Origin of the sequence: Streptomyces sp. NPDC004065, from assembly GCF_044903565.1 — a bacterium.
Taxonomy (GTDB): domain Bacteria; phylum Actinomycetota; class Actinomycetes; order Streptomycetales; family Streptomycetaceae; genus Streptomyces.
This window is the reverse complement of the sequence record NZ_JBJDQT010000026.1, coordinates 1-56688: the sequence shown is the minus strand read 5'-3', so window position 1 is coordinate 56688 and position 56688 is coordinate 1. Positions and strand designations below refer to the sequence as shown.

Sequence of the window (56688 nt, the reverse complement as noted above, 5' to 3'; positions counted from 1 at the left end):
CGCATCGGCGCCCGGCTGGCCGTCCGGCTGCCCGCGACCCTGCTGTTCGACCACCCCACCCCGGCCCGGCTGGCCGGGCACCTGCTGGCCACCGTACTGGCGACGCACGACCGGACGGCCCGGCCCGCCCCCGCCCCCCTCCCCGCCCCGGCCGCCGGAGGCACCGGGCCGCGTGCGGACGAGCCGGTCGCCGTCGTCGCCACGGCCTGCCGGCTGCCCGGCGGCGTGCACGGTCCCGAGGACCTGTGGCGGCTGGTCGCCGAGGGCCGGGACGCCATCGGCCCGTTCCCCGAGGGCCGCTGGGACGTGGCCGCGCTCTACGACCCCGACCCCGACGCGCCCGGCAAGTCCTACGCCCGGGAGGGCGGCTTCCTGGACGACATCGAGTCCTTCGACGCGGCGTTCTTCGGCATCACCCCGAAGGAGGCCGCGGCCATGGACCCCCAGCAGCGGCTCCTGCTGGAGACCACGTGGGAGGCCCTGGAGCGCGCCGGGATCGTGCCCGCCCGGCTGGCGGGCAGCACCACCGGCGTGTACGTCGGCATGTTCGGCAGCGAGTACCTGGCGGGCTCCCGGCTCGACCAGCTCGACGGATACGTCGGCACCGGCTCGGCGCTCAGCGTGGCCTCGGGCCGGCTCGCCTACGCGCTCGGCCTGCACGGACCCGCCCTCACCGTCGACACCGCCTGCTCGTCCTCGCTGGTCGCGGTGCACCTGGCGGCGCAGGCGCTGCGCTCGGGCGAGTGCGACCTCGCCCTGGCCGGGGGTGTCACACTGATGGTCACCCCGCAGACGTTCGTGGAGTTCAGCCGGCTGCGCGGACTGTCCGCGACCGGTCGCTGCCGCTCGTTCTCCGACGACGCCGACGGCGCCATCTGGGCCGAGGGCGCCGGCATGGTCGTACTGAAGCGGCTCGGCGACGCCCGGCGCGACGGCGACCGGGTGCTGGCGGTGCTGCGCGGCACGGCCGTCAACCAGGACGGCCGCAGCCAGGGCCTGTCCGCGCCCAACGGACCCGCCCAGGAGCAGGTGGTCCGGCGCGCGCTGGAGCTGTCCGGCCTCGAACCCGCGGACCTCGACTACGTGGAGGCGCACGGCACCGGCACCACGCTCGGCGACCCCATCGAGGCGAACGCCCTGTCCCAGGTGTTCGGCGCCTCGCGCCCCGCGGACCGGCCGCTGTACCTGGGCTCGCTCAAGTCCAACCTCGGCCACACGCAGGCGGCCTCGGGCGTGGCCGGGCTGATCAAGGTGGTGGAGTCGCTGCGGCACGGCAGGCTCCCCGCCACCCTGCACGCGGCCACCCCCAGCCGGCACGTCGACTGGGACGGCAGCGGGCTGCGGCTGCTGCACGATGCCGTGGACTGGCCGGCCGGCGAGCGGCCCCGGCGGGCCGGCGTCAGCGCGTTCGGCATCAGCGGCACCAACGCCCACGTGATCGTCGAGGAGGCCCCGCACGACCTCCGGGACGAACCCCGGGGCACGGACGACTCCGGCACCCCGCCCACGGCCGGGCCCGGACACGGCCCGGGCGAGCGGTTGTTCGTGCTCTCGGCCAGGAGCGAGGCGGCCCTGCGCGGACAGGCCGCCCGCCTCGCCCGCCACCTCACCGCGAACGAGGACACCGCCCTGCCCGACATCGCCCACACCCTGGCCCGGCACCGCGGCCACTTCGAGTGGCGGACCGCGTTCGTCGCGGGCGGCCGGGACGAACTCCGGGCCGCGCTGCGCGGCTTCGCCGACGGACGGACCACGCTTGCTCCGCCCCGGGAGGATCGCACCGGACGGGTGGCGTTCGTGTTCGCCGGGCACGGCGGCCAGTGGCCCGGCATGGGCGTGGAGCTCATGTCCGGCTCCGACGCCTTCCGCCGGGAGCTGACCCGCGTCGACGCCGAGATACGACGGCAGACCGGCTGGTCGGTGATTGACGTGCTGCGCGCGCCGGAGGAGTTCTCGCCACTGGAGCGGACCGAGTACCTCCAGCCGGTGCTGTTCGCGGTCAACACCGCGCTGGCCGCCGCCTGGCGGTCGCTCGGCGTCACCCCGGACGCCGTCGTCGGACACAGCCTGGGCGAGATCGCCGCCGCCCACAGCGCCGGCGCCCTCACCCTGGAGGAGGCCGTGACCGTCGTCACCGCCCGCGCCCGCGCCGTCGTCCCGCTGGTCGGCGAGGGCGGCATGGTCTCCGTCGAACTGCCGCGCACCGAGGTGGAGGAGCTGCTCGCGCCGCACACCGGCCGGCTGTTCGTCGCCGCCGTCAACAGCGCCGGCTCCACCGCCGTCTCCGGCGACGCCGAGGCGCTGGCCACGCTGCGCGCCCGCCTGGAGGAGCGCAACGTCACCGTACGCAGGCTGTCGACGCCGTTCGCCTCGCACACCCCCCTGATGGAACCGGTGCGCGCCCGGCTGCTGGAGGACCTCTCCGGCGTCCGCGGCACCCGCACGCCCACCCCGCTGTACTCGACCGTGCTGGCCGAACCCGTCACCGGGGACCGGCTGGACGCCGCCTACTGGTACGGCAACCTCAGCCGGCCCGTCCGCTTCGCGGACACCGTCCGGCGGATGCTCGACGACGGCTACCGCTACTTCGTCGAACTCAGCCCGCACCCGTCCCTGCTCTCCTCCGTCGAGGCGGTGGCCGCCGCGGCCGGCGTCGACGCGGTGGGCGTCGGCTCACTGCGCCGGCAGCAGGACGGCCCCGGCGTACTGCTGCGCGCACTGGGCGAGTTGTACGGCGCGGGGCACGACCCCGACTGGACGGCGCCGTTCCCGCGCGGCCGCCGCGTCGACCTGCCCACCTACGCCTTCGCCCGGGAACGCCACTGGCTCGCGCCCGCTCCCGCCGCCCCGGCGGGCACCTCGCCGCTGCTCGGCACGCACGTCGAGTCCAGCGACGAGCCCGGCGTGCACACCTTCCAGAGCGAGATCGACCTGCGGGACGGCCGCTTCGCCGAACTCGCCGACCACCGCGTGGCCGGCGAGGTCTGGCTGCCCGCCGCCGCCCTGCTCGACCTGGCCCTGGAGGGCGCCACGGCGGTCGGCGGCACCGGCGAAGTCCGCCTGGACGACGTACGGTTCGTCCAGCCGCTGCGCCTGGAGACGGAGCGGCCCGTGCGACTGCAACTGGTGCTGCGGCCCGCCGGCGACGGCGCCCTCGGCTTCACCGTCGCCTCCGCGCCCGCCCGCGAACGGGGCGCCCGCTGGGAGCGGCACGCCACCGGACGCGTCACGCCCGCCGGCGCCGCGGCGCAGGACGGCACACCCTCCGCCGACGAGGACGGCCTGACGCCCGCCGCACTGCGCGAGCGGTGCACCGAGGAGGCCGACCCGCCGGCCGTCTACACCGCGCTGGCCACCCTCGGCATCGAGTACGGCCCCGCCTTCCGCGGGCTGGTGGAGGGCCGCCGCACCCACGACGCCGCCCTCGGCAGGCTCGCCGCCCGGCCCGCCGCCGGACACCTGCTGCACCCCGCGGTCCTCGACGCCGCCTTCCACACGGCCGCCCTGCCCTCCGGCGCCCCGCAGGGCCGGGCCTTCGTGCCCGCGGGCGTCGGACGGCTGCGGTACACCGGGCTGCGGACCGCCCCGGCCTGGGTCACCTGCCGGCTGCGCTCCGCCGACGGCGACACCGCGACCCTGGACCTGCGGATCTGGGACGAGCACGACCGGCTCGTGCTCGAGGCGCACGAGTTCCGGCTCGCCGCGCTCTCACCGCTGGACGGCGCCCTGTTCGAGACCCGCTGGCAGCCGCGCCCCAGGGCGCAGGAGCCCCCCGGCCGGGGGAGCTGGCTCGTCCTCGCCGACGGCACCGGGGTGGCCGCCGGCCTCGCCGGGCGGCTGCGCGACGCCGCGGTGCCGCACGTCCTCGCCCGCCGGGGCGGCGACTTCGCCGCCGAGGGACCCGGCCGGTACGTCCTCGACACCGCCGACCCCGCTCAGCTCGCCCGGCTGCTGGCCGAGGCGTTCCCGGACGGCCCGCCCGAGCGGATCGTCCAGCTGTCCGCCCTGGACGCCCCACCACTGACCGGTCCCGCGGGCACCGACCGCGCCGAGGAGGCGGCACGGCTGTGCTGCCTGACCACCCTGCACCTGGTGCGCGCCCTCGCCGACGGGACGCGCGGCCGGGCGCCGCGCCTGTTCGTGGTGGCGCGCGGCAGCCAGGCAGCAGGTGAAAGCACCCGGGTCGCCCACCCCGAGCAGGCACTGGCCTGGGGCTTCGGGCTCGCGGTCGCCCAGGAGTACCCGGAACTGGCCACCACCCTGATCGACCTGCCGCCCGAGGGCGGCGCCGGGGAACTGTGGACCCAGCTGCGGCACGCGGACGACGAACGGCTCGTCGCCCTGCGCCCCGGGGGACGCCTGGTGCCCCGGCTGGCCCGCACCCGTCCCGACGACGGCGGCCACGGCACGGACAGCACGCAAGGCACGGACGGCGCGCCCGGCACGGACGGCGCGCCCGGCGCGGACGGCACGCAAGGCGGGGACGGCGCGCCCGGCCCGGACGGCGTGCACCTGATCACCGGCGGTCTGGGCGGCCTCGGACGGATCGTCGCCGAACGGCTGGTCCGCCGCGGCGCCCGCCGGCTGGCGCTGCTCGGCCGCGGCGCGCCGGACGCGGACGCCGCACGCTGGATCGCAGGCCTGGAGCAGCGCGGCGTGAGCGTGCACCTCGCCCGCGCGGACGTCTCCGACCGCGCCGCCCTCACGGCCGCCCTGGACGCCGTGCGCCGCGCGGCCGGGCCGATCACCACCGTCGTGCACACGGCCGGCGTCCTCGACGACGCCACGGTGGCCCGGCTGAGCGCCGACCGCGTCCTGCGCGTCCTCGCGCCCAAGGTGCTGGGCACCGCCCTGCTCACCGAACTGGTCCCGGAGGCCGGGACGTTGATCCTGTTCGCCTCCGCGGCCGGCCTGCTCGGCTCGGCCGGGCAGGCGCCCTACTGCGCGGCGAACGCCTTCCTGGACGCCTGGGCGCACCACCTGTCCCGCACGGACCGCCGCGCGCTCAGCCTGGACTGGGGCGCCTGGAGCGGCGTCGGCATGGTGGCCGGGTCCGGCGCCCGGGCCGCCGAGACCTCCCGGTCGGGCCTGGTCGCCTTCACCCCGCAGGAGGGCGGCGAGCTGTTCGAACGGGTGCTGGGCACCTCCCGCCGACAGCTCGCGCCCCTCGCCCTGGACCGGGAGGTGCTCGGCCTCGTGCCCGACGCGGTCCGCACCCGCCCGATCCTCGCCGGCCTGGTCACCGCCCCGGCCGGCACCGCCGTGACCGACGACCTCGTCAAGAAGGTCTTCGCAGCGGCGTCCGGGGAGGAGCGGACCGCCTGGCTCGAGGCGTACGTGCGGGCGCGGGTCGACGACGTCTCCGGCGGCACGGTGGACGCCTCGGCGACCACCGCCCTGAAGGAACTCGGCCTGGACTCCCTGATGCTGGTACGCCTGCGGAACGCCTTCGCCCGCGAACTGGGCGCCGAACTGCCCGCCGCCGACGTGTTCGCGGCCACCGACATCCGCGGCCTCGCCCGCGCCCTCGGCCAGGCCCTGCCCGAGCGGCCCGCCGCACCGGGGGAGGACCGGGCCGGGAACCGGGCCGCCACCGAGGTGCCCGCCGTCGAGACCCACCCGGCCACCCGGGACGTCGTACGGCTGCTGCGCAGCGCCGGACCGGACATGCCGGCCGCCGCCCACGCCATCGGCCTCGCGGTCCGCCTCACCACGCCGGTGACCCGCGAGCACCTCACGGCCGTCCTCGACCGCATGGTGGCCCGGCACGCCGCCCTGCGCACCGCCATCGTCCGCGGCGAGGAAGGCGGTCGGCGGCTGCGCGTGGTCCGGGAACTCGCCGCGCCGGTGCTGCGCTGGACACCGGCCCTGGCGGACGGCGACGTCCCGGACCCGGCCGGGGCGGACGGCGACGTCCTGGACCCGGCCGGGCGGCTGCGCGCCCTGCTGGAGCCGCCCTTCGAGCCGGCCGAGGCGCCGCTGTGGCGCTTCGAGCTGGTGGACGGCGGCGAACAGGGCCAGATCCTGGTGTTCGGCGCCCACCACGCGGTCGGCGACCTGCAGTCCCTGCTGCTGGTGGCGGCGGAGATCGACACCGAGCTGTCCGGCACCCCGCTCGACGCCACTGTGAGCAACCGCGACATCGCGCTGCTCGTCGAGGCCCAGCAGGGCGGCGAGGCACCGGACGCCGCATGGCGCGACGCCTTCGACGGCAGTGAGCGGCTCGACCTGGAACTCACCCGTCCGCGCCCCGCCGCCCGCTCCTACCGCGCGGGCAGCGTCACCCTGACGATCCCCGACGGGCTGACCGAGCGGGTGGCGCGGGCCGCCGGACGCCTGGCGATCACTCCCGCCGCGTTCTGCCTCGGCACGCTCACCGCGCTGCTGGCCGAGAAGCGGGGGCGGGAGCGGTTCGTGCTCGCGGTCCCCGTGGACACCCGTATCCACGCGGACGCCCACGACGCCGTGGGCTTCTTCGGGGTGCCGGTGCCGTTCCCGGCCGAGGCCCGGGCGGGCGAGCCGGCCGCCGAGGTGCTGCGGCGCACCGACGGCAGGCTGCGGCGGGTGCTCGCCAAGGGCGCCATGTTCTCCGACGTCCTGGCCACGCTGGCCCGGCAGGGGCTGCACCGGCGGGGCGCGCCGCTGGTCGAGGTGTACTTCAACTACGTGCGCTCCTCGCACCGCCTCACCCGGCTGGAGGTGCTGCCGGCCGGCACCGGCTACTCCGACCTCGACCTGATGGTCACCCTGACCCCGGACGCGGGGCGCGTCCGCCTCGACCACAACCTGGACATCCTGGACGCGGAGGCCGCCGCGGCGCTGGGCGAGGAGTTCCTGCGGCTGCTGGCCGAGACGGCCGAGGACCCGAGCGTGCCCGTACGGCACGCGTCGGGGGCCGGAGGGTCCGGATCGGCGTCCGGAGCCGGGCGGTCCGGACCCGTGTCCGGGTCCGGGGCCTTCGCGGCGGCCGTTCCGGAGGGGGCCGTGGCGGCCGTTCCCGAGGCGGCCGTGACGTCCGTGCCCGAGGGGTCCGCCGGGTCCGTGCCCGACGAGGCCCCGCCGCGGCGCTCGCTGGCCCTCGCCGCCACCTTCGCCCTCGGTCACCTGGCGCCGATGTGCGAGGCCGCCGTCGGCGAAGGCGCCGGGGAGGTCCGCTGGACGGTGGCCGAGGCGCCGTACCACCAGGTGCTCGCGAGCCTGAAGGACCCGGCCGGCGTCTTCGCCGACCCCGCGACGGCGGCCGGCGTGGTGCTCGTCAGGGCGGCCGACCTGGAACGGTTCGGGCCGGTGGACGACGCGCTGCTCGCCGAACTGCGCGCCGCCTACCCCGCCGCGGTCAAGGCCCTGGCCGAACGCTCCGGCACACCGCTGGTCGTCGGCTTCCCCCCGGCCGCGCGCACGGCCGCGCGGCTCGCCCGATGGGAGCGCGAGATCGCCGCGGAACTCGCGGACGTGCCCGGCGTGGCGGTCCTCGGGCCCGACGACTGGGACCGGCACCACGCCGGCGGCGAGCGCTTCGACGAACGGACCGAGCGGCTGGCCCACCTCCCCTTCACCCCGGCGTTCCAGGCCGCGATGGCCCTGCGCGTGGCCGAGGTCGTCCGGGCGGCGCTGCGCCCCGCGCCGAAGGCGATCGCCGTCGACGGCGACGAGACCCTGTGGGGCGGGGTGGCCGGCGAGAGCGGTCCCGGGGCGGTCGACCTGACCGGCCCGCGCGCCCTGCTCGCCCGCAGGCTGCTGCGGTGGCGGGCGGCGGGCGCCCTGCTGGTCCTGGTCAGCAACAACGACGAGGCGACCGTGCGGGCCGTCCTCGACCGCCCGGACAGCCTGCTCAAGCCCGAGCACTTCAGCGTGCTGTCGGCGGACTGGAACCCCAAGCCGGACCGGCTCGCCGAGGCGGCCCGCACCCTCAACCTCGGTCTGGACGGCTTCCTGTACCTGGACGACAACCCGGCCGAGATCGCGAGGATGCGCGCGGCGCTGCCGCGGGTGCTGTCGGTGACCTGCCCTCCGGCGGACCGAATGGAGGAGTTCCTCGGCCGGCTGTGGCCGCTGGTCCCCGCGGCGGCCACCGCGGAGGACGCGCTGCGCGCCCGCTTCTACGAGCAGGAGCGCGAGCGGGACGCGGTCCGGGAACGGGCCGGATTCGAGGAGTTCCTCGCCGGACTGGAGCTGGAGGTCGACATCCGTGCCCTGGACGGGGGCGACGTCCAGCGGGCCGAGCAACTGGTCCGCCGCACCAACCAGTTCACGCTGCGGGCCCGCTCGGCCGACGGCGGGGACGTCGCCCGGTGGCGGGAGCGGGGCGAGGTGTGGACGGCCGCGGCGCGCGACCGGTTCGGCGACTACGGCCAGATCGGCCTGCTCGCCCTGCGCGTGGACGGGGACCGGCTGGACGTACTGGCCTGGCTGCTGAGCTGCCGGGCGCTGGGCCGGGGCGTGGAGGAACGCCTGCTGGCCTGGCTCGCCGGCCGGGCCGAGGAACTGGGCTGCACCGAGGTGCGGCTGACGGCGGAGCGCACGGAGCGCAACGCGCCGGCGCGGCGGCTGCTGGCCGCGCTCGGCGGGGGCGACCCGGACGACGAGCGGCTGGAGGCCGTCACCACGCCGGACCGGTTGCGGGCGTTCCGCTCCTGGGAGCGGGAGCGGGAGCGGGAGCGGGAACGGCGGTGACGGGTGTGAGGGCCGTGACGGAGACGGAAAGGACGACGAGGCACATCGTGAAGGGCACTGATGCGTGACATGAACGAGGACACCGGGCAGCGGGCGGCCGCCGAGTCGATCGAGCGCGGCGGTGGCGGACTCACCGTCACCGACCTTCTGGCCAGGATCGCGGCAGCGGGTACCGGGCCGACCCCGACCGCCGCCGGTCCGGAGCGCGGGACGGCCCCCGGACCCGAACCCGCGGACGCGCCCGCACCGGAGGCCGGCGCCGCGCCCGCGACCCCGACCGGCGCCGGCTCCGACCCTGGGCCGGGGGCCGGCGCGGAGCCCGTGCCGGGAGGGCAGCGGGGCGCCGCAACGCCGCCCGACCGGGCGGCGGACGCGGAGGCGGCCCCCGACCCCGTACCGGCCGCCGGTCCTGCACCCGGGCTCATACCGGCGCCCGCATCCGCGCCTGCGCCCGGGTCCGGACCTGCGTCCGAGGCGGCTGCTGCCGTCGCGGCCGGGACCGGGCCGGGAGGGGAGTCGGGTGCCGGGACCGGGCCGGGAGGGGAGTCCGGGGGTGCCGGGAGCGGGCCGCCCGGCCCCGTAGCCGCGGCCGGGTCCGTGCCCGTACCGGAGCCCGCCGTCCTGGTCAGCCCGGTGGCGGAGCCCGCCGCCGCACTCGGCCCCGTACCGGAGCCCGCCGCCGGGCCCGGCTCCGCAACCGAGTCCGGTGTGGAACGCCTGGCCGCGGTGATCGCCGCCGCCGCGGGCCGTCATCTGCCCGCCGGGCGGCTGGCGGTCGACGCCGACTTCTTCGACGCCGGGGGCACCTCCGTGCACGCCGTGGAGCTCGTCGCGGAGCTCGAGGCCGAGCTGGGCGTCGAGTTCGACCTGGACGAGTTCTTCGCCGACGCGCGCCCCATCAGCCTCGCCCGACGCCATCCGGCCGCGACGCGAGGCCCGCAGGCCCCGGCGGCCCCCGCGGGCCCGGATGCGGCCGGCGCCTCCCAGGGCGCCGCGGCCGGACAGCCGCCCGCGCACCCGCAGGCCGCCCCGCCTTCCGCCGCGGTCGCCCGGCCAGTTACCGCGGTCGCCCAGCCAGTAACCGCGGTCGCCCCGCCGGTCGCCGCCGTCCTCCCGCCGCCCGCGCCCGCCGGCGACCCGTACGCGCGGGCCCGGCGTGAGGACCTGGAGCAGATCCTCGCCGACCTGGCCCTGGCCGACCGGCTGCCCTTCACCGACGTGCCCGAGCCGCTCCCGCCGCGCCGGGTGCTGCTCACCGGTGCCACCGGCTTCCTCGGCGGGCACATGCTGCTCGACCTGCTGCGGCACAGCGACGCCCATGTGTACTGCCTGGTGCGCGCGGCCGACGAGGAGGCGGCCGTCGCCCGGCTCGGCGCGGCGCTCAAGCGCTACCGGCTGCCGTGGTCCCCGGAGGTGCGCCGCCGGGTGACCGTGCTGCCCGGCGACCTCCGCGAACCGCGCCTCGGTCTGCCGGAGGACGTGTGGCGGAGCCTCGCCCACGAACTGGACAGCGTGGTCGGCGTGGCGGCCGCCGTGGACTTCCTGCGCGGCTACCGCTCGCTGCGGGCGAGCAACGTCCTCGGCGCCCTCACCCTCGCCGAACTCGCCGCCACCGGGCGGCCCAAGCCGCTGCACCACATCTCCTCGATCGCCGTCTTCAACGAGGTCGGCATCACCGCCATGGGCGAGGACGACCCGCTCGCCCACGCCGACCGGCTGATCTCCGGCTACGACCAGTCCAAGTGGGCCGCCGAGGTGGCGCTGCGCCGGGCCCGCGACCACGGCCTGGTGGTCACCGCGCTGCGCCCGGGCGGCATCGGCGGCCACACGAAGACCGGGTCCTACAACCCACAGGACCTCAGCAGCGGGCTGATGTCGGCCTTCGGCCGCTTCCGCACCGTGCCCGCCTTCCGGTACCTGAACGCGGCCCCCGTCGACTGGGTCAGCCGGGTCGCGGTCGCCGCCGTCTGCGAACCCGACGCCTGGGGCTACGACTACCACCTCACCGGTGTGCCCAGCACCCTCGACGACGTGGTCCGCGACATGGCGCTCGGCGGCATGCACGTCCGCGTCCAGGACTGGGACGAGTGGCGCGCCGACGCCCTGGCCCGCCTGGAGGCCGAACCCGTGCCCGAACTCGCCTTCCTCACCCGGGTGCTGAAGAGTCCCACCGCCCTCAAACTGTGCGAGGCGACCCTGCAGGGCCCTGCGGCGGAGGGCGCACGCACCGCCGCGCTGGTGGAGGCGCTCGGCCTGCCGCCCGCGGCCCGCTACGACGCGCGGGCCCAGCTCAGGACCTTGGAGCGGCTCGCCGAGGACGGCCTGGCCCGCCTGCCGCACCGGGACGACCAGCCCTATCTGTGGTTCACCGAGACCACCGAGGGCCACGTCGGCCCGGTGGGCGCCGCGGCCGACACCCCCTGCTCGATGGCGTTGACCCTCTCCATCGCGAGCATGTACCAGCTGGTCAGGGAGCGCAGGGTGGACGTCACCGGCGAGGTGACCTGCGCCGCGGTACACCCCCGGCCGCTGACCGTCGAGCACGGCGACATCTGGGTCCGCCCCGACGAGGGCATCCCGCAGCGGCACGGCATGACCCACCAACTCCTGCGCTACCGGCTGCGGTTGCGTGACGCCGACGGCGGGCTGTGGTGGCTGGAGGGCCGCAAGCACGCCCGTGCCCGCCGCGACGTGTGGCGGCAGACCCGCGCCCTGACGGTGGAGATCGGCCGGCAGGGCGAGGCGGCGAGCCTCCTGGGCGAGGTCGTCGTCCCCGCCGACTCCTACGTCCGCGACCAGATCGACGGCATCCGGGTGGACCCGCGGCTGACCGCCCGGGAGAAACGTGCCGCCAAACTCGCCTGGCTCGCCTGGTTCGGCCTGGAGATGGGCCGCGGTCTGCTCGGCCCGTTCGCCCGCGCCGCCGCCGACCTCCTCGACCTGCGCCGCACCCAGACCCCCACGGAGCAGCACCGATGACCTTCCGGACCATGAACTTCCTGAACTCCAGGACCGCCGGGACCGCCAGAACCGCCGCCGGGACCGTCAGGACCAACACGGCCGGCCGACCGGCGCTGCGCCGGGTCAGGACGGCCGCCGCCCCGCGCCCCCTGCACCACCGCCTCGACCCGGCGGCCGTCGAGGAGATCCCGCTGCGGGCGGGCGACGGGGTGCGCCTCGGCCTCACCCGCGTCGGCCCGGCGGCGCAGGACCGGCCGGCGGTGCTGCTGCTGCACGGGCACACCGCCTCCGCCGACATGTTCCTGCTGCCGGAGACCCGCAACCTGGTCGACGTCCTGCTCGACGAGGGCTACGAACCCTGGCTGCTGGACTGGCGGGGCAGCTGCCGGCTGCCGTACAACGAGACCGGCGGCCGCTACACCTACGACGACGTGGCCCTGTACGACATCCCCGCGGCGGTCTCCCGCGTCCGCGAACGCATCGGCGACCGCCCGCTGTTCGTGGTGGCGCACTGCATCGGCTCGCTCACCCTGTCCATGAGCATGGCGGCCGGGCTGGTACCGGGCCTGGCGGGCGTGGTGTCCCAGGGGGTGTTCCTCACGCCGAAGCTCGCGGGCCGCACCTCGCTGCGCATGTCGGTGGCGGGGGAGCTGCTGCGCGGCCGCGTCGACCACATCCCGGTCGACTTCCGGCGGGTGGGCCTGTGGTCGAAGTACACGCCGCTGTTCGCCCTGGCCTCCCGCGGCGCCCACTGCCCGGACCCCACCTGCCAGATCCTGCACAACTCCGCCTGGGGCTCGGGCGCTTCGCTGTTCCTGCACGAGAACCTCGCCGAGGCCACCCACGACCGGCTCGCCCAGCTGCTCGGCCCGGCGCCGCTGTGGATCCTGCCCCATCTGCGCCGCATCGAGCTGGCCCGCAGCGTGGTCCGCTGGCACGACACCGACCACCGCTACCGGGCGCTGCCCCCCAACGCCCTGGACGCGGCCGGCCGCATCGACACCCCCGTCCTGCTGCTGTCGGGCAGCGAGAACGGGCTGTGGCTGGACTCCCAGAAGCTCTGCCACGACGTACTGGCCCACCGTCTGCCGGAGCTGGACGTCACCTACACCGAGATCCCCGGCTACGGCCACCTGGACACGTTCCTCGGCCGGGGCGCCGCCCTCGACGTGTTCGGTCACATCCTCGAATTCCTGGGCGAACGGCGGTGACGCGCGGCCCCGCCACCGCTACCGTACTCGCCAGTAATGTGATCGCATCCCGGAGGTGCCCCATGCCGCAGCTCGAAGTCGACGGCGCCCTGCTGACGTACGACGACGAAGGGCCGCGCGACGGTGACGGCGTGCCCCTGGTGTTCGTGCACGGCTGGACCGCCGACCGGCACCGCTGGGACCACCAGGTGGAGCACTTCTCCGCCGGGCGGCGGGTCGTCCGGCTCGACCTGCGCGGGCACGGGGAGAGCGGCGGCGCGGGGTCGCGGACGATCGAGGCGGCGGCCGGGGACGTGATCGCGCTCCTCGACCATCTGAAGATCGAGCGGTTCGTGCTCGTCGGGCACTCGATGGGCGGCATGATCGCGCAGACGATCGCCCTCGCCCACCCGGAGCGGGTGGAGCGCCTGGTGCTGGTCGGCTCCATCAGCCGGATGACGTACAGCCGGGGCAGGGGGCTGCTGATGGCGGCGTCCACCCTGGTGCCGTTCAAGCTGTTCGTGGCCGCCAACATCCAGCGCGCCTTCGCGCCCGGCTATCCGCGTGAGGAGATCCGGCGCCACATCGCGGCCTCGGCGGCCACCCCGCGCGAGGTCGTGATGACGTGCTACTCCGCCATGCGCGCCTTCGACGTGCTGGACCGGGTGGGCGAGATCCGGGTGCCCACCCTGCTGGTGCACGGCTACCACGACATCCAGCTGCCGGTGCGGCAGATGCTGCGGATGGCCAAGGCGTACCCGGACGCGGAGGTCCGCGTCATCGACGCGGGCCACGAGATCCCGCTGGAGAAGCCGGAGGAACTGACCGAGCTCCTGGACCGCTTCCTGACCCCCCGCCCCTGACACCCGAGGGCACACCCCGCCGCCGCACGGTGCGGCCACGCGCCGGACGCAGGCCCGCGCGCCCGCAGCCGGTGCCGGCCGTCCGGCCGCGGCCGTCCGGCCCGCGCCGGGCCCGGCCGCCCAGTTCCGGCCATCCGGCCCCGACCCTCCGGCCCGGCACCGAGGTGCCCCGCGGGCCGACGGTCTCCGCGTCGGCTCGTCCGGGGGATCGGGTGGCCGTGGACCCGGGAGCCGGTGGCGTCGAATGGCCGGTGGTCCGGGAAGCCCGTGGCCCCGGACGGCCGTTGACCGGTGGACCGGTGGACCGGTGGACCGAGGGAGGGACCAGGGACGGGAAACCGGTGGGGTCGGACGGCCGTGGGACGGGGTGGCCCGTGGGGGGCCGGACGTCGCGGGTCCGGGAGTCCGTGGTCCGGGGCCACGGTCGCCGTACCGGTCCGTCGGGCCGTCGTGTCAGGTCGTCGTGAGGACCATGCGGAAGCGGGCCGCGCCCGAGAGCATCTTGCGGTACGCCTCGTCGGCCTGGTCCAGCGGCACGGTCTCGGTCATCGGACGGATGCCGTGCAGCGCGCTGAACGCCATGGTGTCCTCCACGTCCCGCGAGGTGCCGGACGGGTGGCCGCGGACGACCTTGCCCTTCATGAGCAGCTGGACCGGGCTGATCTCCATGGGCTCGGCCGCCGCCCCGATGACGACCAGCTCCCCGCGGGGCGCCAGCCCGTCCACGGTCGTGGCGATCGCCTCCGAGCTGCCGGCGGTGGCCACGACGGCCTTGGCGCCGCCCAGGGACTGCAGCGCCTCCGACACGGGGGTGCCCGCCGTGCTGTCCACGTAATGGTGCGCGCCGAGCTGCTTGGCGAGGTCGGCCTTCTCGGCACCGCGGGCGATCGCCACCGTCTCGAAGCCCATGGCGGCCGCGTACTGCACGCCGAGGTGCCCGAGCCCGCCGATGCCGAGCACGGCGACCAGGTCGCCCGGCCGGGCCGGGCTGTGCCGCAGGCCGTTGAACACGGTCACGCCCGCGCACGCCATGGGCCCCGCGTCGCTCGCCGCGAGGGCGTCGGGGACGCGGGCCAGCGCGTCGACGGGGACCACCGTCCGCTCGGCGAAGCCGCCGTCGTACGTCCAGCCGGGGACCTTCAGGCTGTCGCACACGATGAAGTCGCCGCGCCGGCAGGGCACGCAGTGGCCGCAGCTGCCGCCGAACCAGCCCACCGCGACCCGGTCGCCCACCTGCCACCCGCGCTCCTGCGTCCCCTCGCCGAGCTCCTCGATCCGCCCGGCGATCTCGTGGCCCGGGACCACCGGGAACCGGATGCCCGGCACCCCGGCCTCCACGAAGAGGACGTCGCTGTGGCAGATCCCGCACGCCTCCACCGCGATCCGCACATGGCCGGGGCCCGGCTCCGGAACCTCGCGCTCGGCGATCCCGAACGGGCCGCCGGCAGTGGTCACCTGAGCGACTTTGTAGCTGGTCATCTGTTCTCTCCCGGGACGGGTACGTCACCCCCGCCCCAGCACACCAGCTCCCCGCCGGTCGCGCACGCCGAGGGGTGCGGGACCGCACGCCGAGGGGCGCGGCACCGCACGCCGGGCTCAGCGCCTCACGCCGGGCTCACCCACCCGCGCCCGGCGGCGGAGCGCGCCATCGCGTCCAGGATCCGCGCGGCGGCCACGGCGTCCTCCAGGGTCGCGCCGTGCGCCGTGCCCTCGGTGACGGAGCGCAGGAAGTGGCAGGCCTCGACGACCTTCAGGTCGTCGTAGCCCATGGCGTTGGCCGCGCCCGGCTGGAAGGCCGCGTACTCGCCGTGGCCCGGCCCCACGTACACGGTGGCGACCGGCTGGTCCTGGTACGCGGTGCCGCGGCTGACGCCGAGCTCTCCCATCCGGCGGAAGTCCCAGAAGAGGGCGCCCTTCGTGCCGTGGATCTCGAAGCCGTAGCTGTTCTGCTCGCCGACCGAGACCCGGCAGGCCTCCAGCACTCCGCGGGCCCCGGAGGCGAAGCGCAGCAGGCAGTTGACGTAGTCCTCGTTCTCCACGGGGCCGCGCTCGCCGCCCGCGGCGCGGGCGTGACCGGCGGTGGCGCCGGCCGGCCGGGCCCGTTCGGGCACGAACACGGCGGTGTCGGCGGCCAGGGAGACGATCTCGCCGAGCAGATGGCGGGCCAGGTCCACCCCGTGCGAGGCGAGGTCCCCCAGCACTCCGCTGCCGCCGCGCTCCCGCTCGTACCGCCAGGTCAGGGCGCGGTCGGGGTGGGCGGCGTAGTCGCTGAACAGACGGATGCGGACATGGGTGACCGTGCCGATCTCCCCGGCGGCGATCATCTCCCGCGCGGCGGCGACGGCGGGCGCGTTGCGGTAGTTGAAGCCGACCGTGCCGCGCACACCCGCCTTGGCGGCGGCGTCGGCGACCGCGCGGGCGTCCCCGGCGGTCAGGCCCACGGGCTTCTCGATCCACAGGTGCTTGCCGGCCTCGGCCATGGCGACGCCGATCTCGCGGTGCAGGAAGTTCGGCGCCGTGACGCTGACGGCCTCCACCCGGGGGTCGGCGGCGATGTCCCGCCAGTCGCGGGTCGCGGTCTCGAAGCCGTACCGCCCGGCGGCCTCCTCGGCCCGTCCGGGCACCTCGTCGGCGACCGCCACCAGGCGCGGGCGCACCGGCAGCCCGGGGAAGTGGTGCGGCACCCGGGCGTACGCCTGGGTGTGCACCCGTCCCATCCAGCCGAAACCCACGACGGCGACACCCAGCGTGTTCACCATGACCTGCCCTCCGCGCCCTCCGGTCCGCACCCTGCGGCTCACCTTGCGGGCCGCACCGTATTCATGTCAAGACATACGGACCTGACTGCCTCGCGTCGGCCGACCCGCGGCCTGCGTGCTCGTGGTCCGGCCGGCTGGGGGAAGGGGAGGGGACGGGCGGGAGCGGCTCAGCCTGCGAGGACCTCCGCCCACCGGCTCGTGCCACCGGGGTCGCGCCGTACGCCGCAGCGGGCGGACAGCGCGTTGACGATGCCCAGGCCGCGGCCGTGCTCGTCCGGGTCGGGCGAGGAGGACGGCCCGGGGAGGACCGCGGCGCCCTGGTCGGTGACCTCCACGCGCACCACGGCGCAGCCGTCGGCCGGGACCCGCCACAGGTGCAGGACGGCGGGCGGCCGGGCGTGCACGAGCGCGTTGGTGACCAGCTCGGAGACCACCAGCAGGACGTCGTCGGCGGCCTCGGCGGGCAGGTTCCAGTCGCAGAGCACCGCGCTGACGCGGCGGCGCACGGCGGAGACGCCCCCAGGGGCGTGGGGCAGCGGAAAGCCGTGGGCGGCTTCCGTGCGAGGCGCTGCGTCGAGCGGCGCTAGGGTCATGTGCCCCTCCTCCTCCGGGCGGCTTGGGCGCGGCAATGGCGCAACACGGGACGCTATGGAACGAATGCACCGGGGGTCAATGAATCCCGGTCGGCATTGCCGAACGCCAGTCCCCATCAGGACAAATCGGGCTAAGATTTGTCCATGGCCGGACCCGTCCAGTCCATCGAGCGAGCGGCGGCGATCCTGCGCCTGCTCGCCGGCGGTCCCCGCAGGCTGGGCCTGGGCGAGGTGGCGTCGTCCCTCGGGCTGGCCAAGGGCACCGCCCACGGCATCCTACGCACACTGCAGCACGTGGACTTCGTCGAGCAGGACGAGGCCACCGGAAAGTACCAGCTCGGCGCCGCGCTGCTGCACCTGGGCACCAGCTATCTCGACGTCAACGAACTGCGCTCGCGCTCCATCAACTGGGCGGACGCGCTCGCCGCCCGCAGCGGCGAGGCGGTGCGGCTGGGCACCCCGCTGGAGGGCCAGGTCCTCGTCATCCACCACGTCTTCCGGCCGGACGACACCCTGCAGACCCTCGACGTCGGCGCGCTGCTGCCGCTGCACGCCTCCTCCCTCGGCAAGGTCCTGCTCGCCTACGGCACCGCCACTCTCGAACCGCGCCCGGAGGAGGGCCTCGCCGCGTACACCCGGCACACCCTGGTCGCTCCGGAGGACCTCAACCGGGCGCTCGCCGAGATCCGGGAGCTGGGTTGGGGTGCGGAGGTGCAGGAGATGAGCATGGGGGACGCCGGGATCGCCGCCCCGATCCGCGGGCACGGCGGCCTGGTCGTGGGCGCCATCGGGCTGTCCGGACCCGTCGAGCGGATCTGCGACACCCGGGGGCGGCCGGTGCCCGCGCTGATCGTCCTGCTGCGGGAGGCCGCACGGGCGATCTCCCGGGATCTGGGGGCGGCCCGCTGGTAGACCTCTGAGGTTCCCCGCCCGCGCGACGCGCCGGAAGGCAGGTCCGATCATGGTTGAGCGGTATGTGATGTCCATCGACCAGGGCACCACGTCCACCCGATGCATCCTGTTCGACCACCGGGGCCGGCTGGTGTCGGTCGCCCAGCGCGAGCACCAGCAGCACTTCCCGCGCCCCGGCTGGGTCGAGCACGACGCCGTCGAGATCTGGCGCAACCTGCAGCGCATCGTGCCCGAGGCGCTGGCGGGCGCCGGCGTCGACGCCGGGCACATCGCGGCCATCGGGATCGCCAACCAGCGTGAGACGACGGTGCTGTGGGACCCCCGTACCGGCGAGCCGATCGGGCGGGCGATCGTCTGGCAGGACACCCGCACCGCCCCGCTCGTCGACGCGCTCAGGGACCGGCCCGGGGACGAGTTCTTCCTCGACCGCTGCGGCCTGCCGCCCTCCACCTACTTCTCAGCCCCCCGGATCCGCTGGCTGTTCGAGCACGTGGAGGGCCTGGAGAAGCGCGCCCGGGACGGCGAGGTGCTGTTCGGCACCATCGAGAGCTGGCTGATCTGGAACCTCACCGGCGGCACGGACGGCGGACTGCACATCACCGACCCCACCAACGCCAGCCGCACCATGCTCGTCAACATCCGCACCCTCACCTGGGACCCGGAACTGCTCGACTTCTTCGGGGTGCCGCGCGAGCTGCTCCCGGAGATCCGCTCCTCGGCCGAGAGCTACGGCGAGGCCCGCACCCTGCTCCCCGGCGTGCGCATCACCGCCGCCCTCGGCGACCAGCAGGCCGCCCTGTTCGGGCAGACCTGCTTCTCACCGGGCGAGGCCAAGTGCACCTACGGCACCGGCAGCTTCCTGGTCATGAACACCGGCACCGACCTGGTGCGCTCCCGGCACGGGCTGCTCACCACGGTCGCCTACAAGATCGCCAACCAGCCCACGGTCTACGCCCTGGAGGGCCCGATGGCCGTCACGGGGTCGCTGGTGCAGTGGTTCCGCGACCGGCTCGGCATGATCAACTCCGCCCCCGAGATCGAGACGCTGGCGCGCACGGTGGAGGACAACGGCGGCTGCTACATCGTCCCGGCCTTCTCCGGACTCTTCGCCCCCCACTGGCGCAGCGACGCCCGGGGCGTGATCGTCGGCCTGACCTCGTACATCACCAAGGGGCACCTCGCCCGGGCGGTGCTGGAGGCCACCGCCTGGCAGACCCGCGAGGTCGTCGACGCGATGAACGCCGACTCCGGGCTCGCCCTGAAGCAGCTCAAGGTGGACGGCGGCATGACCTCGGACAACCTGCTGATGCAGATGCTGGCCGACGTGCTCGACGTGCCGGTGGTACGGCCCCTGGTGTCCGAGACGGTCTCGCTGGGCGCCGCCTACGCCGCCGGGCTCGCCTCCGGCTACTGGCCGGACATGGAGGTGCTGCGCGGCAACTGGCACCGGGCCGCCCAGTGGCTCCCGGACATGGACCCCGCCCGGCGGGAGTGGGAGTACGAGTCGTGGAAGCGGGCCGTCGAGCGCTCCCTCGGCTGGGTCCGCGAGCCCCCGCAGCAGGGATGACACTCCGGAAGGACCCCAGGTGTACGCCTATGCGGGCGGGGCGGGCGGCGCCGGCCGGCCGGCCTCCGCGTGCACCAGCAGCGACAGCAGGGAGGCCACGGTCAGCCCGGCCTCGGCCGGGTGGCGCAGCACCTTGCCGGGGTCGATCCGGTAGGTGTTCGAGCGCCCCTCCCGGGTGTGCGAGAGGTAACCGTCCCGTTCCAGGTCGGCGATGATCTTCTGGACGGCGCGCTCGGTGAGTCGGCAGTGCGCTGCGATGTCCCGGATCCGGGCGTTGTGGTTGTCCGCGATGGCGGCCAGCACCCGGGCATGGTTGGTCACGAACGTCCACCCGGAATGCGGCTCAGGGGCTCCTCCCATGCCGTCCAGACTAGGGCGTTCCTTTCGTGTATACAAAACCCGGAACCAAGGTTCCGGTATATCTTGACGTTCTCCATACGCGGGAGTGAGCCTGGGAGCGGACCACGGACGAGCGCTCTGAGGAGAGGCGGTCATGGCGGAATCCGCGTACGGTGCGCAGTCCACGCCCGGGGCCGGCGCCGCCCGGGACGGCGGCGGCCGAGCGCCGGCCACGCCCGCGGCGCCGCGGCCGGCGATCGACAGCAGCCCGGCCGGCGACCGGGTGGTCGTCACGGTCCGCGGCGAACTCGACCTCGACTCCGGCCAGGAATTCCAGCGTGCGCTGCGCGTGGCCCTGGCCCGCTCGGGCGCCGGGGTCGACCTCGACCTGGGCGGGGTCGTCTTCTGCGACTGCTCCGCCCTCAACATCCTGATCAGCCTGCGGCACCGGGCGCTGGCGCAGGGCAAGACGGTCGTGGTGCGCTCCGCGAGCCCGGTGAGCGAACGGCTGCTCGCCCTGAGCGGCACCCTGCCGATGTTCCGCCCGGCAGGCGCCCCCGCGACGGCCGCGGCGGTGCCGCCCGCGCGGGGGCCCGGCGCGGGCTGAGCGGGCCGGGCCGGGCCGAGCGGGGCGGCCCGGCGCGGGCTGAGCGAGGCCGGGTCCGTTGCTGAGCGGGTCGGCCCGGGGCCGTGCGCATCGGCGGCGGATCGGTGGTTACCCAGACGCAGAGGGGTTCGGAAGTGAGCTCCCCCGGGCTCTCCGTGCGCACCGCGGGGAGCCCGCCCGGTTCCGCCCCGCGGCCGGCACGGCGACGTCTTTCCCCCGCGCCGGCGCGGGTCCTTCTCCCCGCGCCGAAGTGCGGCGGCCTCCCCCCGCGCCCGTTCGGCGGCGTCCGTGCCGGCGGGGCTCCGGCGCCCCCTCGGCCCTCCGGGCGTCCGGACCTCCGCGGGCGCGGCCCGCTCAGCGCTCCAGTTCCTCCTGCACCGGCGGCTTGGGGACCTCGCGCAGGTGCTGGGACTGACCGTGCCGGCCGCCCTCCCTGGCCTGCTCGGCGCGCTGTGCGGGGCTCAGCCCGAGATCCGAGTCGGGGGCGACGCGCACCGACCGGGCCACCTCCTCGCGGTTGGCGTACTGCTCCGGCGGAATGCCGCGCAGTGCCTTGACCACCTCCTGCGGAGCGCCGGCGCGGCTCGCCGCCTCGACCAGCTCCTCCTTGCCCGCCGGGAAGTCCACGTCCTTGATGGCGTTCACGACGTCCCGTGCGCTCGTACTGCCGTCCATGGTTCCTTCTCCCTGTCCCGCTCGTGACACTCGGCGACCCGCCCACCGGGCAGCCGCCCACCGGGTAACCCCGGTTTCCGGCCGCTCACACGGATCCCGCACACGAGCACCGCCGATTCCCCCTATCCCCGGCGGTTGCGCCGGGTGTGATCGGGTACGCGTCCAGGGCCGCACCGCGGGCCGGCCTGCCCGGGTGGCCCGCACGACCGCCGCGACCAGGGAATGCGCCATGGAGACACCCGCGAACGACAACACCGCCACCCTCGCCCAGCGGGCGCTGGACGTCCTCGCCGAGAACGCCGAGGACGCGGCGGCCCTGGACATGCTCGCCAGCAGTGATGTGCTGATCCCCGTGCCCGACGACGCGAGCGAGGAGGACGCCACCGACCCCTCGGCGGTATCGCTGCCCGTGCTGGAACAGCCGGGCGGTGTGCCGGTGGTCCCGGTGTTCACCTCCGAGCTGGAGATGTCCGAGCTGCTGCCGTTCGTCTCCCGCTACCGCATGGTGCCGCTCGGGGCGCTCGCCTCCCAGTGGCCGGCCGACGACCTGTCGCTGACGATAGACGCCAGCTCCCCGCACGGTCTGACGCTCACCTCGGAGGGTGTGCGCACCCTGCTGGCCCGGCCCCGCTGAGCGGCGGGCCGGCCGCGCCCTCCCGGTCCTCCCAGCCGTGCAGCGTGCGGGCCAGCACCGCGCGCTGCAACGGCAGTACCTCGGCGTGCAGCTCACGGCCCTCGGGGGTGAGGGACACCCACACCCCGCGCCGGTCCTCCGCGCACACCGAACGCCGGACCAGGCCCTCCCGCACCAGCCGGCCGATCAGACGCGACAACGCGCTCTGGCTCAGGTGCACCCGGCCCGCCAGGTTCTGCACCCGGCACTGCTCACCCGGCCCGGTGGACTCGGAGGCCAGGACGTCCAGCACCTCGAAGTCGCTGGCGCCCAGGCCGTAGGGGTGCAGCACGCGGTCCAGCTCGCACATCGTCCGGGCGTGCACCGACAGGATGTCCCGCCACACTTCCCCGAGCCGGGGCCCGGCCGCGTTCGCTCCCATGTCCGCATGCTAATGCGCGTGCATCGAAAACCGGACGCGGTGCGCGCGGGACCGCCGCCGGCCCCGCCCGCTCAGGCCTGCTGAGCGGCGTCCTGCAGCAGCCCCACCAGATTGCCGTCGGCGTCCTTCACGGAGGCGATCAGCCTGCCGCCGCCGACGTCGTGCGCGTCCTCGAGCACCTCGGCGCCGGCCTCCACCAGCGCGGCCAGCCGCGCCCGGATGTCGTCCACGTGCCAGTACGGCACCGGGCCGGTCATGCCCTTGCCGTGCCCGTTCGGGTCCAGGCCGACGTCCTGGCCGGCGTCCTTGTAGCCGACGTAGTACGGCGTGTCCGCGTACGGCTCGACGCCCAGCAGCGCGCCGAACAGGGCCTTGGCCCGGTCGAGGTCCTTGACGGGGTAGATGATCGTCTTCAGGCCGGCGGTCATGGCGTGCTCCTCGCTCAACGGTGGTCCGGAGGCGGTCCGGGCCGACGGGGTGCGTCGGCCCTTCCACGCTAGGGCGGGGGCGCGGCGGGGCGCTTCTCCGATCCTGACCGGTCGCGGCCGGTCGCGGCCGGTCGCGTGCGGTCGCGTCCGGTCCCGGCCGGTCGCACGGGCGCGGGCGCACGCCGGACCGCGGGACGGTGCCGTGCGACGTGCGGGTGGTGCCGTGCGACGTGAAGGGGCCGTCCGGTACCGGACCGGGACCGCCGAGTCCCCCACGCGCCGGTTTCGGCTGCGGCACAGTGGGAGAACGTCATCACGGGGCTGCTTCGAGGACAGGAGGCGGCGATGCTGAAGATTCCCGCCGGCCGGACGCGTCTGCTGATCCTGGAGTGGCTCAGCGATCCGCCCCCGCACGCCTTCCCGCGGTGGTCGCGCGGCGATCCGGCCGAGGACGGCGTCACGGCGCGGGACGTCGCCGCCGGACTCGGGATCCCCCGCCGGGCCGCCGAGGCCCATCTCGGCCTGCTGAGCGACCTCGGTCTGCTGCGCACCCGGCGGATCGGGCGGCGCACGTACTACCGGCGCGACGAGTTCCGTATCGCCGAGACGGCCCGGCTGTTCGAGAAAGGCTGGTAAACGGCGCACCGGCCGGGCGCCGGGCTGGGAGGATGAGCGGCCCGGCGACCGGAAGGGCAGGCACCCATGAACCGTCCCAGCGCTCTCGTCCCGCGCCGCTGCGTCGCGATCGGCGGCCGCGGCCCCGAGGACGTCGTGGCCGACGGCCGCGGCCGGGTGCTCACCGGCGTCGAGGACGGCCGCATCCTGCGGCTCGACGGTCTCACCGGGCCGGGCCGGGTGCGCGTCGAGGTGCTCGCCGAGACCGGCGGCAGACCGCTGGGGCTGGAACTCCTCCCGGACGGCGACCTGCTGGTGTGCGACGCGGAGCGGGGGCTGCTGCGCGTCTGCCCGGACGACGGGGTGGTCCGGGTCCTCGCCGACCGTGCGGCGGGGGAGCGGCTGCGGTTCTGCAGCAACGTCGTCGCCCTGTCCGACGGCACCGTGTACTTCACGGTCTCCACGCGCCGCTACCCGCTCCGGCAGTGGCTCGGCGACATCGTCGAGCACACCGGCACCGGCCGGCTGCTGCGGCTGGCCCCCGGCGAGGACGACCCCGAAGTGCTCCTGGACGGGCTGCAGTTCGCCAACGGCCTGGCCCCCAGTGGGGACGAGTCCTTCCTCGTCGTGGCCGAGACCGGCGCGCGCCGGCTCACCCGCTACTGGCTCACCGGCCCGCGGGCCGGCCGCGCCGAGCCGTTCGCCGAGGATCTGCCGGGCATGCCCGACAACCTCTGGCGGGCGGGCAAGAGCGGACCGGTCTGGGTCGCGCTCGCCGGGCCGCGCGTGCCCCCGCTGGAGCTCCTGCACCGGGCCGGCCCGGCCGTGCGCGCCGCCGCGGCGCGCGTCGCCGTCGGCGTCCCGTACCGGCCGACCGGCACGATCGGCGTGGTGGCCGTCGACGACGAGGGCCGCGTCGTCCACCACCTCACCCGCCGCCGCTCCGGCTACCGCATGGCGACCAGCGTCTGCGAGATCGACGGCCACCTCGTCCTCGGCAGCCTCCACGAACCGGGCGTGGCCGTCTGCACCCTCCCGCCCCCCGTCTGATCCGGGGCGGCGGGGCCGCTGACCCGGGACAGCGGGGCCGCACCCGTCCCGGCGACCTCGCCACCGCCCCCGTCTCCCCGCGCGCTCGTCCCGGCGACCTCGCCAGCGCCCCCGTCTCCCCGCGCGCTCGTCCCGGCGACCTCGCCAGCGCCCCCGTCTCCCCGCGCGCTCGTCCCGGTGACCTCGCCAGCGCCCCCGTCTCCCCGCGCGCTCGTCCCGGTGACCTCGCCACCGCCCCCGTCTCCCCGCGCGCTCGTCCCGGTGACCTCGCCACCGCCCCCGTCTCCCCGCGCGCCCGTCTCCCCGCGCGCCCGTCTCCCCGCGCGCCCGGAACGGCGGTCGCGCGACGCCGCCGGTGGCGGCGACCAGGCACCGGTGCCCGCCGCCCCGGCACCGGTGCCCGCCGCCCCGGCACCGGTGCTCGCCGCCGCCTGTGCGTCTCTGCCCCGTCCGGCACCCGGCTTCCGTCCCGCGCGGGCCTCCGCTCCGGGCCTGCGCCGGGCCCGCGCCGGGCCCGCGCCGGGCCCGCGCGGGGCCTGATACGGACGCGCTCCGGACGCGGGCTTGCTCCGGCTTGCTTCGGGACCGCGCCTGGCCGCCCGGCCGCGCCGGGCCGGCTTCGGGCCCCCCTCGGGGCCCGCTCCGGAGGCGCGCCGGGCCCGCTCTAAACCCGCCGGGCCCGCTCCGGAGGCGCGCCGGGCCCGCTCTAAACCCGCCGGGCCCGCTACGGGCCCCCTCCGCGCCGGGTGCCGGTGCCGCGGCCCGGCTCGCGCGGACGCTCAGGGGAGCCGGAGCCGGCGCCGCCCAAAGGGGACCCGCGGCAGCCATCCGGCTGCGGTGGGGTGGCAAGGCGGGAAGTGAAACCCGCGCCCGCGCCGGGCCTGCGCCGGGCCCGCACGGGGCCTGCTCCGGCCCCGCTCCGGACGCGCGCCGGGCCTGCGCCGACCCCGCTCGGGCCCGCACCGGACGCGCGCCAGGCCCGCTCCGAACCCGCCCGGGCCCGCTCCGGGCCCCCTCCGCGCCGGGTGCCGGTGCCGTGGGCCCGGCTCGGGCGGACGCTCAGGGGAGCCGGAGCCGCCCAAAGGGGGCCCGGCAGCCGTCCGGCTGCGGTGGGGTGGCGGGGCGGGGAGTGAACCCGCCGGGGCGCGGCGCTACCCTGGTGCGCGGCCGCGATCACCGCGCGGCGCGGCGGTGGGGGCCCGCCGTTCGCCGACCGCGGCGCCGCCGACGGTCCCTCCTCGCGTGAGGCGGCGGCCCGACCGGTCCGGGCCCGGCGAGCAGGAGACAACAGGAGCATGACGACCCCCGAGACCCGCAGCCCGGCTGTGCGCGCGGGTCATCCACCGCGCCGGACGGCGGCCCGGCGGGAACAGGCGCCCGTGGTCGCGGTGGTGGCGCTCGGCGGCGTGATCGGCGCCACCGCCCGCTACGCGGCCTCCCTGTGGTGGCCCACGCCACCCGGCGGCTTCCCCTGGGCCACGTTCTGGACCAACGTCGCCGGCTGCGCCGTCATCGGCGTCTTCATGGTGGTCGTCACCGAAGTGCGGACCGCGCACCGCCTGGTGCGCCCCTTCTTCGGCACCGGAGTGCTGGGCGGTTTCACCACCTTCTCCACCTACGCGGTCGACATCCAGCGGCTGACCGGCTCCGGTCACACCGCCACCGCGCTCGCCTACCTCGCCGGCACCCTGTGCGCGGCGCTCGCGGCGGTGTGGCTGGCCGCCACGGCGACCCGGCGGCTGGCCGCGGCCGCGACCCGCCACGTCTCGAAGCGGAGACCACGGAGGAAACAACGGGGCGCAACGGGCAGTCCGGACGCCCCGGCCGGCACGGAGGGTAAGAAGTCGTTGTGAACTGGCTGCTGGTGGCCGCGGGGGCGGCGGTCGGCGCCCCCCTGCGCTATCTCACCGACCGTGCCGTACAGTCCCGGCACGGCTCCGCCCTGCCCTGGGGCACCTTCGTGGTGAACGTCACCGGCTGCCTGATCCTCGGTCTGGTGACCGGCGCCGCAGGCCCCCACCTGCGGCTCCTGCTGGGCACCGGACTGTGCGGCGCCCTGACGACGTACTCGACCTTCTCCTACGAGACCCTGAGGCTGACCGAGACGGGTGCCGGGCTCTACGCTGCCGCCAACGCCGCCGCGAGCGTGGCGGCCGGCCTGGGCGCCGCCTTCGCCGGGGCCTGGATCGCCCAGACCGTGTGAGGCCGGACCCGGCCCTGACCCGGCCCCGACCCCGCCGTCACCCGGACGTAGTAAGACTGTCTACAGCACTGTCGACCAACTATCCCCAGAACTGGATCCCATGAGCGCCATCTCCGTCGGTCAGGCCGTCGTCCTCGGAGTCGTCGAGGGGGTGACCGAGTTCCTCCCGGTGTCCTCCACCGGCCACCTCAAGATCGCCGAGGGGCTCATGGACATCCCCGTGGACGACGACTCGGTGGTCGGGTTCTCCGCCGTCATCCAGGTCGGCGCCATCGCCGCCGTGCTCGTCTACTTCTTCAAGGACATCGTGCGGATCGTCTCCGCCTGGTTCCGGGGACTGGCCAACCGGGAGGAGCGCTACCACCACGACTACAAGTTCGCCTGGTGGGTGATCTACGCGACGATCCCCATCGTCCTCGTGGGCCTCGCGGCCAAGCCCCTCATCGAGGGTCCGCTCGCCTCCCTGTGGGTGGTCGCCGGTTCGCTGATCGCCGGCAGCGCCGTGATGTGGTGCGCCGACCAGATGGGCCGGCACAAGCGGGGCGAGGACGACACCTCCTTCAAGGACGCGATGCTCGTCGGCAGCTCCCAGATCCTCGCGCTGCTCTTCCCCGGCTTCTCCCGTTCCGGCGCCACCATGTCCACCGCGCTCATCCTCGACCTGGACCGCGTCGCCGCCACCCGGCTGTCGTTCTTCCTCGGCATCCCGGCCCTGACCGGCGCGGGCCTGTACGAACTGAAGGACGCCCTCGGCGCCGGGGTGGGCGCGGCCCCGCTGGCCGTCGGCACGATCGTCTCCTTCCTGGTCGCCTACGCCTCCATCGCCTGGCTGCTCAAGTTCGTCGCCAAGCACTCCTTCAACGCCTTCGTCCTCTACCGGATCGCCGTGGGCGCCCTGCTGCTCGGCCTGCTGGGCACCGGGGTCCTCAACGCCTGACGCCCGACGCCTGACGCCCGACGCCTGACGCCCGACGCCTGACGCCTGACGCCCGACGCCTGGCGCCCGGCCTTCGGTGCTCGGCCCGGCGCTCGACGCCCGAGCACACAACGAGCGCATCCGCGGGACGCCCGCCAGCGGGCCGCGAGAGACGACTCCCCACGGGGTGCGAAGCCGGTCCCGGCCTCGCACCCCGTTCGCGCGCCGGCAGGCGGGAGCGCCGTTGACAGGCGCGTCCCGCGCGCCGACAATCGGCCCATGAACCTGTCAGACAGCCAGACAGGTGGCACGGCACCGCGGCGCGTCAGCGCGATGGAGGCGGCGCTCGGCCACCTGCGCGACGCCATCGAGCGCGGCGAGTACGCGATCGGCGACAAGCTGCCCTCCGAGGCCGAGCTGTGCCGCACCCTCATGGTCTCGCGGCCCGTGCTGCGCGAGGCGCTGCGCGCGCTGCAGACCATGGGCCTGACCGTCTCGCGCACCGGCAGGGGCACCTTCGTCGTCGCCGACGCGGTGGGCGACCCCACCTTCGGCGACTACGCGGCCGGCGATCTGATGGAGGTGCGCCGGCACGTCGAGATCCCGGTCGCCGGCTACGCCGCGCTGCGCCGCACGCCGGAGGACCTCGACCACCTCGCCGACCTGCTGCGGCGCATGGAGCGGGAGACCGATGCGACCTCCTGGGTCGCCCTGGACTCCCTCTTCCACCTCGGCGTCGCCCAGGCCGCCCACAACCCGGTGTTCCGCAAGGTCATCGAGGAGATCCGGGACGCCCTGGCCCGCCAGTCCGCCTTCCTCAACGAGCTCGGCGGCCGGCGCGAGCAGTCCGACCGTGAGCACCGGGCCGTGCTCGAGGCGCTGGCCGAAGGCTCCGAGGACAAGGCGGTCGAGGCCATGACCCACCATCTCGACCGTGTCGGGACCACCCTCACCGACATCGTGCGCTCCGCGCGCACTCCCGCCGGGGGCGGCGCGTGAACAGCGCGCGCCCCCGGGACCACCACCACTCACCCGTGACCCAGGCAGCGATGTACAGCACCCAGCACAGCACCCCCCGGCACAGCACCCCCGTCGCGGAGGCGCCCCCCGTCCGCGAACCCCACCACGTCCCCGTCGCCCACCTCGTCCGCGGCGGGCTGACCGAGGGCGTCCACCACGGCTCGGTGGCCGTCCTCGGCGCGGACGGCACCGTCGCCTTCCAGCTCGGCGACGTGGAGGCCGCGTTCTACCCCCGGTCGGCGCTCAAGCCGGTGCAGGCCGTGGCCATGATCCGGGCGGGACTGCCGCTGGAGGGCGAGCTGCTCTCGCTCGCCGCCGCCAGCCACTCCGGCGAGGAGGCCCACCTCGCGGGCGCCCGCCGGATCCTCGAGGCGGCCGGACTGACCGAGGACCACCTGCGCAACGTCCCCGACCTGCCCTACGACCCGGCCGTCCGGGACATGTGGCTGCGCGAGGGACGCCCGGCCTCCCGGCTCGCCCAGAACTGCTCCGGCAAGCACGCCGCCATGCTGCACACCTGCGTGCTCAACGGCTGGTCCCTCGGCGACTACCTCGACCCGGCCCACCCGCTCCAGCAGGCCGTCGCCGCGACCGTGGAGGACCTCACGGGGCAGCGCGTCGCCCGGGTCACTGTCGACGGCTGCGGCGCGCCCCTGTTCGCCGTCTCGCTGCACGGCCTGGCCCGCGCCGTCGCCCGTATCGCCTCCGCCGCACCCGGCACCCCCGAGGCGCGGGTCGCCGACGCGATGCGCCGCCACCCGGAGACGGCCTCCGGCTCGCGCCGGGACGTGGCCGTGCTGATGCGGGCGGTGCCCGGGCTGCTCGCCAAGGACGGATTCGAGGGCGTCCAGGTCGCCGCGCTGCCCGACGGCCGCGCGGTCGCGGTGAAGATAGCCGACGGCGCCGACCGGGCCCGCGTCCCCGTGGCCGCCGCCGCCCTGGTCCGGGCCGGCGTCAACCCGGCCCTGCTGGAGCCGTTCGCGGGTGAGCCGGTGTTCGGCGGCGGCAGGCCGGTCGGCCGGGTCCGCCCGGTGCCCGCGCTCGCCCCGGCGTCCCTGCCGGCCTGCGCCTGACCCCGCGCGCCCGTCCGGGCGCGTGCCTGACCCCGCGCGCCCGTCCGAGCACGTGCCTGACCGCACGCGCCGACGGAGCACGTATCTGACCGCACGTGCCCGACCGCACGCGCCTGACCGCCGGCCCGGCTCGCCCCTGGCGTTCCGGCTCACCCATGGCATTCGCTCACCGCACCCGGACCGGCCCGAAGGCAGAATGGTGATCATGACGTCGTCGCTGACCTTCCAGCCGGTCCTGGAACGCATCGCCGAGGAGGTCGGCCGGTCCGGCGGCCGCGGGCGGCCCGCCGACTACATCCCGGCGCTCGCGGCCCGCGACCCGCGCGCCTTCGGGATGGCCGTCGCGGAACTGGACGGCACGGTGTACGGGGTGGGGGACTGGCGGGAGCCGTTCTCCACGCAGTCCATCACCAAGGTCTTCACCCTCGCCCTGGACCTGGCCCGCGAGGGCGACGAACTGTGGGAGCACGTGGGCCGCGAGCCCTCCGGCAACCCCTTCAACTCCCTGGTGCAGCTGGAGTACGAGAACGGCATCCCGCGCAACCCGTTCATCAACGCCGGGGCCCTGGTGGTCACCGACCGCCTCCAGACCCGTACCGGCGACGCGGCGGGCGAACTGCTGGCCTTCCTGCGGGCCGAGAGCGGCAACCCGGACCTGGACTTCGACCGGGAGGTCGCCGCCTCCGAGGCCGCGCACGGCGATCGCAACGCCGCCCTCGCCCACTTCATGGCGTCCTACGGCAACATCGCCGGCCCGGTGCCCGAGCTGCTCGACCAGTACTTCCGCCAGTGCTCGATCGCGGCCTCCTGCGCCGACCTGGCCCTGGCCACCACCCTGTTCGCGCGGCACGGCATACGGGCCGACGGCACCCGCCTGCTCAGCCGCAGCCAGGCCAAGCAGATCAACGCCATCATGCTGACCTGCGGGACGTACGACGCGGCGGGCGACTTCGCCTACCGGGTCGGCCTGCCCGGCAAGAGCGGCGTGGGCGGCGGGATCGTCGCGGTCGTGCCGGGCCGGTGCGCGCTGTGCGTGTGGAGCCCGGGCCTGGACGAGCGCGGCAACTCCGTGGCGGGCGTGGCCGCCCTGGACCGCTTCACCACGCTCACCGGGCTGTCGGTGTTCTGAGCCGCGGCCGTACGGCGCCGGAGCGCGCGACCGCGCTCCGGTCGTGCGCGCGGGCCGCCCGGCACACGCCGCCGTCCGTCCGGCTGCCCGTTCCCCGCGCCGGTCAGCCGCATACCCCGCGCCGGTCAGCCGCGCGCGAGCCGGTTGCCGCGCAGGCGCCGGCCGAGCAGCACGGTGCCGGCGCCGAGACCGACCACGCCGGCCACCGCTCCGGCGACCGCGGCCGGGTCGGTCCCCGTGTGCGCGGCGGGGCGGGGCTTGGCGACGACGGGCGGCGCCGCGACGGTCGCCGGTCCGTGCGTCGGCGGGCGCAGGGCGTCGAGCGAGCCGACCGGGTCGACCCGGCCCGCCGCGTCGAATCCCCAGTCGAGCAGGGCGCGTGCCTCCTCGTACACCTCCAGGCCGTCCCCCTCCTGAGGGTTCATCACCGTCACGACGAGGGTCCGGCCGTCCCGGCGGGCGGCCGAGACCAGGGTGTTGCCGGCGTTGCTGGTGTAACCGTTCTTGATGCCGATCAGCCCGGGGTACGGCTCCACGCCGTCGGCCCCGGTCAGCAGCCGGTTGGTGTTCGCGATCTGGTACGTGCCGCCGTCGCCGGGGAAGGAGGCGTGCGCGGTGGAGCAGTAGCGGGCGAAGTCGGGGTTGCGCAGCCCCGCCCGCCCGAACACGGCGAGGTCGTACGCCGAGGACGACTGCCCCTCGGCGTCGTAGCCGTCCGGGGAGACCACGTCGGTGTCCAGGGCTCCCAGGGCGCGGGCCTTGGCCTGCATCTGCCGGGCGGTGTGCTCCCAGCCGCCGTTGAGCGCGGCGAGCACGTGCACGGCGTCGTTGCCCGAGTTGAGGAAGACCCCCCGCCACAGGTCGGCCACCTGGTAGGTGTGCCCCTCGACGACCCCGACCAGGCTGCTGCCCTCGCCGATGCCCGCCAGGTCCCGGCCGGTGACGGTGTGCCGTACGCCACCGGGGAAGGCCGGCAGCACGGTGAGGGCGAACAGGGTCTTCAGGGTGCTGGCGGGGGGCAGTTTCTCGTGGGCGTTGTGCGCGGCGAGCACCTCTCCGGTGCCGGCGTCGGCCACCAGCCAGGACAGCGCGGAGACCTCGGGCACCTCGGGGGCGTCCTCGTGCGGCCGGACCTGGGTGCCCTCCTGCTCCAGCACCGCCGGTCGCGGCACCGCCGTCGCGGGCCGGCCGTGGGCGCCCGGATCGGCGCCCGCCGAGGCCGTCGCGGCCGTCGCAGGGAAGGTCACTATGAGCATGCCCGCGGCGCACAGCGCGCAGGCCGACACCGCGGCTCGGGAAGCAAATCTGATCGTCATATCGCAAACGTAGGAAGGGATCCGAGGAAGCGGGACGCTGCCGGGGGCCGAACGGGGTGCGCGAGCACCCGGATGCCCTAGTGCCGCGACCACTGGCCCGCGGCGGGACGGGCCGCCGGGACGGGTGGCGGAGCCCTCCTGTGCAGTCCTCAGCCCGGCAGGGTCGGCTGTACGCGCTGGAGGAAGGCGGCGTTGTCCGGGGTCGCCCGCAGCCGCTCCAGCAGGGTCTCGAGGCCGGACTGCGCGTCCCGCCCCCGCAGGGCGCGGCGCAGCCCGCGGGTCACCGCCAACTCGGCGGCGGACAGGAGGAGTTCCTCGCGGCGGGTGCCGGAGGCCTCGATGTCGACGGCCGGGAAGACGCGGTGCGAGGCCAGTTCGCGGCTGAGCCGGAGCTCCATGTTGCCGGTGCCCTTCAGCTCCTCGAAGAAGAACTCGTCGGCGCGGGAGCCGGTCTCCACCAGCGCGGTGGCCAGAATGGTGAGCGAACCGCCCTCCTCGGCCCGGCGCGCCGCGCCGAACAGCCGTTTGGGGCCCTGCAGGGCGCCGGCGTCGACACCGCCGCTGAGGGTGCGGCCCCCCGCCGCGGCCGCGTGGTTGTGGGCCCTGCACAGCCGGGTCAGGGAGTCGAGCAGCACCACGACGTCCTCGCCCGCCTCGACCAGCCGCTTGGCCCGTTCGACGACGAGTTCGGCGAGTGCGATGTGCTGCCGGGGCGTCCGGTCGAACGTGGAGGCGTAGACCTCGCCGCGCACCGAGCGCCGCATGTCGGTGACCTCCTCGGGGCGCTCGTCCAGCAGCACCACCATCAGCCGGCACTCGGGGTGGTTGCCGGCGACGGCGGCGGCGAGCTGCTGGATCAGTACGGTCTTGCCGGTCCTGGGCGGGGCCACGATCAGCCCGCGCTGGCCCTTGCCGACGGGCGCGAGCAGGTCGGTGACGCGGCCGGTCAGACCGGCGGCGGGGTGCTCCAGGCGCAGCCGCTCGCCCGGATGCAGCGGGGTCAGGTCGCGGAAGTGCCGGCGCCGGTGGGCTTCGCCGGGCGCCCGTCCGGCCACGCGGGTGACCTCGGTGAGCGAGCGCAGCGCACCGGCACCGGCCGTCCCCTCGACCGCGTCGCCCTTGCGCAGGCCGTGCCGGCGCACCAGCGCCGCGGGGACCTGGGGATCGGAGGGCGAGGGGAGCAGGCCCGGGCCGCGCAGGCTGCCCTTCCCGCTCGCGTCGACGTCCAGGACGCCGCTGACGGGCCGGGCGGCCTGGGCCTGCTGCCGCCGTACGGGGCGCTGTTCGAGTGTGGTGGTCATGAAGGGGGTCCTTTCGCGGACGGGTGGCGCGAGGCGCGAGGCCGAGGCGCGAGTCACAGGGGGGTGGGAGAAGGGAACGGGCCGCGGGCGGTGAGGCGTGCGACCGGGGCCTCTGGCGGCGGGAACGTCACCCGGGACACGGCGCGGAACGCGGCCGGCGAGGTGACGGGAGAAAGCTGACGCGCCGCGACGACGGCGGACGGATCAGCGAACTGGAGGAAACCCGGAGAAGGAGATCCAGCACCGGCGCGCGGAACAGGCGCTGCACGGGTGCTCTTCGCACTGTACCACCCCTGGCACCGGGCGTCAGGGATCGAGCACCCGGCGTCAGGGGCGGGCGGCGGTCTAAGCTGATGCGTGATGTTCAGCCCCGAAGGCCCCACCCTGCGTGAACTCGCCGTCCAGGCGCTGTCGTCCGTGCAGCACGGGTACGACCTGCTCGCGCCCAAGTTCGACCGCACCCCGTTCCGGACCCCCGACCCGGTGCTGGAGGCCGTGGCGGCGGCGCTGGAGCGGATCGGGCCGTTCGAGGACGGGCTGGACCTGTGCTGCGGCACGGGAGCCGGGCTCGGCGTACTGGCCCGGGTGTGCCGGAGCACGGTCACCGGGGTCGACTTCAGCGCCGGCATGCTGGCCGTCGCCCGGGAGCACGCCTGGAACGCCGTGGAGCACGCCCCGGACGCCAGGGAGCACGCCCTGGATGCCCGGGAGCACGCCCCGGACGCCCGGGGACACGCCGCCGGACAGGCTCCGGGAGAGGGCCGCCCCACGGCCGCCTGGGTGCGCGGGGACGCCCGCGCCCTGCCGTTCACGGCCGCGTTCGACCTCGTCGTCACCTTCGGCGCGCTCGGCCACTTCCTCCCCCGTGAACTGCCCGCGCTGTTCGGGCAGGTGCACTCGGTGCTGCGGCCCGGCGGCGTGTTCGCCTTCCCGGTCCTCGCCCCGCCGGGCCCCCGTTCCCGGGCGTTCTGGACGCTGCTCGGCTTCGACGCGGTGATGCGGGTGCGCAACGCGCTGTGGCGGCCGCCGTTCGTGATGTACTACCGCGCCTTCCGGTTCGGCGACGTACGGCGGGAGCTGGAGCGGGCCGGTTTCCATGTGGAGCACCACGCGCTGCCCGAGTTCGGCCGGCGGGACGACGGCAGTCCGCGGGCCCGCGTGATCGTGGCCCGCGGGCTGCCCAGGGCGACGGCGCCGGGACGGCCCGGCGCCGCCGCCCCGTCCCCGCTCAGCCCGCGGCCGGCACCGTGAACTCGTAGACCAGCGCGTCCTGCCGGGCGTCCACGATCAGATCGGTGATCTCCAGCGGGCGCGCGTACTGGTCGTGGACGCGGCGGGTCACGCGCACCGAGGAGCCCTCCGTGAGCGGGATGATGGAGTCCCGGTGGTGCAGGGTCAGGCCCGCCCGGCGCATCCAGTCGTAGGTCCGGCGCAGCTGGGCGGCGCCCGAGCCGTCGGCGCGGTCGCGGTAGCGGGCCAGCTCCTCGACCTCGGCGAGCGCGACGGCGGAGAACGAGGTCACCGCCGTGCGCAGCCCGGTGCCGTCGGCCGCCGCCGAGCGGTAGCGGTGCACCAGGGTCGGCCGCTTCGGGGCGAGCCCCAGGGCCGCGGCGTGCTCCGGCGGCGGCGTCTCCCAGGTCACCGTGGCCCGGTCGCAGGCGCCCGGCTCGGCGGCCCGGGCGCCCACCGGGAAGGTCAGCGAGGAGGGCGCCTCCACGGGCCGCCCGGGCAGTGTGGCGTGGCTGCCCCGGCGGTCGGTGGTGACCAGCCCGTCCCGGCGCAGCACCTCCAGCGCCTGCCGCACGGTTTCCCGGCTGACCCCGAAGTGCGCGGCCAACTGCCGTTCGCCGGGCAGCCGTTCACCGGGCGGAATGACACCGTCGTTCAGCTCGGCGAGGAGTCTGGTGGCGACCCGCCAGTAGAGCGGTCCCTCCTCCGTCCCGTCCGGAACCCGGACGGGCTCGGGGACGGGCGCGGGTATGTGCGCCGGGGCGTGCGCCTCGGCCCGGGCCGAAGCCGGGCCCGGGGCCCCGGGCCGCCGGGCCGGCTCCAGGGCCGCGGGCACCTGGACCGGCTCCGCGGCCGCGGCCGGGGCGCACGCCCTGTCGGGGGCGGACGCCGTGTCCGGGACCGGGATCGCCGGGGTCGTCGCCGTGTAGTGGTGCGGGGTGGTGCGGACCATGCCGCGCCTCCTGTTGATGACGTACCGTAGTCGTGCGGGCTCGTTGCGCCACCAGGTCTAACATTGGTCTAAACCAAGAGGGAAGCCCGGTTCCGCATTTCGGCCGAAACCCGCCCGGAGGCGCCGCCCCCGCCGCCCGTCACAGCGCGCCGTACACCGCCTCGATCAGAGCCATTTTCCGCGGGTCGTCGGCGATATGAGGGCCCATCCGGTTCATCACGTAGCCCAGCGACACCCCGGCCTCGGGATCCGCCAGGCCGCAGGAGCCGCCGAACCCGTCATGACCGAAAGCCCGCGGGTTGGGGCCGTAGGAGCCGTTCGGGCCGCTGAGCCACAGGCCCAGGCCGATCTCGGTCTCGTGCCGGAGTCCCGCGCCCAGGACCAGGTCCCGGCAGGCGCCCTGCCCTTCGCGCACCCGCTCGGCCGCCTCGGCGGACAGCACCCGCCGGCCGTCGGAGGAGCCGCGGCCGGCGAGGACGCCGTAGAGCGCGGCCACCGCCCGGGCGGTGCCGTGGCCGTTGGCCGCGGGGATCTCGGCGGCCCGCCACTCGGGTGTGTTCGCCTCGGCTGCCCCGGCGAGCGGGTTGGTCAGCGCGGCGATCGCCGCCGGTGGCAACTGGCTGAAGGCGGCGCCCTGTTCACCGGTGACCCCGGCCTGCTGATGCACCAGTTCGGCGGCCCGGCCGGCCTCCTTCGCGGGCAGTCCGACGGTGAAGTCGATCCCCAGCGGGCCGGTCACCTCCCGCTCCAGGAAGGCGCCCGGCCGCAGTCCCGAGACCCGCCGCACGACCTCCCCGACCAGGAAGCCGTACGTCAGCGCGTGGTAGCCGGACCGGGTGCCCGGCTCCCACCACGGCTCGGTCGCGGCCAGCCGCGCACAGGTCAGATCCCAGTCGTACAGGTCGGCGAGCGAGTGCGGCCGGCGCAGCCCCGCCAGGCCCGCCCGGTGCGACAGCAGATGCCGTACCAGCACCTTCTCCTTGCCCGCCGCGGCGAACTCCGGCCAGTACGCGGCCACGGGCGCGTCGAGGTCCAGCAGGCCCCGGTCGGCGAGGATGTGCGCGCACAGCGCGGTCGGCCCCTTCGTGGTCGACCACACGTTGACCACGGTGTCCCGTTCCCACGGGCGGGTGCGCGCCGCGTCGGCCCAGCCGCCCCACAGATCCACCACCGTGGCGCCGTCCACCGTGACGGTCACCGCGGCGCCCAGTTCGTCCCGCTCGCGGAAGTTCTCCTCGAACGCCGTGCGCACCGCCGCGAAGCGTGTGTCGCAGTGGCCGTGGACCTGCGGTTCCTGCTCGGACATGAGCCCTCCGTGGTCGTTCGGAAACCGGAAGACGGGCCGTCTCGCCACGACCCGGCCCCCCGAACGTACCGACTGGTCGGACTGGTGGGAAGGAGTCCCACGGCACCCGCCGGCTCAGGCGTACGACCTCAGCCAGCGCAGCTTGGCCGCCTCCTGGTGGGGGCCGCCGCCCTCGTGGTCGTTGAACTCGTACACCTCGATGGCCTTGTCCTCGTGCGCCCAGGCGTTGAAGGCGGCGAACACCGTGGACGGCGGGCAGGTCTCGTCCTCCAGGGCCGTGGAGAAGAGCGCCGGCGCGCGGCCCCGGGCCGCGAAGTGCACCCCGTCGAAGTAGGACAGCGTGCGCAGCACGTCCGAGGTGCGGCCGCGGTGGGTCCTGAGGTAGAGGCCGATCTCCCGGTAGGGGTGACGGTCCGTCAGGGTCGTGGCCCGCGGGAAGTCGCACAGGAACGGCACGTCCGGGGCGACGGCGGCCAGGTCCGGCACCAGCGCGCCCACGGCGAGGGTGATCCCGCCGCCCTGGCTCTCGCCGACCGCCACGGTCCGCGCCGTGTCCGTCAGCGGGTGCGAGCGGGCCGCCTCCACCGCGCGCACCGCGTCGGTGAACACCCGCCGGTAGTAGTAGGACTCGGGCTCCTCCAGGCCGCGCGTCATGAAGCCGGGGTACGCCGGGGCGGCGCCCACCGGATCGGCGGTGCCGCCCCCGCCGCCCCAGGTGCTGCCCTGACCGCGGGTGTCCATCACGAAGTGCGCGCGGCCCGTGGACGCCCACAGCAGATGCTCGTGCGGCAGCCCCCGCCCGCCGCCGTAGCCGACGAACTCCACCACCAGCGGCAGCGGGCCGTCGACCCGGGCGGGCAGCGCCAGCCAGCCCTTGACCGGGTGCCCGCCGAATCCGGCGAAGGTCACGTCGTACACCTTCACCGTGGTCAGACCCGTGTCCACGAGGTCGAAGCGGGCGTCGAGGTCGTGCTCGCGGGCCTCCTGGAGGGTCTTGGCCCAGAAGGCGTCGAAGTCCTCGGGCTCGACGGACGCGCTGCGGTACGCGCGGAGCTCGTCCAGGGGCAGGTCGAACAGGGCCATCGGGAACCGCCTTCGCCAAGGGGGACATCGGGACGGGCGGACGCCGTGGGCCCGCGGACGAGCACACCGTACGGCGTGGGTCCGGCGCCCCGCCAGGACCCGGTCCCGGCCGCCCGCGCGTGACGCCCCCGGCCGGACCGCACGGTCCCCGCCGCGTGCGGGCGCCGCGGCCTCAGCCGAACGCCGCGTGCGGGCGCCGCGGCCTCAGCCGAACCGTTCGATGCGGACGCGGTGCGCCGGCTGGCCCGCCGCGACCAGCAGCCGTGAGGCGTGCTCGGCGAAGGCGTTGGACCCGCACACGTAGGCCTCCCAGCCGCCCGCGGGCGGCCGTTCGAGGAGCGGGGCGAGGTGGGCGGCGGACAGCCGGCCGACCGGCACGCCCGCCGGGGCCGCGCGGGTGAACACGGGTGTGGTCTCCGCGCCCAGCTCCCGGGCGTAGACGAGGTCCTCGGGGCTGCGCGCGGACACCAGCATCCGCAGCGGCACCGACAGCCGCCGCGCCCGGTGGTACCGCACCATGGACATCAGGGGCACGACGCCGGAGCCGGCGCCCAGCAGCAGCGCGGGCCGGTCGCCGGGCCAGGCGAAGAAGCCGCTGAGCGGGCCGCGCACCTCCACCCGGTCACCGGGCCGGGCCACGGTGTGGAACCACCCGGACACCTCGCCGCCCTCGACGTGGTCGAGGGTCAGCTCGATGTGTCCCGAGTCGTCGGGCGCGGAGGCGATCGAGTAGTGGCGCTGGGCGACGTAGCCGTCGGCGGCGGTCAGCCGCACCATCAGGTGCTGCCCGGGCAGATGGCCCGCCCAGGCGGGCACCGCCAGGCGGAACGTGGCGGTGCGCGGGGTCTCCCGCCTGATCTCCGTGAGGGTGGCGGTCCGCCACACCGCGGCGGTCTGCTCTCCGACGGCGATGCGGCCGGGCACGGCGAAGGGGGCCGGGCGTGCGAAGGTGTCAGTCACCGGAGTACCGCTGCTCCTCCCAGGGGTTGCCGCGGTCGTGGTAGCCGTTGCGCTCCCAGAAGCCCGGCTCGTCGTGGTCGAGGAGCGTCAGGCCCGCGATCCACTTGGCGCTCTTCCAGAAGTACAGGTGCGGCACCAGCAGCCGCGCGGGACCGCCGTGTTCCGCGGGCAGCGGCTCGCCGTCGCGGGAGAACGCGATCCAGGCCTTCCCGCCGGTCAGGTCGGCGAGCGGCAGGCTCGTGGTGTAGCCGGTGTGGGAGTGGGCGAGGGCGTGGGTGGCGGCGGCGTCCGGCCGTACCGCGTCCAGGAACACGTCCAGTGACACGCCTTCGAACCGCATGCCGAACTTCGACCAGCCGGTCACGCAGTGGATGTCGCCCTCGTACACGGACCGCGGCAGCCGGCGCACCTGCCGCCAGTCCCAGCCGCGCGCCTCGGCGACCAGGCCGTCGATACGGAAGGTCCATGCCCCGGCCGCCAGGTCCGGGGTGACCTCGGCGGACAGCACGGGCCAGTCCTCGCCCGCGTCGTACTGCCCGGGCGGCAGCCCCGGATTGTCGACGCGGGGACGCCCGGTGAAGCCTCGGGTGACGTTCATGCGGGTGGTGCCTCCAGACCGCCGTGCGCACGGCGGCCCGCTGGTCGAGCGGTACGGCTCCCGCGAGCGGGGCGGGAGGTTCCTTGCGGTTCTTCGCGGTCCCTCGCGGGCCTTGCGGTTCCTTGCGGTTCCTTGCGGGTTCAACCGTACGCGTTCCCGGGGGGTGCCGGGGCAGCGGGGGCGCCCGCCCTGATGAAGGCCGTGTGAACGCTCCAGGGGTGACCGGGAACAGCCGCCCCCGGACGGCACTCGCACGTGTCGTACCGGCTTCGGTGGCCCCGGCGGCCGGTGCCGCGGTGGCAGCGAAGGAGAGTGGAAGCAATGCCGAAGGCGTACGTCCTCACCCGGTACGGCGGCCCGGAGACCGAGGCGCCGGCCGGCGCCTCCCCGGCGGACGTGGCGGCGCCGGGCGGGGTGCGGCCGCCCCGGGCCCGGACCGCCCCCGTGCCGGACGCGGGGACCCAGCCGGCCCGCCGCAGCCGGCCGGCCCCGGCGGTGACGCGCACGTTCCCGCGGGAGCGGGCCGGTGAGGCCCCGCGCGCCGTCGACGGCGGCCACGCCCGCGGCGAGAGCGTGACCGCGGTCGTGACCGGGGTCGTGACCGGGGTCGCCGGATGACCGCGTCCACCGCCGGGCCGGCGCGGCGGCACGTCCTCGACGCGCCCGCCCCTGGCCGCCCTGACCGGCCCGCACCACGCCCGCTTCGCCGAGCGGCGGGGCCGGGTGCTGCGCTACCAGGTCGACGTCTCGCCCTGGCTGGCCCTGCCCGAGGACCCCGTCGCCGCCGACTGGGCGGACCTCGCGGCCCTGTGCGGGCCCGGCGCGGAGATCCCGCTGCTGGGCTTCCGCGGCCGGGTGCCCGCCGACTGGGAGATCACCTCCGCGGTGGAGGGGGTGCAGTACGTGGACGACGGCCTGGCCGCGGCCCCCGACCCGGAGGCGGCCCGGCTCACGCCCGCCGACGTCCCCGAGATGCTCGGCCTGGTCGCCCGCACCCACCCCGGTCCGTTCCTGCCCCGCACCATCGAAATGGGCACCTACCTGGGCATACGCCGTGAGGGCGTCCTCGTGGCGATGGCGGGGGAGCGGCTGCGCCCGCCCGGCTGGACGGAGATCAGCGCGGTCTGCACCCACCCCGCCGTCCGCGGGCAGGGCCTGGCGAGCCGGCTGATCCTCGCGGTCGCCCACGGCATCCGGGAGCGCGGCGAGACGCCCTTCCCGCACGCGGCCGCCGGGAACACCGGCGCCCTCCGGCTGTACGAGTCGCTGGGCTTCCGGCTGCGGCGCCGCACCGCCTTCCTCGCGGCCCGCGCCCCCGAGCACCTGGCCGGCGGACGGGCGACGGCCGTGGCGCCGGTGGGGTGAGGATGCCGGGCGCCGGACGCGGGGCTGGTGGGGTGAAGGTCCCGGCGGCTGGGGGTCCCCGGTGGCTGGGGGTCCCGGGAGGCTGAGGGTCCCGGGCGGCCGGCCGGACGTCGTCGTCCGGCCCGGTCAGGCGCCGTGGTCCGGCCAGGTCAGGCGCTGTCGCCCGGTCGGGTCGGGTCGGGCGCTGTCGCCCGGCCCGGTCAGGCGCCGTCGTCCCGCGGGGGCCAGGCGTTGTAGCGGGTGAGATAGCCGGCGAACCGCTCCAGGTCCTCGGCCGGCCAGTCCGCCAGCCGCTCGCGGTAGGCCGCGCGGCGGCGGTCGGTGACCTGGGCGAGGATGCGCCGGCCCGCGTCCGTCAGATGCAGCACGTGGACCCGGTGGTCCTCCGGGTCCAGGCGCCGCTCGACGAGCCCGGCCCGCTGCAGGGCGCCCACCTGACGGCTCACCGTGGACTTGTCCAGCGCGTAGTGCGCCGCCAGATCGGTGGCGCGGCAGCCGCCGCTCTCCTCCAGATGGCCGAGCAGCGTGTACGACACCAGCGACAGCTCGGGATGCATCCGCCCGGCCAGCGCGCGCGCCCGCCGGGCGAAGATCGTCATCTCGCGCTGGATGGTCTCGACCGCCGTGCCCGCGTCGCGGGTGACGGCGTCCCCGTCCGGTCCCTGCGCTGTCACGGAACACCTCCCGGCTCCTCCGGTTGCAGAGTACAACCGACCGGCCGGAAAAGCCGTCTGGGCCCGAGCGCCTTGGGGTAGGGTGACCTGCGGCCGTGGAAGGTCCCGGTCATGGAAGGACGAGGAGGTGAGACCCATCACCGCTGTGTCAGGCCGGGTGCTCTCACCTCGAACCGGCGCGGATCACCGTCCGTAGCCGGCCGCGGGAGCGCCCTTCGGCTCCCGAAAGGTCGTCGTCCTCATGTCCGCGCTTCCTCCGCCGTCCTCCTCCTCTCCCACGCCGGCGCACCCGCCCGCACCGTCCTCCCCGGCGCCCTCGCCTCCGTCACCGGCTTCGCCCGCCGCCGTCGCCGCCGTCCTGCGCGCCGCCGGATGCGTGTTCGCCGAGGAGGAGGCCGAGCTGATCCTCGCCGCCGCGCGCACGCCCGGCGAGCTCGCGGCCCTCGTCGACCGGCGCGCCGCCGGTCTGCCCCTGGAACAGGTCCTGGGCTGGGCCCGGTTCCACGGTCTGCGCATCGCCGTGGAGCCGGGGGTCTTCGTGCCCCGCCGCCGTACCGAGTTCCTGGTCGACCAGGCCGCGGCCGCGGTACCGGACGCGTCCGTCGTGGTGGACCTGTGCTGCGGGTCCGGCGCGGTCGGCGCCGCGCTGGCCGCCTCGCTCGGCCCCCTCGAGCTGCACGCCGCCGACGTCGACCCGGCCGCGGTGCGCTGCGCCCGCCGCAACATCGGCCCCGCGGGCGGCCTGGTCCACGAGGGCGACCTCTTCCGGGCGCTGCCCGCCGCGCTGCGCGGCCGCGTCGGCATCCTCGCCGCCAACGTCCCCTACGTGCCCACGGGCGAGGTGGCCCTGCTTCCCGCGGAGGCCCGCGACCACGAGCCGGTGACGGCCCTCGACGGCGGACCGGACGGGCTCGACGTCCTGCGCCGGGTCACCGCCGGGGCGCCCGAGTGGCTGGCGCCCGGCGGCTGCCTGCTGGTGGAGACGAGCGAGCGCCAGGCCCCGGCGGCCCTGGACGCCTTCGCGCGCGCGGGCCTGGAGCCACGCCTGGCCGTCTCCGAGGAGCTGTGCGCCCACGTGGTGCTGGGCGTCCGTCCGACGTGATCCGGAGCCGGCGGGCGGCCGGCCGGTGACACGGCGGCCGCCGGCCGGGCAGTACAGCCAGGGGCGGCGCTGCTTTCGCAACACGCCCCTATCTAGCTAGGCCAGCGGCTGGGAGCGGGCGACGAGCAGGGCCACGTCGTCGTGGTTGTCCGGCTGGTGGAGCGTGCGCAGCAGGAAGTCGCACAGCTCCTCCAGCGGGCGGGACGGGCCGTCGAGCAACCTCAGCAGTATGTCCAGGCGTTCGTCCAGCGGCTCGCGGCGCGTCTCGACCAGGCCGTCGGTGTAGAGCACCAGTTGGTCTCCGGGCTCCAGGTCGACGGTCGTGGTGGCGAACGGGATGCCACCCACGCCCAGCGGGACGCCGGTCGGCAGGTCGAGCAGCTCCGCGGGCCGGCCCACCCGGATCCGGGCCGGGGGCAGGTGACCGGCGTTGGCGATCCGGCACTGCCGCAGATGCGGGTCGTGGACGGCGTACAGGCAGGTGGCGATGGAGTGGTCCAGGCCGTCGGTGATCCGGTCGAGGTGTTCCAGGAGCCGCGCGGGGTCGAGGTCCAGCGAGGCCAGCGCCTTGGTCGCCGTGCGCAGCCGTCCCATGGTGGCGGCGGCGCTGATGCCGCTGCCCATGACGTCGCCGACGGCCAGCGCCGTCTTGTCGCCCTCCAGCGGGATCACGTCGAACCAGTCACCGCCCACCTCGCTGGTGGCGCCCGCCGGCTGGTAGCGGGAGGCGACCTCCAGCCCGCCCGTCACGGACGGATGGCTGGGCAGCAGGCTGCGCTGCAGGGTGAGGGCGGTGTCGCGGGCGTTCTGGTACCAGCGGGCGTTGTCGATCTGCACGGCCGCCCGGGCGGCCAGTTCGCGGGCCAGCAGGACGTCGTCCTCGCTGAACGGCCGCGGATTGCGGGTCCGCTTGAGGTCCAGCGCGCCCAGCACCTCGCCCCGCGCGATCAGCGGCACCGCCAGATACGAGTGCACGCCCGCGCGGCCCAGCAGCACCGCCGCCTCCGGTGAGCGGGCGATCCGGCCCAGGTCCTCGTCCTTGACCCGCGCCACCAGGACCGGACGCCCGGTGCGCACGCACTCCGTGACCAGGCGGTCGGGGCCGTAACTGGTGGTGTCGCCGGGCGCGTCGGCCGCTTCGAGGGCGTCCGCGGCGTGGTCGGCCCGTACGGCCAGGGCCCGGATCACCGCGGGTTCGGCGGGTCCCAGGCTGCTGCGGCGGCCCTCGACGACCGCCTCGAGCAGGTCCACGGCCGCCACGTCGGCCAGTTCGGGCACGGCGACCTCGGCCAGTTCCCGGGCGGTGCGCTCCAGGTCCAGGGTGGTGCCGATACGGGCGGAGGCGTCCGCGATCAGCGCCAGGCGCCGGCGTGCCGCCTCCGCCTCGAGACCGGCCCGGTACTGCTCGGTGATGTCCACGATCGAGAGGGCCACGCCGAGCACGGTGCCGGCGGCGTCCTCCAGCCGGTACAGCGAGACGGACCAGGCGTGGTCCTCGTCCGGGTCCGCCGGGGACCTGCCGAGGGAGAAGACGTCGACGAGCGGCTGCCCGGTGCGGAGCACCTGGCGCAGCGCGTCGTCCACGGTGGCGATGTCGATCTGCGGCAGCACCTCGGGGACCGTCCGTCCCACGTGGTCCTCAGCCGACACCCCGTCGATCCGCTCCATGGCCGGGTTGACCGACACGAACCGCAGCCGGGTGTCCAGGAAGGCCAGCCCGATCGGGGACTGCGAGACCATCCGCGCCGACAGCGCGACCTCGCGTTCCAGACGCCGTACGGTCGACTGGTCGGCCGCCAGCCCCAGCGCGTACACATTGCCCCGGTCGTCGAGCAGGCGCATGTTGCGGAACTCCACCAGCCGGGTGCTGCCGTCCTTGCAGCGGATGGGGAAGGCCCCCGCCCAGCCCTCGCCGGTCTGCAGGACATCGGCGAACAGCTTGACGACCAGCTCGAGGTACTCCTCGTCGACCATGATCCGGGCCGCGTACTGGCCGAGCGCCTCCTGCGCCGAGTAGCCGAACAACTCCTCGGCCTGCGGGCTCCACAGCACGATGCGGCCCTCGGCGTCGAGCACCACCGAGGCCACACCGAGCACGTCCAGCAGCCCGCTGGGCCGCACCGGCCCGCGCACCGGCTCATCGCCCTGGGCCGAGGGAGCCCCGGCTGCTGTCATCCCACGCACCGCCTTCGCCCGTCCACACGCGGCCCGCCGTCGTCCGGTGCGGGCACTGTCTGTTGTACCGCGTGCGCACTCGTCGGCGGGACGGTCCGTTGTCTGCCTCCACCATCTCTCAACACGGGGCCGCCCGTCCCGCTCAGTCGCCCGGACGGTCAGCCCGGACGATGAGCCCGGACGGCGGCCCCGGACGGCGAGCGGTGGTGCCGCCACGGGAGGTGGTGCTTTGCTGTGAGGGTGGCGCGCGCCCTCCGGGGGAACCCCGTGCGGTACCGCGGCGCGGCCACGAGAGGAGCGATCACCATGGACACTGAGCGAGCGCACCCGGAATCCGTCTCGGTGGAGCTGAGCGGATGCTCCAAGGAGGACGCCCGGATCGTGTTCGACGCCCTGTGCGCGTGCTTCTCGTCCGACCGGTGCGCGGACGACGTGCCCCGCGACTACCACGAGGTACGCCCCACGGTGTGGCTGGGCACCTACGACGTCGCCGACGCCCGGGACGCGGGCCGCGGCCCCACCCGGCTGGACGCCTCCGTCACGGCCGACGTGCAGGGCGGCTACTGGGCCATCGAGCGCTTCCGCACCGCCCTGGACTCCCTGTTCACCGTCCAGGACCTGTGCGGCGCCTCCGGCGACCAGGAACGCGAGCTGCACGTCCGCCTCGAGAGCCGCTGAGCCCCTGCCCGTTCCGGCAGCGGCACCCGGCGGTGGCGCGGCGGCCGTACGCCCACGCGGGTGATCCGGCCGCCGCCGTACGGTCCGCGGCGGGTGATGTGCGTCGCGATGTTTTGCAACTAGTTGCACAAGGCGGCCCCCTCCTCTACAACTACGGGTGACGACACCGCGCACGGAGGGGCCGATGAGCCGTTACCCGCACCTGCTGAGCCCGCTCGACCTGGGCTTCACCACCCTGCCCAACCGCGTCCTGATGGGCTCCATGCACGTCGGCCTGGAGGAGGCCGAGCGCGGCTTCGCGCGCATGGCCGAGTTCTACGCCGCCCGCGCCCGCGGGGGAGTGGGCCTGATCGTCACCGGCGGCATCGCCCCCAACGACGAGGGACGGCCCTACGAGGGCGGCGCCCGGCTCACCACCGAGGAGGAGGCCGAGCAGCACGAGACGGTCACCGCCGCGGTGCACCGCGAGGGCGGCCGGATAGCCCTGCAGATCCTGCACTTCGGCCGCTACGCCTACCACCGCGACCTCGTCGCCCCCAGCCCGCTCCAGGCCCCCATCAGCCCCTTCGTGCCGCGCGAGCTCACCGACGCCGACATCGAGCGCACCATCGAGGACTACGCCCGCACCGCCCGCCTCGCCCGCCGGGCGGGCTACGACGGCGTGGAGATCATGGGCTCCGAGGGCTACCTCATCAACGAGTTCACCGCCGCGGCCACCAACCACCGCACCGACCGCTGGGGCGGCTCCTACGAGAACCGGATGCGCTTCCCCGTCGAGATCGTCCGCCGGGTGCGCGAGGCGGTCGGCGAGGACTTCATCGTCGTCTACCGGCTGTCCATGCTGGACCTGGTGCCCGGCGGTTCGTCCCTGGACGAGGTGATCACGCTCGCCAGGGCGGTCGAGGCCGCCGGCGCGACCCTCATCAACACCGGCATCGGCTGGCACGAGGCCCGCATCCCCACCATCGCCACCTCCGTGCCGCGCGGCGCCTACACCTGGGTGACGAAGAAGCTGATGGGCGCGGTCTCGGTGCCGCTGGTCACCACCAACCGCATCAACACCCCCGAAGTCGCCGAGCGGCTGCTCGCCGACGGCTGCGCCGACATGGTGTCGATGGCCCGCCCCATGCTCGCCGACCCGGACTTCGTCGCCAAGGCCGCCGCCGGCCGTCCCGAGGCCATCAACACCTGCATCGGCTGCAACCAGGCCTGCCTCGACCACACCTTCAGCGGGCAGATCACCTCCTGTCTGGTCAACCCGCGCGCCTGCCACGAGACCGAGCTGGTGCTCTCGCCCACCCGCCGCGCCAAGTCCGTCGCCGTCGTCGGCGCCGGCCCGGCCGGCCTCGCCTGCGCGGTGTCCGCCGCCGAACGCGGCCACCGGGTCACCCTGTTCGACGCCGCGGACGAGATCGGCGGCCAGCTCAACGTCGCCCGCAAGGTCCCCGGCAAGCAGGAGTTCGACGAGACGCTGCGCTACTTCCGCCACCAGCTGGACGCACACGGCGTCGACGTACGGCTGAACACCCCGGTGGGCGCCGCGGACCTCGACGAGTACGACGAGGTCGTCGTCGCCACCGGCGTCACCCCCCGCACCCCCGACATCCCCGGCGTGGACCACCCGCGCGTCCTCGGCTACCTGGACGTGCTGCGCGACGGCGCCGCCGTGGGCGACCGGGTGGCGATCCTCGGCGCCGGCGGCATCGGCTTCGACGTCGCCGAGTACCTGACCGACGCCGGCGACAAGACGAGCGAGGACCCGGCGGCGTACTTCCGCGCCTGGGGCGTGGACACCGACTACCGCGCGCCCGGCGGACTGACCGCGCCCGTGCGGCCCGCCCCGCCGCGCACCGTCCACCTGCTGCAGCGCAAGACCAGCAAGGTCGGCGCCGGCCTCGGCAAGACCACCGGCTGGATCCACCGCACCGAGCTCAAGCACCGCGGCGTCACCATGGTGCCCGGCGTGCGCTACGACCGGATCGACGACGCCGGGCTGCACATCACCGTGGACGGCACGAGCACCGTCCTGGAGGTGGACACGATCGTGCTGTGCACCGGCCAGGAGCCGCGCCGCGCCCTGTACGAGGAACTGGTCGCCGCCGGGCGCCGCGCGCACCTGATCGGCGGCGCGGACGTGGCCGCCGAGCTGGACGCCAAGCGCGCCATCAAGCAGGGAACCGAGCTGGCGGCGGCGCTGTAGGGGGACGCGACCGCGCGCGGACCGCTCCCTAGGATGATCCCATGTCACTCCCGCACGCGATCCTCACCGCCCTGCTCGAGAAGCCGTCGTCGGGGCTGGAGCTGACGCGCCGCTTCGACAAGTCGATCGGGTACTTCTGGTCGGCGACGCATCAGCAGATCTATCGCGAGCTGGGCAGGCTGGAGTCCGACGGACTGATCCGCGCGCTGCCGGCCGAGCAGCCGGCCCGCGGGCAGCGCAAGAGCTACGAGGTGCTGCCGGCGGGCCGGGACGAACTGGCCCGCTGGACCGCCGCACCCCAGGAGCCGAAGCCGCACCGCGACGCCCTGCTGCTGCGGCTGCGCGCCGCGGCCGTGGTCGGCACCGAGGGCCTGGAGGCCGATCTACGGCGACATCTCGCCCTGCACGAGAAGCAGTTGGCGGAGTACCGGGCCATCGAGAAGCGCGACTTCCCGCCCGGCCGGGACAGCGCCCAGGACCGGCTGCGGCACCTGGTGCTGCGCGCCGGCATCGACCTGGAGACCTTCTGGACGGGGTGGCTCACGCACGCGCTCGAACAGTTCGCCGCGCTGCGGGACGACGAGCCGGCGCGGGGCGGGCCGGGGGACACGGGCCGGGCGGAGGGCGGGGCCTCCTAGCGCCGATGCGCGGGACCCGTCCCTTCTGGCGCGGACGCGCCGGCTCCCGTCGGACCCGTCCCCGGCCGCGGAACCCCGCGCGCCCCTGGGGGCCGCGCGGGGTCGGACGGCAGGTTGCGGGGTGCCGACGCCGGTCGTCGTGCCGCCCGGGCTTCGGGCCGGTCGCCGTGCCGCCCGGGCTCAGAGCCGGTACGGCTTGGAGCGGCGGCGCAGGACCCAGCCGGTCGCGATCAGCGCGGCCCCGACGAGCGTGCCGCCCACCGCGAGGGTGACGGTGCCGTAGTCCTTGCTGCCCCCGCCGACGCCGCCCATCACCCCTCGGGACGGGGCGGAGGTGCCGGCCGGAGCGGCTGTGCGGGCCGGCGCGGAGGTGGCGGAGATGGTGGGACCCGTGGAGGTGCCACCGGTGACGATCACGGACTGGCTGCCCGCCGTGATGCTGTTCGAGCAGATCACGATCACCGTGTAGGTGCCCGGTCCGACGTTCTGCCAGGCGGCGGTCTGGCTGGCGCTCGTCCCCGTCAGCGCCACCTGGCGGCCCTGGTTGAAGTTGGCCTGGCCGGCGGCCAGCAGCGAGGCCGTGCCCCAGCTGCCGTCCACCAGGGTGCAGGCGCTGGTGGTCACCGACACCGTGCGGCCGCTGGTGCTCACGGAGATGCCCGGCCCGGCGAGGGCGGGGCCTGCGGTGAGGCCGAGTGTGAGCGCGGCGGTGGCTGCCGCGAGGGATCCGGAGCGGAGCAGTTGCTGGGTGTGGCGCATGGGACTGTCCTCCGGTGGCACGGTCGGCGGTCCATCCCAAGTGCCGCCGCGGATAGGGAAACGCCCGTGCCTCAACGGCAGCCAACGTCCTCGCGGCGCCGGCCGCACCCGGCGCGCGCCCGGTCGGGTGATCCGGTCGCCCGTCCGGCGCAGCCCGCCCCGCGAGCGCTGGCGGCTACCGCGGTCCCGTGCCGGTGGTGACCGTGCGCTCGGGGGAGAAGCCGCCCCAGGTGCCGTCCGGCAGCATCGCCCGGATGCGCACCCGGTGGGTGACCCCTGCGTCACGGCCCAGGTAGAAGCTGTAGGAGGCCTTCCCCCGCGGTGCGCCGCCGCCCCAGACGAGGGAGGTGGCCGGGCGCCCGTCGAGCTCGATCTGGTACTGGGTCACCACCCCGCCGGTGCGCGGCGGCACCCACCCGAGATCGAGGTAGTACGCGCCGTCGCTCAGGTGGGTGCCGGCCCGGAAGGCGGCCGGCGCGGTGCCGCGGCCGTCGTCGGAGCCTGGCGCGGTGGTCAGGCGCACCGGCGCGGTGGCCGGGGAGAGGTTGCCGGCCGCGTCGCGGGCGCGGACGGTGAAGGAGTAGCGGGTGCCGGGCCGCAGGCCCGTGAGCACCGTGGCCGTCTGGCCGGCACCGACACTGTGGATCTTCGTGCCGCCCTGGTAGACGTCGTAGGAGACCACGTCCCGGTGGTCCGCGGGCCGGGACCAGGACAGCTGGACGGCCCGGCCGCCCAGGACCCTGCCGTGCGGGGCGAGGGGGCGGGCCGGGGCCGAGTGGTCCGCCGCGGCCGCGGCCGGGGTGGCCGCCCGCACCGGGCGGCTGCGCGGCCCGAGCCGGCCGTCCTCGGCACGGGCGCGCACGGTGAAGACGTACGCCGTCGCGGGCCGGAGCCGGACGACGTCCACCATGTGCTCGGACGCCGGCACGGTCCGCACCCTGGTGGTCCCGCGGTAGACCTCGTAGGCGCGGATGCGCGGGCGGCCGGACAGCGCGTTCCACATGACGTGCACGCTGGTCGCGCTGCCCGCCACCGCCATGACGCCGGTCGGCGCCCCGGGCGGTCCGCCGTCCGCGCCGTCGTCCGCGGCACCCGGGGCGCAGGCGCCGAGCAGCGCGAGCACGGCGCACGCGACGACGACTCGCGCGGCGGCCCCGGGGCCGGGCGGTGCGGGGGCGGGAACGCGTCGCACGAGGTCTGCCTCCCTCAACGGCGGCGCGGACACGTCCGCACACCGCTCGCGCAATGGTCCGGACCAATATCGCGCCGTCGGCGGGTCGCGACAAGGGGGGCGGTCGGGGCGGTCCTTGCCGGGGTCCGGCGAGGGTTCCGTATGCTGGAGTTTCCCTCGGCCGAACTCCCGCCGTCCAGCGGTGAGTTCGCGCTGCGGCGCGGAACGCTGTCGTCGCTGAACCCGCGCCGGCACGGGCGGCCGGGGGCCGGGCCCGCACGGGCTCCGGCTCCCGGCCCTCCGGAAGGCATTACGGGCCTTGCGCCGTCCGGTCCCCTAACGTGGGGCCGCACGACCGATTTCATCCGCTATGGGATGAATGTCCGTCCATGTCCCCGAGGAGAGGGTCCTTCATCGTGCGTGTCCAGTCGCTGAGCCTCGTCGCGGCGAGCACGGCTCTGCTCGCCCCGACGACGCTTCCCGCCGACACCGTGCACCACTCGGTCCCCGAGGAGCGGGCCTTGCGCACCGAGCGCGCCGTCCGCGTGGAACGCGCCTCACGCGGCGGGAGCCGCCCCGAGGGCGCCGTCCGCGCCGCCGACCTGCTGGCCCGGGTGCGCGAGTGCCGGCAGGTCTCCCGGGGCCGCTACCGTCCGGACGCCGGCGCCCGCGCCACCATCCCGGTGTGCGGCCTGAGCGGCGCCGTCTTCTGGAAGGCCGACATGGACATCGACTGCGACGGACGGCCCACCGCCCGCTGCAACCGCCGCACCGACCCCCACTTCTCCCCGGCCGCGGCCTACCAGCAGTCCGACGGCCGGCGGCTGAACGCCGAACGCCTGCCCTACATCGTGCTGCCCGCCCCCAGCCGGATCTGGAACCACCGCCGCCACGGGGTGGGCGCGGGATCGGTGGCGGCCGTCGTCTACCGGGGCCGGGTGCAGTACGCGGTCGTCGGCGACACCGGACCGCGCGACCTGATCGGCGAGGCCTCCTACGCCACCGCCCGGCGCCTGGGCATCCCCGCCGACCCGAGCACCGGCGGGGTCTGCTCGGAGGTGACCTACATCGTCTTCAAGAACGCCAGGGTCGGCTCCATCGAGGACCAGGCGGCGGCCGTGGCGGCGGGGGAGCGGCTGGCACGGCGCCTGGTCGAGGGCGGCAGCGGGCGCGCCCGCTGAACCCGCGCCGCCCTTCGCGCTCCCTCACGGCACCGTTCCGCCCCTTCCGCTTCCGCGGCCCCCCACATGGGGCGCTCCCGCGCCGAGCGTTCCCGTTCCTGCGTTCTTGCGCTGCGGCTCCCGCAGCGAGCGTTCCCACGCCGCGCCGCGCAGCCGCCGAGCGCCGTCCCGGCACGGGGCTTCTCCGGCCCGTCCACGCCTGTCCGGCTCAGACCTTCCGGTACCCGTACGCCTCCGCGGCCGCCGCCTCCACCGCGTCGAGGTCGGCCCCCGTCGCGGCCGTGACCACCGCGGCGACCGCGCCCTCGACGAACGGCGCGTCCACCAGACGGGTGTTGCCCGGCAGTTCGTCGCCCTCGGCGAGCAGCGCCTTCACGGTGAGGATGGCGCTGCCCAGGTCGGTCAGCACGGCCACGCCGGCGCCCCGGTCGACGGACGCGGCGGCGGCGGCGACCAGCTCGGCGCTGGTGCCGAGTCCGCCGCCCTCCCGGCCGCCCGCCGGAGCCACCGGCACCGAGGTGCCGCCGCCCGCCAGGCCCTTGGCCAGCTCGGCCACCGAGGCGGCCACCTCCGCGCTGTGCGACACCAGTACGACCCCGACCATCTTCTCGTCACTCACGGCCGGCCTCCGCCGTCTCGGCCAGCGCCGCGACGAGCAGCGCCGACGACGTGGCGCCCGGGTCCTGGTGCCCGATGCTGCGCTCGCCCAGATAGCTGGCCCGGCCCTTGCGGGCCTGCAGCGGGGTGGTCGCGACGGCGCCCTGCTCGGCCGCGTCCCGTGCCGCGGCGAACCCGTCGGCGAGCGCGTCCACGGCCGGCACCAGCGCGTCGACCATGGTCTTGTCGCCCGGCGCCGCCCCGCCCAGCGTCATCACCCCGTCGACCCCGGCCCGCAGCGCCTGGGCCAGCAGCTCCTCGCTGACCTCGGCGTCGTCCCCGAGCAACTTGCCGGCCCGGCGCAGCAGCGTCCCGTACAGCGGTCCCGAGGCACCGCCGACCGTCGAGATCAGCTGCCGCCCGGCCAGGGTCAGGACGGCCCCGGGCGTCTGCGGCGCCTCCTTCTCCAGCGCCGCCCGTACGGCGGTGAACCCGCGCTGCAGATTGCTGCCGTGGTCGGCGTCCCCGATCGGCGAGTCGAGGGCGGTGAGCCGGTCCGCCTCGCGGTCGACGGACGCGGCGGTCGCCGTCATCCAACGGCGGAAGAAGTCGGCGTCGAGCACTGGGTCTCCCTTGCGTGGTAGGTACGGTGCGGGCGCGGGCCGCGCGGTCACATGCCCCAGCGCAGACCGGGCGTGCTCACCGGCGCGTCGTACAGCCGCAGCAGCTCCTCGTCGACCTGGCACAGGGTGACCGAGGCGCCCGCCATGTCCAGGGAGGTGACGTAGTTGCCGACCAGGGCGCGGGCGACGGCCACGCCGCGCTCGGCCAGCACCCGGTGCACCTCGGCCGCGAAGCCGTACAGCTCCAGCAGCGGAGTGGCGCCCATGCCGTTGACCAGCAGCAGCACGGGGTTGCGCGGGGGCATGTCGTCGAGGATCGCGCCGACCGAGAACTCGGCGATCTCGCCCGAGGTCATCATCGGCCGCCGCTCGCGGCCCGGCTCGCCGTGGATGCCGATGCCCAGCTCCAGCTCACCGGCCGGCAGGTCGAAGGTGGGGGTGCCCTTGGCCGGTGTGGTGACCGCGCTCAGCGCCACGCCGAAGCTGCGGGAGTTCTCGTTGACCTGCCGGCCGACCGCCTCCACCCGCTCCAGCGGCTGTCCCTCCTCGGCCGCCGCGCCCGCGATCTTCTCCACGAACAGGGTCGCGCCGGTGCCGCGCCGCCCGGCCGTGTAGAGGCTGTCGGTCACCGCCACGTCGTCGTTGACCAGCACCTTGGCGACCTGGATGCCCTCGTCCTCGGCGAGTTCGGCCGCCATGTCGAAGTTGAGGACGTCGCCGGTGTAGTTCTTCACGATGAACAGCACGCCCGCGCCGCTGTCCACGGCCGCCGCGGCGCGCAGCATCTGGTCGGGCACCGGGGAGGTGAAGACCTCGCCCGGACACGCCGCCGACAGCATCCCGGGACCGACGAAGCCGCCGTGCAGCGGCTCGTGCCCCGACCCGCCGCCCGACACCAGGGCCACCTTCCCGGCCACGGGTGCGTCACGCCGCACGACGACCCGGTTCTCCACGTCGACGGCCAGCTCGGGGTGGACGGCCGCCATGCCACGCAGCGCGTCCGCCACCACGGTCTCGGCGACGTTGATCAGCATCTTCATCGGTACCTCCCGGTGAGCTGTGGCTTCGCGGGCCTGGGGTGGACCTGCGCGTGGGCTGGGCCGGACCGGACGAGCGGCCGTCGCCGGTCGCGGCTGTGCGGGGCGGTGGTGGACAGTGCGGGACGGTGGTCGGATCGGGACACTCCTACCCGCAGTATCGGCCCTGCGGCACCGAAGGTCACGTGCACGTGCGCGCGCCCTGCGCGGTGCGCCCGCCGGTACGGCGCCGGTGGCGCCCGCGTCGGTCGGGCGCCCGGCCCCGGTCACCCGCGCCGGCCGGGCCGGGGACGGCGCCGGGGCCGCCGGCGGTCACCGCTCGGCGCCCTGTGCCCGGCCGCCGCACACGGTGCCGTCGGCCGCCTCCGCCGGGTGGACGCCGTGGCGTCACGCTGGGTCCCGGACGGGCAGTTCCAGGCGGAGTTCCCAGCCGCCGTCGGCGGTCGGGCCGCTGGTGACGGTGCCGCCGAGCAGTTCGGCGCGCTGCCTCAGCCCGGCCAGGCCGTGATGGGCGCTGGGCAGCGGAATCGCCGGACGGGCGGCGGCGGTGTTGGTGACCGTGGTGCGCAGGGTGTCGCCCCTGCGGTGCACGCGGACGGTCGCCGTGGCGCCGGGCGCGTGCTTGCGGACGTTGGTCAGGGCCTCCTGCACCGTGCGGTAGACCGCGCGCTGCACGGGCGGCGGCAGCCCGTCGGGCAGGTCCGCCTCCAGCTTCACCTCGATGCCGCTGCCGTCGACCAGGCGCCGCAGAGCGGCGAGCGAGGGCTGCGGGGTCAGCTCCGTCGGCCGGCTGCCCGAGGCGCGCAGCACGCCGACCATGTGCCGCAGTTCCTCCAGGGTCTGCACGCTCAGCCGACGGATCGTGGCCGCGGCCGCCGCCGTCGCGGGGTCCCGGCTGCCCACCTGGAGCGCCCCGGCCTGTACGGCGATCAGGCTGACCTGGTGGGAGACCACGTCGTGCATCTCCCGGGCGAGCTGCGCCCGTTCCTGGGCGAGGATGCTCTGGGCGGCCATGAGCCGCTCGTGCTCGCGCGCCGCGGAGATCTCCGCGAGCCGCAGGGAGAGGTCCCGCCGCGCCTGGACCAGCTGGCCCAGGAAGACGGGCGCCGCGGCGGTGGCCAGGGTGTAGCTGAGATGGAACAGGTTGTCCGTCCGGGTCAGCTCGGTGGGCCGCAGGGACGACCAGGGCCAGGGCATGAAGTCGGCGACCGTGTAGGTCAGCGCGCAGGCGGCCAGCAGGACGCGGTGCCGGTTGAGGGAGGACAGCGTGTACAGCGCCACCATGGTGGCGATCACCGCGTCCGTGACCATGGTGGCCGGCAGCGTGAGCACGAAGGTCACCAGCGGCAGCCTGCGGCGCAGCCCGAGGGCGAACGCGGCGAGCAGCGCGAAGGCCATGGACGGCTGGTCGGTGAGGTCGACGTGCACATAGGCGTCCGCGAGCGAGGCCAGGACGAGGGCGGCGTCCAGCAGCGCGGCCGGGGCCCTGCGGTCCCTCATGGGGTGTCCTCGTCCCGCGGCGGCTCGAGCAGGCCGGCCCGCTCGGCGATCAGGGCCGCCTGGACGCGGCTGCCCACCCCCAGCTTGCCCAGCACGGCACTGACGTGTCCCTTGACCGTGCCGGCGCTCAGATGCATCCGTACGCCGATGTCATGGTTGGCCAGCCCCTCGGCCATGAGGGTGAGGACGGTGCGCTCGCGCTCGGTCAGCCGGGCCACGAGCCGTGCGGCGGGCTCGCGGCCCGGCTGACCGAGATAGCCGTCCACCACCGTGCGGGTGACCCGGGACGACAGCACCGTCCCGCCCTCGGCCAGGGCGCGCACCAGGTACGGCAGTTGCTCGGGGTCGGTGTCCTTCAGCAGGAACCCGGCCGCGCCCGAGCGCAGGGCGCTGGCCACGTACTCGTCGGTGTCGAACGTGGTGAGCATGGCCACGACCGGCGGCTCTGCCAGCCGGCGCAATTCGGCGAGCACGGTCAGCCCGTCCACGTCGGGCATCCGGATGTCCAGCAGCACCACGTCGGGCCGCGACTCGCGCACCGTCCGGACCGCCTGGCCCCCGGTGACCGCGGCGACGACCTCGATGTCGTCCGCCGCGTCGAGGATGTGCGTGAACCCGGTGCGGACCAGCGCCTCGTCGTCGACCACCAGTACCCGGACCACCCGCGCTCCCCTCGTCGCACACCCGCCCCTGGGATCCGTACCACCACGCGCCCCGTCCCGCGCGGCCCCGGGCCGATTACCGCCGATTGGCGGCTCACGGGCTCACGGCGGACCGCGTGCGGGGCGCGCGGGCCGGGGCAGCGGGGCCGGGGTGGCGCACCGGAGGCGGCGGCGCCGGTGGTGGGGAGGAGCGCCGGTGGTGCGGGAGGAGCGCCGGACCGGGTTCAGCCCTCGGCCTTCTGCTCCGTGAAGCTCCACGCGTACTGCAGCCAGTCCGCCACGGTGACCGCGCCCAGGCCCGCGCACATCAGGCGTACGGCGCGGGGAGCACAGGCGTATCCGGCGACCAGGGCGCCGGCCACCCACACGGACGTGCAGAACGGGCACGACACCAGGTCGCCGACCGCGCGCCGCAGACCGGTGCCGCGCGGCTCGTCCATCATCTCGCCGGCCGGGATCTCCTCGGTGCGCCGGGTGAAGGGGGCGCGCAGGAAGCTGGTGACCTTGTCCTTGGACACCAGCCGGGACGCCTTGAACGTGGCCACGCCCAGCAGCGCCACGTCCCACGGCGGGACGTGCTCCGGCAGCCGTACGCCCCGGTTCCGCGCCACGGCGGTGAACAGCGCCGTGGCCCCCGTGAAGGTGGCCGCGAGCGTGGCGTACCCGCCCAGTGGCACGTCCTCCCGGTTGTCGCTGGACCGTTCCTCGGCCGCCATGGATGCCTCCTTCGTCGCGCGGGGCCCGCTGACCGGGCCCGCCCCGAGTGCCCCGCCCGGCCCCCGCCACACGCCCCGGCCGGGGCGCGGGCCCGGGTGTCACCGGCCGACGGACGCGGGGTGTCAGTGGGGGGCCGGGGTGATGCTCTTATGGATGTCAAGCGGCAGTTGTGAGCTGACGGCCATTCGTGGTTGAAGCAGTGATGAGCTGGTAGATCTCTCGGGCGATGTACCGC

General features: G+C 75.6%; 46 protein-coding genes and 2 pseudogenes (1 of these 48 only partly in view). 24 read left to right on the top strand and 24 right to left on the bottom strand.

Annotated elements, in window-relative coordinates; translation table 11 throughout:
• The 4 genes and pseudogenes from ACI2LW_RS25040 to ACI2LW_RS25025 form a co-directional block, all read left to right on the top strand.
• Positions 1-8673: pseudogene (locus ACI2LW_RS25040) on the top strand (SDR family NAD(P)-dependent oxidoreductase) (its annotated part extends 978 nt beyond the left edge of the window); the annotation flags it as partial.
• 597 nt (positions 8674-9270) lie between these two features.
• Positions 9271-11652: a thioester reductase domain-containing protein gene (locus tag ACI2LW_RS25035; RefSeq protein WP_404733438.1), complete on the top strand. Its 2382-nt coding sequence runs from the start codon at positions 9271-9273 to the stop codon at positions 11650-11652.
• Positions 11649-12845: an alpha/beta hydrolase gene (locus tag ACI2LW_RS25030; RefSeq protein ID WP_404733437.1), complete on the top strand. Its 1197-nt coding sequence runs from the start codon at positions 11649-11651 to the stop codon at positions 12843-12845. Before ACI2LW_RS25035 ends, ACI2LW_RS25030 begins: the two co-directional genes overlap by 4 nt.
• A gap of 62 nt (positions 12846-12907) precedes the next feature.
• Positions 12908-13687, top strand: a complete 780-nt coding sequence (locus tag ACI2LW_RS25025; protein ID WP_404733436.1) for an alpha/beta fold hydrolase — start codon at positions 12908-12910, stop codon at positions 13685-13687.
• 453 nt (positions 13688-14140) lie between these two features.
• On the opposite strand, the gene ACI2LW_RS25020 is transcribed toward ACI2LW_RS25025, so the two are convergent.
• From ACI2LW_RS25020 to ACI2LW_RS25010, 3 genes are all read right to left on the bottom strand, one after another.
• Entirely contained in the window at positions 14141-15166 is a 1026-nt protein-coding gene (locus tag ACI2LW_RS25020) for an alcohol dehydrogenase (protein WP_404733435.1), read from the bottom strand.
• Between the two features lie 125 nt (positions 15167-15291).
• Positions 15292-16446: a Gfo/Idh/MocA family protein gene (locus ACI2LW_RS25015; RefSeq protein ID WP_404733434.1), complete on the bottom strand. Its 1155-nt coding sequence runs from the start codon at positions 16444-16446 to the stop codon at positions 15292-15294.
• 167 nt (positions 16447-16613) lie between these two features.
• Positions 16614-17039, bottom strand: coding sequence for an ATP-binding protein (locus tag ACI2LW_RS25010; RefSeq protein ID WP_404733433.1), 426 nt, complete (start codon positions 17037-17039; stop codon positions 16614-16616).
• A 144-nt stretch (positions 17040-17183) separates the two neighbouring features.
• On the opposite strand from ACI2LW_RS25010, the gene ACI2LW_RS25005 reads away from it, so the two are divergent.
• Both ACI2LW_RS25005 and glpK read left to right on the top strand, forming a co-directional pair.
• The gene (locus ACI2LW_RS25005; protein ID WP_404733432.1) at positions 17184-17951 is read left to right on the top strand and encodes an IclR family transcriptional regulator; all 768 of its coding nucleotides are present in this window, start codon (positions 17184-17186) and stop codon (positions 17949-17951) included.
• Positions 17952-18000: 49 nt separating this feature from the next.
• Positions 18001-19518: a glycerol kinase GlpK gene (gene glpK / locus ACI2LW_RS25000; RefSeq protein WP_404733431.1), complete on the top strand. Its 1518-nt coding sequence runs from the start codon at positions 18001-18003 to the stop codon at positions 19516-19518.
• Between the two features lie 27 nt (positions 19519-19545).
• Here the strand turns inward: glpK and ACI2LW_RS24995 are convergent, their stop codons facing one another.
• Positions 19546-19878, bottom strand: a complete 333-nt coding sequence (locus tag ACI2LW_RS24995) for a helix-turn-helix transcriptional regulator (RefSeq protein ID WP_404733430.1) — start codon at positions 19876-19878, stop codon at positions 19546-19548.
• A gap of 133 nt (positions 19879-20011) precedes the next feature.
• Here ACI2LW_RS24995 and ACI2LW_RS24990 point away from each other — a divergent pair, with 133 nt between their 5' ends.
• On the top strand, positions 20012-20464 hold the full coding sequence (locus tag ACI2LW_RS24990; RefSeq protein WP_404733429.1) for an STAS domain-containing protein: 453 nt from the start codon (positions 20012-20014) through the stop codon (positions 20462-20464).
• 354 nt (positions 20465-20818) lie between these two features.
• Here ACI2LW_RS24990 and ACI2LW_RS24985 read toward each other — a convergent pair whose 3' ends face one another.
• Positions 20819-21139 (bottom strand): DUF2795 domain-containing protein, encoded by a 321-nt coding sequence (locus tag ACI2LW_RS24985; RefSeq protein WP_404733428.1) that lies wholly within the window; start codon positions 21137-21139, stop codon positions 20819-20821.
• A gap of 229 nt (positions 21140-21368) precedes the next feature.
• Between ACI2LW_RS24985 and ACI2LW_RS24980 the strand changes: the two genes are divergently transcribed.
• A complete protein-coding gene (locus ACI2LW_RS24980; protein ID WP_404733427.1) occupies positions 21369-21773 on the top strand; it encodes an SseB family protein in 405 nt (134 codons plus the stop codon).
• Here the strand turns inward: ACI2LW_RS24980 and ACI2LW_RS24975 are convergent.
• Both ACI2LW_RS24975 and ACI2LW_RS24970 read right to left on the bottom strand, forming a co-directional pair.
• Entirely contained in the window at positions 21730-22194 is a 465-nt protein-coding gene (locus ACI2LW_RS24975) for a MarR family winged helix-turn-helix transcriptional regulator (RefSeq protein WP_404733426.1), read from the bottom strand. The two genes, ACI2LW_RS24980 and ACI2LW_RS24975, sit on opposite strands and share 44 nt — an antisense overlap.
• A gap of 71 nt (positions 22195-22265) precedes the next feature.
• Positions 22266-22622 (bottom strand): VOC family protein, encoded by a 357-nt coding sequence (locus ACI2LW_RS24970; protein WP_404733425.1) that lies wholly within the window; start codon positions 22620-22622, stop codon positions 22266-22268.
• Between the two features lie 345 nt (positions 22623-22967).
• On the opposite strand from ACI2LW_RS24970, the gene ACI2LW_RS24965 reads away from it, so the two are divergent.
• The 8 genes from ACI2LW_RS24965 (at position 22968) to ACI2LW_RS24930 (ending at position 30628) form a co-directional block, all read left to right on the top strand.
• On the top strand, positions 22968-23258 hold the full coding sequence (locus tag ACI2LW_RS24965; RefSeq protein WP_404733424.1) for an ArsR family transcriptional regulator: 291 nt from the start codon (positions 22968-22970) through the stop codon (positions 23256-23258).
• Positions 23259-23324: 66 nt separating this feature from the next.
• Complete coding sequence (locus ACI2LW_RS24960) at positions 23325-24287, top strand: SMP-30/gluconolactonase/LRE family protein (protein ID WP_404733423.1); 963 nt, start codon at positions 23325-23327, stop codon at positions 24285-24287.
• Between the two features lie 1295 nt (positions 24288-25582).
• Entirely contained in the window at positions 25583-26140 is a 558-nt protein-coding gene (crcB, locus tag ACI2LW_RS24955) for a fluoride efflux transporter CrcB (RefSeq protein WP_404733422.1), read from the top strand.
• Positions 26137-26490, top strand: coding sequence for a fluoride efflux transporter CrcB (gene crcB / locus ACI2LW_RS24950; protein WP_404733421.1), 354 nt, complete (start codon positions 26137-26139; stop codon positions 26488-26490). Before crcB (ACI2LW_RS24955) ends, crcB (ACI2LW_RS24950) begins: the two co-directional genes overlap by 4 nt.
• Before the next feature lie 100 nt (positions 26491-26590).
• A complete protein-coding gene (locus ACI2LW_RS24945) occupies positions 26591-27427 on the top strand; it encodes an undecaprenyl-diphosphate phosphatase (RefSeq protein WP_404733420.1) in 837 nt (278 codons plus the stop codon).
• Between the two features lie 258 nt (positions 27428-27685).
• Entirely contained in the window at positions 27686-28405 is a 720-nt protein-coding gene (locus ACI2LW_RS24940) for a FadR/GntR family transcriptional regulator (protein ID WP_404733419.1), read from the top strand.
• A gap of 50 nt (positions 28406-28455) precedes the next feature.
• Positions 28456-29499, top strand: a complete 1044-nt coding sequence (locus tag ACI2LW_RS24935) for an asparaginase (protein ID WP_404733490.1) — start codon at positions 28456-28458, stop codon at positions 29497-29499.
• 196 nt (positions 29500-29695) lie between these two features.
• Positions 29696-30628: a glutaminase gene (locus tag ACI2LW_RS24930; protein ID WP_404733418.1), complete on the top strand. Its 933-nt coding sequence runs from the start codon at positions 29696-29698 to the stop codon at positions 30626-30628.
• A gap of 125 nt (positions 30629-30753) precedes the next feature.
• On the opposite strand, the gene ACI2LW_RS24925 is transcribed toward ACI2LW_RS24930, so the two are convergent.
• Together ACI2LW_RS24925 and rho are read right to left on the bottom strand one after the other, a co-directional pair.
• Positions 30754-31944, bottom strand: a complete 1191-nt coding sequence (locus tag ACI2LW_RS24925; RefSeq protein WP_404733417.1) for a D-alanyl-D-alanine carboxypeptidase family protein — start codon at positions 31942-31944, stop codon at positions 30754-30756.
• Positions 31945-32093: 149 nt separating this feature from the next.
• Positions 32094-33245 carry a transcription termination factor Rho gene (gene rho, locus ACI2LW_RS24920; RefSeq protein ID WP_404733416.1) on the bottom strand — a complete coding sequence of 384 codons (1152 nt, stop codon included), beginning with the start codon at positions 33243-33245 and terminating at the stop codon, positions 32094-32096.
• Positions 33246-33605: 360 nt separating this feature from the next.
• On the opposite strand from rho, the gene ACI2LW_RS24915 reads away from it, so the two are divergent.
• Positions 33606-34496: a class I SAM-dependent methyltransferase gene (locus tag ACI2LW_RS24915; RefSeq protein WP_404733415.1), complete on the top strand. Its 891-nt coding sequence runs from the start codon at positions 33606-33608 to the stop codon at positions 34494-34496.
• Here the strand turns inward: ACI2LW_RS24915 and ACI2LW_RS24910 are convergent.
• From ACI2LW_RS24910 to ACI2LW_RS24890, 5 genes are all read right to left on the bottom strand, one after another.
• Complete coding sequence (locus tag ACI2LW_RS24910; protein WP_404733489.1) at positions 34474-35226, bottom strand: GntR family transcriptional regulator; 753 nt, start codon at positions 35224-35226, stop codon at positions 34474-34476. The two genes, ACI2LW_RS24915 and ACI2LW_RS24910, sit on opposite strands and share 23 nt — an antisense overlap.
• Before the next feature lie 340 nt (positions 35227-35566).
• Positions 35567-36733 (bottom strand): serine hydrolase domain-containing protein, encoded by a 1167-nt coding sequence (locus tag ACI2LW_RS24905; RefSeq protein ID WP_404733414.1) that lies wholly within the window; start codon positions 36731-36733, stop codon positions 35567-35569.
• A 114-nt stretch (positions 36734-36847) separates the two neighbouring features.
• A complete protein-coding gene (locus ACI2LW_RS24900; RefSeq protein WP_404733413.1) occupies positions 36848-37816 on the bottom strand; it encodes an acetylxylan esterase in 969 nt (322 codons plus the stop codon).
• 204 nt (positions 37817-38020) lie between these two features.
• Positions 38021-38776, bottom strand: coding sequence for a ferredoxin reductase (locus ACI2LW_RS24895; RefSeq protein WP_404733412.1), 756 nt, complete (start codon positions 38774-38776; stop codon positions 38021-38023).
• Positions 38769-39374: a sulfite oxidase-like oxidoreductase gene (locus tag ACI2LW_RS24890; protein ID WP_404733411.1), complete on the bottom strand. Its 606-nt coding sequence runs from the start codon at positions 39372-39374 to the stop codon at positions 38769-38771. Before ACI2LW_RS24890 ends, ACI2LW_RS24895 begins: the two co-directional genes overlap by 8 nt.
• A gap of 321 nt (positions 39375-39695) precedes the next feature.
• On the opposite strand from ACI2LW_RS24890, the gene ACI2LW_RS24885 reads away from it, so the two are divergent.
• Together ACI2LW_RS24885 and ACI2LW_RS24880 are read left to right on the top strand one after the other, a co-directional pair.
• Positions 39696-39992 carry a hypothetical protein gene (locus tag ACI2LW_RS24885; protein WP_404733410.1) on the top strand — a complete coding sequence of 99 codons (297 nt, stop codon included), beginning with the start codon at positions 39696-39698 and terminating at the stop codon, positions 39990-39992.
• A pseudogene (locus ACI2LW_RS24880) lies at positions 39989-40739 on the top strand (GNAT family N-acetyltransferase). The gene ACI2LW_RS24885 and the pseudogene ACI2LW_RS24880 overlap by 4 nt, the downstream one beginning before the upstream one ends.
• A 200-nt stretch (positions 40740-40939) precedes the next feature.
• Here ACI2LW_RS24880 and ACI2LW_RS24875 read toward each other — a convergent pair.
• Positions 40940-41338, bottom strand: a complete 399-nt coding sequence (locus ACI2LW_RS24875) for a MarR family winged helix-turn-helix transcriptional regulator (protein ID WP_404733488.1) — start codon at positions 41336-41338, stop codon at positions 40940-40942.
• Between the two features lie 316 nt (positions 41339-41654).
• On the opposite strand from ACI2LW_RS24875, the gene ACI2LW_RS24870 reads away from it, so the two are divergent.
• Positions 41655-42515 (top strand): putative protein N(5)-glutamine methyltransferase, encoded by an 861-nt coding sequence (locus ACI2LW_RS24870; RefSeq protein ID WP_404733409.1) that lies wholly within the window; start codon positions 41655-41657, stop codon positions 42513-42515.
• 96 nt (positions 42516-42611) lie between these two features.
• Here the strand turns inward: ACI2LW_RS24870 and ACI2LW_RS24865 are convergent, their stop codons facing one another.
• Positions 42612-44690, bottom strand: coding sequence for a SpoIIE family protein phosphatase (locus ACI2LW_RS24865; protein WP_404733408.1), 2079 nt, complete (start codon positions 44688-44690; stop codon positions 42612-42614).
• A gap of 306 nt (positions 44691-44996) precedes the next feature.
• On the opposite strand from ACI2LW_RS24865, the gene ACI2LW_RS24860 reads away from it, so the two are divergent.
• From ACI2LW_RS24860 to ACI2LW_RS24850, 3 genes are all read left to right on the top strand, one after another.
• Positions 44997-45368, top strand: a complete 372-nt coding sequence (locus tag ACI2LW_RS24860) for a hypothetical protein (protein ID WP_404733407.1) — start codon at positions 44997-44999, stop codon at positions 45366-45368.
• A gap of 184 nt (positions 45369-45552) precedes the next feature.
• The gene (locus ACI2LW_RS24855) at positions 45553-47568 is read left to right on the top strand and encodes an FAD-dependent oxidoreductase (RefSeq protein ID WP_404733406.1); all 2016 of its coding nucleotides are present in this window, start codon (positions 45553-45555) and stop codon (positions 47566-47568) included.
• Between the two features lie 41 nt (positions 47569-47609).
• Positions 47610-48206: a PadR family transcriptional regulator gene (locus tag ACI2LW_RS24850; protein ID WP_404733405.1), complete on the top strand. Its 597-nt coding sequence runs from the start codon at positions 47610-47612 to the stop codon at positions 48204-48206.
• A 180-nt stretch (positions 48207-48386) separates the two neighbouring features.
• Here ACI2LW_RS24850 and ACI2LW_RS24845 read toward each other — a convergent pair whose 3' ends face one another.
• Together ACI2LW_RS24845 and ACI2LW_RS24840 are read right to left on the bottom strand one after the other, a co-directional pair.
• A complete protein-coding gene (locus tag ACI2LW_RS24845; RefSeq protein ID WP_404733404.1) occupies positions 48387-48965 on the bottom strand; it encodes a hypothetical protein in 579 nt (192 codons plus the stop codon).
• Between the two features lie 175 nt (positions 48966-49140).
• On the bottom strand, positions 49141-50157 hold the full coding sequence (locus ACI2LW_RS24840; RefSeq protein ID WP_404733403.1) for a fibronectin type III domain-containing protein: 1017 nt from the start codon (positions 50155-50157) through the stop codon (positions 49141-49143).
• 395 nt (positions 50158-50552) lie between these two features.
• On the opposite strand from ACI2LW_RS24840, the gene ACI2LW_RS24835 reads away from it, so the two are divergent.
• A complete protein-coding gene (locus ACI2LW_RS24835; protein ID WP_404733487.1) occupies positions 50553-51317 on the top strand; it encodes a glycoside hydrolase family 75 protein in 765 nt (254 codons plus the stop codon).
• A gap of 208 nt (positions 51318-51525) precedes the next feature.
• Here the strand turns inward: ACI2LW_RS24835 and ACI2LW_RS24830 are convergent, their stop codons facing one another.
• The 6 genes from ACI2LW_RS24830 to ACI2LW_RS24805 form a co-directional block, all read right to left on the bottom strand.
• Positions 51526-51936 (bottom strand): PTS-dependent dihydroxyacetone kinase phosphotransferase subunit DhaM, encoded by a 411-nt coding sequence (locus ACI2LW_RS24830; protein ID WP_404733402.1) that lies wholly within the window; start codon positions 51934-51936, stop codon positions 51526-51528.
• Positions 51929-52537: a dihydroxyacetone kinase subunit DhaL gene (dhaL, locus tag ACI2LW_RS24825; RefSeq protein WP_404733401.1), complete on the bottom strand. Its 609-nt coding sequence runs from the start codon at positions 52535-52537 to the stop codon at positions 51929-51931. The genes ACI2LW_RS24830 and dhaL overlap by 8 nt, the downstream gene beginning before the upstream one ends.
• 47 nt (positions 52538-52584) lie before the next feature.
• On the bottom strand, positions 52585-53577 hold the full coding sequence (gene dhaK, locus ACI2LW_RS24820; protein ID WP_404733400.1) for a dihydroxyacetone kinase subunit DhaK: 993 nt from the start codon (positions 53575-53577) through the stop codon (positions 52585-52587).
• Between the two features lie 384 nt (positions 53578-53961).
• Entirely contained in the window at positions 53962-55074 is a 1113-nt protein-coding gene (locus tag ACI2LW_RS24815) for a sensor histidine kinase (RefSeq protein WP_404733399.1), read from the bottom strand.
• On the bottom strand, positions 55071-55736 hold the full coding sequence (locus ACI2LW_RS24810; RefSeq protein ID WP_404733398.1) for a response regulator: 666 nt from the start codon (positions 55734-55736) through the stop codon (positions 55071-55073). Before ACI2LW_RS24810 ends, ACI2LW_RS24815 begins: the two co-directional genes overlap by 4 nt.
• Before the next feature lie 224 nt (positions 55737-55960).
• Positions 55961-56452 carry a DUF1360 domain-containing protein gene (locus ACI2LW_RS24805; RefSeq protein ID WP_404733397.1) on the bottom strand — a complete coding sequence of 164 codons (492 nt, stop codon included), beginning with the start codon at positions 56450-56452 and terminating at the stop codon, positions 55961-55963.
• Positions 56453-56688: the final 236 nt, after the last annotated feature.

Excerpts from the sequence above, each read along its gene's own strand:
- ACI2LW_RS24870 (WP_404733409.1), top strand. The coding sequence starts at position 41,655 with ATGTCCGCGCTTCCTCCGCCGTCCTCCTCCTCTCCCACGCCGGCGCAC.
- ACI2LW_RS25025 (WP_404733436.1), top strand. The coding sequence starts at position 12,908 with ATGCCGCAGCTCGAAGTCGACGGCGCCCTGCTGACGTACGACGACGAA.
- ACI2LW_RS24900 (WP_404733413.1), bottom strand. The coding sequence starts at position 37,816 with ATGGCCCTGTTCGACCTGCCCCTGGACGAGCTCCGCGCGTACCGCAGC.
- ACI2LW_RS24960 (WP_404733423.1), top strand. The coding sequence starts at position 23,325 with ATGAACCGTCCCAGCGCTCTCGTCCCGCGCCGCTGCGTCGCGATCGGC.
- ACI2LW_RS24875 (WP_404733488.1), bottom strand. The coding sequence starts at position 41,338 with ATGACGATCTTCGCCCGGCGGGCGCGCGCGCTGGCCGGGCGGATGCAT.
- crcB (WP_404733422.1), top strand. The coding sequence starts at position 25,583 with ATGACGACCCCCGAGACCCGCAGCCCGGCTGTGCGCGCGGGTCATCCA.
- ACI2LW_RS24915 (WP_404733415.1), top strand. The coding sequence starts at position 33,606 with ATGTTCAGCCCCGAAGGCCCCACCCTGCGTGAACTCGCCGTCCAGGCG.
- ACI2LW_RS24970 (WP_404733425.1), bottom strand. The coding sequence starts at position 22,622 with ATGACCGCCGGCCTGAAGACGATCATCTACCCCGTCAAGGACCTCGAC.
- ACI2LW_RS25030 (WP_404733437.1), top strand. The coding sequence starts at position 11,649 with ATGACCTTCCGGACCATGAACTTCCTGAACTCCAGGACCGCCGGGACC.
- ACI2LW_RS24925 (WP_404733417.1), bottom strand. The coding sequence starts at position 31,944 with ATGACGATCAGATTTGCTTCCCGAGCCGCGGTGTCGGCCTGCGCGCTG.
- ACI2LW_RS24865 (WP_404733408.1), bottom strand. The coding sequence starts at position 44,690 with ATGACAGCAGCCGGGGCTCCCTCGGCCCAGGGCGATGAGCCGGTGCGC.
- glpK (WP_404733431.1), top strand. The coding sequence starts at position 18,001 with ATGGTTGAGCGGTATGTGATGTCCATCGACCAGGGCACCACGTCCACC.
- ACI2LW_RS24815 (WP_404733399.1), bottom strand. The coding sequence starts at position 55,074 with ATGAGGGACCGCAGGGCCCCGGCCGCGCTGCTGGACGCCGCCCTCGTC.
- dhaK (WP_404733400.1), bottom strand. The coding sequence starts at position 53,577 with ATGAAGATGCTGATCAACGTCGCCGAGACCGTGGTGGCGGACGCGCTG.
- ACI2LW_RS24990 (WP_404733429.1), top strand. The coding sequence starts at position 20,012 with ATGGCGGAATCCGCGTACGGTGCGCAGTCCACGCCCGGGGCCGGCGCC.
- ACI2LW_RS24940 (WP_404733419.1), top strand. The coding sequence starts at position 27,686 with ATGAACCTGTCAGACAGCCAGACAGGTGGCACGGCACCGCGGCGCGTC.
- ACI2LW_RS24805 (WP_404733397.1), bottom strand. The coding sequence starts at position 56,452 with ATGGCGGCCGAGGAACGGTCCAGCGACAACCGGGAGGACGTGCCACTG.
- ACI2LW_RS25005 (WP_404733432.1), top strand. The coding sequence starts at position 17,184 with ATGGCCGGACCCGTCCAGTCCATCGAGCGAGCGGCGGCGATCCTGCGC.
- ACI2LW_RS24980 (WP_404733427.1), top strand. The coding sequence starts at position 21,369 with ATGGAGACACCCGCGAACGACAACACCGCCACCCTCGCCCAGCGGGCG.
- ACI2LW_RS25020 (WP_404733435.1), bottom strand. The coding sequence starts at position 15,166 with ATGACCAGCTACAAAGTCGCTCAGGTGACCACTGCCGGCGGCCCGTTC.
- ACI2LW_RS24975 (WP_404733426.1), bottom strand. The coding sequence starts at position 22,194 with ATGGGAGCGAACGCGGCCGGGCCCCGGCTCGGGGAAGTGTGGCGGGAC.
- ACI2LW_RS24995 (WP_404733430.1), bottom strand. The coding sequence starts at position 19,878 with ATGGGAGGAGCCCCTGAGCCGCATTCCGGGTGGACGTTCGTGACCAAC.
- ACI2LW_RS24855 (WP_404733406.1), top strand. The coding sequence starts at position 45,553 with ATGAGCCGTTACCCGCACCTGCTGAGCCCGCTCGACCTGGGCTTCACC.
- ACI2LW_RS24905 (WP_404733414.1), bottom strand. The coding sequence starts at position 36,733 with ATGTCCGAGCAGGAACCGCAGGTCCACGGCCACTGCGACACACGCTTC.
- ACI2LW_RS25010 (WP_404733433.1), bottom strand. The coding sequence starts at position 17,039 with ATGACCCTAGCGCCGCTCGACGCAGCGCCTCGCACGGAAGCCGCCCAC.
- ACI2LW_RS24890 (WP_404733411.1), bottom strand. The coding sequence starts at position 39,374 with ATGAACGTCACCCGAGGCTTCACCGGGCGTCCCCGCGTCGACAATCCG.
- ACI2LW_RS24935 (WP_404733490.1), top strand. The coding sequence starts at position 28,456 with ATGTACAGCACCCAGCACAGCACCCCCCGGCACAGCACCCCCGTCGCG.
- ACI2LW_RS24885 (WP_404733410.1), top strand. The coding sequence starts at position 39,696 with ATGCCGAAGGCGTACGTCCTCACCCGGTACGGCGGCCCGGAGACCGAG.
- ACI2LW_RS24930 (WP_404733418.1), top strand. The coding sequence starts at position 29,696 with ATGGTGATCATGACGTCGTCGCTGACCTTCCAGCCGGTCCTGGAACGC.
- ACI2LW_RS24965 (WP_404733424.1), top strand. The coding sequence starts at position 22,968 with ATGCTGAAGATTCCCGCCGGCCGGACGCGTCTGCTGATCCTGGAGTGG.
- ACI2LW_RS24945 (WP_404733420.1), top strand. The coding sequence starts at position 26,591 with ATGAGCGCCATCTCCGTCGGTCAGGCCGTCGTCCTCGGAGTCGTCGAG.
- ACI2LW_RS24845 (WP_404733404.1), bottom strand. The coding sequence starts at position 48,965 with ATGCGCCACACCCAGCAACTGCTCCGCTCCGGATCCCTCGCGGCAGCC.
- ACI2LW_RS24985 (WP_404733428.1), bottom strand. The coding sequence starts at position 21,139 with ATGGACGGCAGTACGAGCGCACGGGACGTCGTGAACGCCATCAAGGAC.
- ACI2LW_RS24860 (WP_404733407.1), top strand. The coding sequence starts at position 44,997 with ATGGACACTGAGCGAGCGCACCCGGAATCCGTCTCGGTGGAGCTGAGC.
- rho (WP_404733416.1), bottom strand. The coding sequence starts at position 33,245 with ATGACCACCACACTCGAACAGCGCCCCGTACGGCGGCAGCAGGCCCAG.
- ACI2LW_RS24850 (WP_404733405.1), top strand. The coding sequence starts at position 47,610 with ATGTCACTCCCGCACGCGATCCTCACCGCCCTGCTCGAGAAGCCGTCG.
- ACI2LW_RS25015 (WP_404733434.1), bottom strand. The coding sequence starts at position 16,446 with ATGGTGAACACGCTGGGTGTCGCCGTCGTGGGTTTCGGCTGGATGGGA.